We start from the raw sequence: 56,961 nt of genomic DNA on the forward strand, positions 1-56,961 counted from the left end.
TCCTATCAGCCATCGCGCTCGCCGCCGCAGTCATATTCTGGCTCTGAAAATCAATGAGTCTGGAGCCTAAGCAACCGTAGCGCCCTTGTTTTGGGCCGCCTTCACGCACATCGCCCAGACATAGTTTTCATACACGTCATTGGTCGCGGCAGGGTCATCGTAGCCAAGCTCCGCTGAGCCCTTGATTGCCTCTTCTATCTGTTTAATTAGCTCGTCATGCACCGCCATCAGCGGCTCTCCTTAGCTGACTGAGTGCCTCAGCCAAATCGTTTCGAAGTGGGCTAGAAGTCGAAAAGCGCTCCCTTTCTAGAGAGTGCGAGCGGATGCCTGCTGATGCCGGTACCACCTCGGAGTCGTCCGGGAGGAACTCTACTTTGTCGACGACTTCGATCCGGTCTCCGTCAATATCTTTGAGCAGTCTTATGACCTCATTTTCTAGATCGGACCGAACTATGACCGCTGACTCGATCCCCTTGAGCAAGATTTCGAGACGTTCGGATGCGTCATACTGCACCGTTGCTACTAGGGCGGATCTTCTTCGCCGAGGAGGCAAACGCTCTAGGCTGTCGGGGTCCATAGATTGCTGGAGACCGGGGGCCTGGACTTCCTTAGTCACAATTCGACCTTCGGCAATTTCAGCCTGCGCTTGGGCGACGACCCATTCGAAACCATTTGTTCTCAACACTTCAGTCAACCGAAGAAAATACTCATCCTCGTCTGCCATTTTCCATTTTCCCCAAGTCTTCAGGTGGTCTTTGAGACCATTCCCGATCCAAAGTCATTTATCGTCTAGGTAATGCCAAAAACGGTCAGACAAGCAATAATAATAAGAGCATGTCCGTTATTTTGAGGTCAATTTTCCGGCCCCCACACCTTCAGCTATCCGAAAACCCTGTCGCCACAGCGCCTTAGGTCTCTCTGCCGCCAGGGCGTATTCTGGTGGCAAGGTTTTTGGGTGTCGCAACAGCTACGGAAACACCCGCTCAAACACCAAGAATCTATCCGAAAGGCGCTGACGTCAGACAGTATTCCCATGCTCGTAGGACAGCATTTACGGCCTTGATGGAAATCAGGTTCCACCAAAGAGTTGTCCGTTAGGGTATATGCCCCAACGGTCAGGCGCAGAGGTGACCGAAACCCTGTCCGTAAGGAATGACAACCATCAGCGGACATCTCTATCTACGGACAGACACCAAACGGACGCCATGAGGCTTCCATGTCCAAGACCATCCTCTACGCCCGTGTCTAACCGCAGACCAGAACGTCGCACAACAGAAGGCCCAAGCCGAAACCGCCGGGTTCAACATCGACGAGGTCACTGCCGATTATGGCGTCTCGCGAATCGGTACCCGCATTTCAGAACGGACATGCTCCGCTGAGGGGACGTGCTGGTCGTGCGATGGGTGGACCGGCTGCGCCGGAACTACGACGAAGTGACTTATACCATTGGCTCGACTACTTGCAAGAAGCGGCGTTCTACCGAAAGCGCGATTCGCATCTCTATAAGCAACCAGATTGGTATTGCAATGTTGTTTCCGCCTCTCAGCCTTGATGTGCCAGCGTGTGAGTTTTCTTGGACCTTCACTCGACCGAGAATACTAAATTTTAGCGAGCCAGGGCATAGAATTTCTACCTAAAGTATTGAACAGTTTATATTAATTTAGGCCTTGGGTCAGGTTCCCGCTCAAGAGAAACGCGCAGACACACCTGGCCCTGAGCAGAAGTGCTAACCGTTCCTTTCAAGGCACCGCGATTGCCAAATTTGTGCTAGGTTCAGAGGCCTATGAACGGAGGACGGCAGGATGCAGTTGCTAAGGATTATTGGCTTCGCTGGCTGCCTAGCTACAACGCTCCTGGATGCCGCACTCGTCAAAGCGGATGAGTGTGATGGGCTGAAGCCTCGGGGAGGCCAAACATCAGAAGAAATTATGTCCGGTGAGTTTGGAGCTGAGGTTGAGGGCCTGCTGCGCCGTATCGCTGGAGCAAAAATCAAGACCGCTGGTGAATACCGCTCCACCGTAGTCGACACCCTCAAGGATTACGATCAGGCAGATGTACTGTTCATCGTAGAGCGAGCGATCTACCTTGCCTGCATCCGTCCGGATAGCGGGATCGATGTTGATGCTTTGGTAAACTCGATGTTGCAGCAACCACAATCCAGTGCTAGTGAGCCCGCCGGGAAGCAAAACTATTACAACTTCGCCTTGAGTTGTCATGCCGTCGACGAGGACCATGCTCGGGTATTTTTTGCAAACGGAACGCAGTCTGACCTGTCGTTGGATTACCTATGGAAGCAATCCAGCGCAGCATTTGTGTTCGGAGATTTTTTCATCACGACCGAAGGTCAACTCTTAGCCGAAAAGAGAGACGGGACATATCGGGAGCTTACGTACCCATTCGGTGACGGTGAAAACAACCTCGTCGAATTTGAGCTACCTCCGAATGGACACAGCTTCAAACCTTTCGGCGTTTCCGAAGCAATGCCCGTTCCAATGCTTTCCGTCTTTTGGCGAGAACCGACTGCGCGGATCGCTTTGGCGGTCGATTTGCGCGGAGTATTTGCGATGGTTGCGAAGCCTTTGAATGGACTCGATGGCCTGCTGGTGGAGCCGTCAGAAGCACCGACAATGATAGTTTTTCCAATAGCTAGATGCTCAAAATACTAGGGGCAGACCCTACCATTCTTCACGCCCAACGTTGATGAGTGTCTCCCATCGAGCTAGCCGTTAAGTGTGTCGCGAGGGGGGGCATGAGATGGCGAGGAAGCAACATTCAGACGAATACGGTTCGAAGCTGCTTCGTGATTCGAGAAGGAGCTAGATTTTTTCATCAACAACAACACCAACAATGATCCGCGTTTTTTGAAGTCACTTTCTAAAAACCCCCACCCCCCTTTCGGATCTAGTAAATTTCTCTCGCCCAGCGCCCTGGGCGTCTGCCTCTAGGGCTTGCTCATGTGTCATGCCTCCAGGGTGGCGCAATAGCCTGTCAGTGGAGTCGGGTTCTGCGTTTTGGCAGAGTCTCGCCTCAGCATCTTACAACCCATTGGCAGACAAGGAGGGCAGCAATGCTCATCGGATACGCACGCACATCGACCCTGGAACAGAAGCACGGTCTAGAGGCTCAGAGAGAGTCACTGAAGGCCATAGGCTGCGACAGGATGTACGAGGAGCAGACAAGCTCAGTCGGCGTCAGAGAGGCTCTCAGAGAGGCTCTGAGCTACTGTCGAGAGGCAGACACTCTGGTCGTTACCAAGCTCGACCGTCTGGCCCGTTCCGTGGCCCACTTGGGCGAGATCGTGAACGAGTTGGAAGCGAAGGGCGTGGGTCTCAGGGTCCTAGATCTTGGGCTCGACACATCAACGGCAACCGGCAAGCTGATGCTGAACGTACTGGGCTCTGTGGCTCAGTTCGAACGGGAGATGATGCTGGAACGTCAGAGGGAGGGCATCGTCAAGGCCAAGGCGCTGGGCAAGTACAAAGGCAGAAAGCCAACAGCCAAGGCGAAGGGTGAGGAGATCTGGCAGCTGGTCAGTGAGGGCGTTAGCAAGCGGGAAGTTGCTCGCAGGCTCAATGTCTCGGAGCGTTCCGTTTACAGACAACTGGAGCGCGAACGCACTTAATCAACGGAACAAGCGGTGCTGTTCTTTCAGCATCGCCCATTCGCTTACCATACTACGTCGATGATCCGTCCATCGCTGTGCTGGCAGACACCAACACCGCCCGATGTCGTGAATCCACTGGAATCGGCATATTGCATGTCACATCGCAGAGTTGAGCCCTTGTTTCCAAGCATCATTGCTCGAAAACTCCCTGTACTTGATGATCCGATAAAGGTGCTCGAACCGCTGGCATAAGCCGAACCTGAATAGGCAGACCCAAAGGAGGTACCGACTAAGGTGCTAGAGTTCGTCTGGACAGCCCTGCCTCTAAAGGTCTCCCCACTAACAACCGCCGTATAGGTGTCGCTGTCCATTCCTTGCTCGTATGAGAACTTTACTGGCGTACCTTCTCCACGAACGACGCCTTGCATCTCTCCGCTGCAAGCGGCCAATACAAAAGTGGCAGGCCAAAGATAGCTAAGTCTCACTTTCGGAACTCCTCAATTCTGTCACGACAGTCTAACTACTTCCGAAGTGAAGCGAAAGGCATAGACGAGAAATCGACCGTTCGACTGACCGCATAAGTTGTGGAAGCCGCGATTGGTGGATGAATCAAGCACGCCAGATTGACGCCCAGACCGCTACGCGCTTTCGAGTGTGGAGAGTGTGTGGGGGAAACGTGTGGGGTGTGACTTTACGCCGAACTTAAATCTTGATAAAAATCAGTAGGTTGCGCACAAATCTGGCTTGTGGCGGAGACGAAGGGATTCGAACCCTCGAGACGGTTTCCCGCCTACTCCCTTAGCAGGGGAGCGCCTTCGACCACTCGGCCACGTCTCCGTCGACGCGTATAGCCAAGGAAACATGGGGGCCACAAGGCGAAACTGCTGTCCAAGGCACAAAACGCCCGACGCCAATATGTTTCCGGAAGTGCGTTGGGGTTCATGGTAAGGCATTGAGCCTACCGAAGCGCTAATCGATTGTGCTGGCGACGGTATCGCGTCCGAATGTTGCAAGCTCTTCATAAAAGGGCGCGCGGAAAGGTTTCTGGGATTGTCCAAGGCCGTTTCCGGCCTGACCTGCCGGAAGCGATCGCCGCCGGCAGATTCACGTCCGATCCTTTGAGCCATCAAGAACCCATCAGTACCTGCACAGAACAAAAACCGATGTCGACCTGGACACTTTCAACTGCACGGCGTAGCGGCGCCCTGTCCAAGCAAACCTTCCGGTGCCGAAGAGGCTGAGCGCAGTTAGGGATCACATCGAATCCAACCTGCGCCTGGAACCTGCCGTCTGACCAGCGCTGGAGCGATCTGGGTGTCAGGTTCGGCGGACCAACAGTGCCCGCGGAGTGCGGCGTGAACGACGGATCGCTAGGGCCGCGACATCGGCAGCCAGCGGCCCGCGCCGGGCGTTCCGCAATAGTCCCCGTCGCGCACCACCGGTGTGCCTCGGGAGAGCACGGTCACCGGCAAGCCGGTCACCTCGACGCCTTCGTATGGGTTGTAGCCCACGTTGTCGTTGAGGTCGTCGCGGCGGTAGACGCGGCGACGCTCGGGGTCCCACAGGGTGATGTCGGCGTCAAAGCCGGGCGCGAGGCGGCCCTTGGTGTCGAGCCCGAAGGCCGCAGCCGGTGCGGTCGCGGTCAGCGCGGCGAAGGCGTCGAGACCCATCCGGCCCTTCGTGACCATCGCGTCGAACATCAGCGGCAGGCGTGTCTCGAGCCCCGGCATCCCGTTGGCGATGCGGTTGAAGGGCGCGTCGAAACCGTTGGCGAACTTGCCAGTCTCGTCCATTCGGTAGGGGGCGTGATCGGAGGTGACAAGCGTGATCGTGCCGTCCTCCATCGCCTGCCAGAGTGCCTCCTGGTCCTGCGGCGTGCGCTGCGGCGGTGAGCAAAGAAAGCGCGCCGGGTCTTCGCGGTCAAGCACGCTTTCGTCCATGAAAAGGTAATGCGGGCAGGTTTCGGCCAGAACCGCGACGCCGCGGGCCTGGGCGTTGCGGATGATCGCGGCCCCTTCGGCGGTCGAGACGTGAAAGATCATCACCCGCGCGCCGGTGAATTCGGCAAAGCGACACATGCGGTCGATGGCCTCGATCTCGGCGGCGCGCGGATGAGACGCGGCATGATGGCGCGGGCCGGTCTTGCCTTCGGCGAGCAGGCGTTCTGTCTCGTGCCGGATCAGGCCGTCGTTCTCGGCATGGATGCAGACCAGCGCCCCCGCGCGACGCGCCGCCGCCATCAGGTCGAGGATGGATTTGTCGTCCTGACGGACCTTGTCGTAGGTCGTGAAGATCTTGATCGAGCGGTGGCCCTCGGCGATCAGGGCCGGGATGTCCTCGGCGAGGTTGCCGTTGCCGGTTTCGGCCACGATCATGTGGAAGGCATGGTCGATGACAGCCCCCTTGCGCGCCAGCGCCGCGTAGTCGTCGACCACCTTGCGCATCCGGTGGCCGGGATGCTGGGCGGCGAAAGACACCACCGTGGTCGTGCCGCCCATCGCCGCGGAGCGGGTTGCGCTTTCGAATGTGTCCGCGTTGAGGAGACCCGCGCCCGACACCTGTTCGATGTGGCAGTGCGTGTCGACGCCGCCGGGCAGGGCAAGCAACCCGGTCGCGTCGAGTATCTCGTCCGCAGGATGCACGAGGTCCGGACCGATGGTGGCGATGCGACCCCCACTGATGCCGAAGTCGCAGAGCGCGGTTGCGTCCGGCGAGACGACGGTCGCGCCCTTGATCAGCAGATCGAACCCGTCCTGTTTCATCCACGCACCCCAGTTTGCATTTTGCTTCATTGCATACCCAATGTATACCATCGGGCATAGTACAATTGGCAAGCGGCCCGGAAGGAAGAAGATGACGGCGACGGCGCAGACCCTGAGCGACACCGCCTTCCGGCGATTGAAGGCGATGATTCTCGATGGCACCCTGCAGCCCGGTACGCGGTTGAGCGAGAAGAAATTCGCCGACAAGCTGGGCGTGTCGCGAACCCCGGTGCGCGAAGCGATCGGCCAGCTGATCAGCGAAGGGCTCGCGACGCGGCACTCGGGCACCGCGCCGGTGGTCAGCAGCGTCTCGCTGTCGGAAATCATGGAAATCCTGCATGTGCGCAGCCTGCTTGAATGCGAAGCCGCGCGAAAGGCGGCGCTGTCGCCGCAAGCTGGCTCCGAGCTGGTGGCAATGCGGGCGAAGATCGTGCATTTTCTGGAAGGGCCGAGACCCAGTTCTGCTGCGCATATGGCTGCAGACATGGCCCTGCACGGTCAGATCGCGCGGCTCGCGGGTTCGAAGCTGCTGGCCGAGCTGATCGAAAACCTCAAGACCAAGACGCGGATGTATGACCAGGGCTCGATCCCCGACCGCTTCGTGCCGGGCTGCGAGGAACACCTCGCCCTCATCGACGCGATCGCGGCGGGCGATTCCGACAGCGCCGGGGCGGCAATGAAGCTGCATCTTTCGCATGTCCGCGACGCGATCATCTCGCACATAAATCACCCGTTCTGACGAAATCTTCGCCCGAACCTTCGAGCCGAAGGGACAGGGCGTTGACTCGGCATGCGGTCTGTATACCATCTGCATACAGATACCGATGGAGACAGCGGAATGACCCTAGATCGGCCACGGGACGACTTCGTTCTGGCCATCACCTTCCAGTACTACCGCGACCTGCCGCGCGCGATGGCCTTCTACGAGGAGATGATGGGGTTCACGCTGGCGATCGACCAGGGCTGGTCCAAGATCTACCGGATCGGCGGCGAGGCCCATGTCGGCCTCGTCGACGAAAGCCGCGGCATGCAGAAATGGGCGGAGAAGAAAACCGTCCAGCTGTGCATGCGGGTGACGGATGTCGACGCCTGGTACGCCTGGGCCGAGGCCAGGAACGCGGCATCGCTGTCGCGGATGTTCGACAGCGAAGAGCTGGGCATCCGCGCCTTCACCATGGAAGACCCCGAGGGCTATCAGATCGAGATTCAATCGGCGCGTCCCGGACACTAAGCCGACCAAGGCAGACGAAGCGGCGCGGGGCGGTTGTCGCCCGGCGCGACACACCGACAGAGGAGTTCCCATGAAACATGCATCCCAGACCCTCCTGCGCGCAGGTGCGGTGGGCGTGGCCGTGCTGGCCGCCACCGCCGTCTCGGCGCAGGAAAAATCCGTGACCATCGGGCTCACGGCAGACCCGAGCCACCTCTACCCGCTGGCGGGCGAGGAGCTGTCGTCCAACATCATGTACTACCACCTCTACGACCCGCTGGTGAAACGCAGCGCCGACCTGTCCTTCGGCCCCGGCCTCGCCGAAAGCTGGGAGACGGTCGACGAGACCACCTGGCGCTTCAAGCTGCGCGAGGGCGTGACCTTTCACAACGGCAACGACTTTACCGCCGCCGACGTGGTCTACACGATCAAGAAGGCGCGCGAGTCGATCCGGCCGGACCTCGTGGCCAACATCGCCGAGGCCACGGCGATCGACGACACCACGGTCGAGATCAAGACGCCCAAGCCCTACGCGGTGCTCGCGAACGACCTTGCCGAGCTTCTGATCCTCGACGAGGAATACACCGAAGCCACCGGCGACGAGCAAATGGACCTGCAGCCGATGGGCACCGGCCCCTACAAGCTGGGCGAGTGGATCAAGGAGGAAAAGCTGGTCCTCGAAGCCTTCGACGACTACTGGGCCGGGGCGCCCGAGATCAAGACGGTGACCTTCCGCCCGATTACCAACCCCGCCACCCGCACGGCAGCGCTGCTGACCGGCGAGGTCGACGTGATCCAGGATCTCGCGGTGCGCGACGTCGACCGGGTGAAATCCGAAGAGGGGTTCGAAGTGATCACCCGGCCGAGCCTGCTCAACGTCGTGCTGGCGATGGACACGCGCGAACAGTCGCCGACCATCGAGGGCGACAACCCGATGACCGACCGCCGCGTGCGTGAGGCCATCGCGCGGGCCATCGACGTGGATGCGCTCAACAAGATCGTGATGAACGGTCTCGCGACGCCCAGCGACCAGTACGTGCCGGCCTCGCACATCGGTCACGTCGACGGCATGAACTTCCGCGAGATGTATCCGGTGGACATCGAGAAAGCCAAGGCGCTGATGGCCGAGGCGGGGTACGCCGACGGGTTCACCATGACGCTGGATGCGACCAACAACCGCTATGTCAACGACGCGCAGATCGCGCAGGCGCTGGCGTCGATGCTGGCCAAGATCAACGTCGACCTGCAGCTCAACATCATGCCGAAGTCGAACTTCTGGGGCTACATTCGCGTGCCCACGGAAAACTCGAGCTTCATCATGTCGGGCTGGGACGTGCCGGCGGGGGACGCGGGGTCGATGTACGGCGCGCTGTTCTACACGCGCGACAAGAAGGAAGGCTACGGGCAGGTCAACCGCGGCTCCTACTCGAACCCGGAGGTCGACGCGCTGGTCGACCAGGCCGACGCCACGCCATCGGTCGAAGAGCGTGACCGGCTCCTGCAGGAGGCGACCAAGCTGCTGATGGCCGACATTCCGATGATCCCGGTGCATTACGAACAGGACATCTACGCGGTACGCGACGGCGTCACGCTCGAGCCGCGCGTGGACAAGTTCCTGTGGGCCTACGACATGGACGTGGAATAACCCGCGCCGAACCCACGCGTCCCGGCGGCCAGACCCGCCGGGGCGCACCTGACACCTCTTTGCGAAAGCCCGCGCCAGGCCGATGTTCGCCTACCTGATCAAACGCCTCGTCCAGATGATCGTGGTTCTCTGGATCGTCTCGCTCATCGTTTTCGCGATGATGAGCTTTACCGGCGACCCGGTGTTCATGGTCGTGCCGATCGACGCGACCGATGCCGAGATCGCGCAGGCGCGGCGGTTGCTTGGCCTCGACCAGTCGCTGCCGGTGCAATACTGGAAGTTTCTGACCAGCCTCGTGCAGGGCGACTTCGGACGCTCCTACGTGTTCCGCCAACCGGCGATGACGCTGATCCTCGAACGCCTCCCGGCGACGGTCGAGATGGTGCTGGTGGCGATGGCGCTGGCCATCGCGGTCGCCATTCCGCTGGGTGTCTACGCCGGCGCCAACCCCGATGGCCGGCTGTCGCGGGTCATCATGGCCGGATCGCTGCTGGGCATCTCGCTGCCGGGCTTCTGGGTCGGCATGGTGCTGATCTACCTCTTCGCCGTCACCTGGGGCGTCTTTCCTTCATCCGGGCGCGGCGACACGGTGGAAATCGGCGGTCTGCGCACCAGCCTGCTGACGCGTGACGGCTGGCATCACATCGCCCTGCCGGCGATCACGCTCTCGCTCGGGACCATGGCGATCCTGTTGCGGATGACGCGGGCGGGCATGATGGAGGTCGCACGGCAGGATTTCATGAAGTTCGCCCGCGCCAAGGGGGCGACGCGGCGCGACGTTCTCTACCGGCATGGGCTGAAGAACGCGCTGATACCGGTGATCACCATCTTCGGTCTGCAACTCGGCGATCTCATCGCCTTCGCCACGATCACCGAGACGATCTTTTCCTGGCCCGGCATGGGCAAGCTGCTGATCGACAGCATCTACCGCGCCGACCGGCCGGTGATCGTCGTCTACCTGATGCTGGTGGCGCTGATCTTCGTGGTGATCAACTTCCTCGTCGACATCGTCTACACGATGATCGACCCGCGCATCACGTTGAAATGAGGGCGCGATGACCGGTTTCCTCTCTTCGGAGTTCTTCCACAACTACACGCGCAGCACATCCGCCATGCTCGGCAGCGCGCTGATGGCACTGTTCGCCATCGGTGTCCTTCTGGGACCGCTGCTGGTCGCGCAGGACCCCTACGACATCGCCAATCTCGACCTGATGGACAGCTACAAGCCGCCGGTTTGGCTCGAAGGCGGCGATCCGCGGTTCTGGCTCGGCACCGACGGTCAGGGAAGGGACGTCTGGGCCTCGATCCTCTACGGCGCGCGCATCTCGGTCTTCATCGGCCTCGCGGCGATGGTCGCCTCCTGCGTGATCGGCACGCTGCTGGGCCTGATCGCCGGGTTCTACGGCGGCATCCTCGACAGCGTCATCATGCGCATCGCCGACATCCAGCTGTCGTTCCCGTCGATCCTGATCGCGCTGTTTCTGATGTCGGCGGTGGGCACCGGCGTCGACAAGGTGCTGATCGCCCTGACCGCCGTGGGCTGGGTGGTCTATGCACGCACGGTGCGTGGCTCGACCCTGTCGGAGATCCAGAAGGAATACGTGCAGGCGGCGCGTGTCGCCGGGCTGCGCAACACCAAGATCATCCGCAAGCACGTGCTGCCCAACGTGCTGACGCCGCTGATCGTGATCGCGACGATCCAGGTCGGCACGTTCGTCCTGATCGAGGCCAGCCTGAGCTTTCTGGGCGTCGGCGTGCCGATCACCCAGCCGTCACTGGGGCTGCTGATCAAGAACGGCTTCGATGTGCTGTTCTCGGGGCTGTGGTGGACCTCGGTGTTCCCAGGCGTCGCGATCATGATGCTGGTCTTTGGCATCAACCTTTTCGGCGACTTCCTGCGCGACGAACTGAACCCGAGGCTGAAATGACGGACCGCGCCGAGGACACACCCCTGCTGGCCGTGCGCGACCTGCACACCTACTTCCACACCTTCTCGGGCACGGTGCGGGCGGTCAACGGAGTGAGCTTCGAGCTTGGCACCGGCGAGGTCATGGGGCTTGTCGGCGAAAGCGGCGGCGGCAAGTCGGTGGTGGGTTTCTCGATCCTCGGGCTGATCGACAGCCCCGGCCGGATCGAGGCGGGCGAGATCCTGCTCGACGGCGAGGACCTGGTGACCGCGGGCGAGGCGCGGCTGCGCGACATTCGCGGGCGCGACATCTCGATGGTCTTCCAGGACCCGATGACGTCGCTCAATCCACTGCACACCGTCGGCCGTCAGATGGACGAGGTCTTGCGCCTGCACACCGATCTCGGCGCGGCGGCGCGGCGCAAGGCCTGCATCGAGATGCTCGAAAGCGTCGGTATCAGCCGCGCGGCGGAACGGCTCGAGGCCTATCCGCACCAGTTCTCGGGCGGGATGCGTCAGCGCGTGGTGATCGCCATCGCCATGCTGGCGCGGCCGCGGCTGATCATCGCCGACGAGCCGACCACCGCGCTCGACGTGACGATCCAGAGCCAGATCCTGAAACTGATGCGCACCCAGATCGCGCAGACCGGCGCGTCGATGATCCTGATCACTCACGACCTTGCCGTGGTCTCGGAGATGGCCGACCACATCACGGTGCTCTACTGCGGCAAGGTGGTCGAGCGCGGCCCGACGCGCGAGTTGATCGAGGCGCCCGCGCATCCCTACACCCGCGGGCTGATCGACAGCATCCCCGATACCACAGCGCGGCACGAGCGCCTGCGCCAGATCCCCGGATCGGTGCCCGACATCCGCAACCTTCCGAAAGGCTGCAACTTCTTCGACCGCTGCCCGCGGGCGCAGGCGCGCTGCGCCGAGACCGAGCCGGAACTGACCCGCCGCCACGGCTCGATCCGGGCCGCCTGTCACTTCCCGCTCGATCCCGGAGAGCGGCCATGACCGCTCCCGACACGCCGATGCTGGAGGTCCGCGGCCTCGAAAAGCACTTCGACGTCGGCGGCGGACTGCTCGACCGGCTGCGGCTGGACCGGCGTGGCCCGCATCTGGCGCGCCGGATCGTGCACGCGGTCAACGGCGTCAGCCTGGACATCGGCCGGGGCGAGATCATGGCACTGGTGGGCGAAAGCGGTTGCGGCAAATCGACAGTGGCCAAGACTATCGCCCGCATCCACGAGCCGACCGGCGGGCAAGTGCTGATCGAGGGCGAGGACGTCACCGGCTATGGCGTCGCGCAAATGCTGCCGATGCGCGCCAAGATGCAGATGATCTTTCAGGATCCCTATGCCTCGCTCAACCCGCGCCAGAAGGTGCGCGACATCGTGGCCGAGCCGCTGCTGGAACAGTGCCGCAGCGCCGGCGAGCGGCGCGAGGTGCCCGACAAGGTGCGTGCACTTCTGGCCCGCGTCGGGCTCAACGCCGAACATGCCGGGCGCTACCCGCACCAGTTCTCGGGCGGCCAGCGCCAGCGCATCGGCATTGCCCGCGCGCTGTCGGTCACGCCGGGGCTGATCGTCGCGGACGAGCCGGTTTCGGCGCTCGACGTGTCGATCCAGGCGCAGATCCTCAACCTGATGAAGGACCTGCGTGACGAATATGGCCTCGCCTATCTCTTCATCAGCCATGACCTGTCGGTGGTGCATCATATCGCCGACACGGTGGGGGTGATGTACCTCGGCTCGATGGTGGAAAAGGCGCCGCGCGACAGGCTCTTCGCCAATCCGCGCCATCCCTACACGCGGGCGCTTTTGTCGGCGGCCCCGAGCATCAAGCTGAAACGCGCGGTCGAGGAGATCACGCTTAGCGGCGAGGTGCCCTCGGCGCTCGACCTGCCGTCGGGCTGCCCGTTCCGCACACGCTGCCCGTTCGCCTGGGATCGCTGCGCGGCCGAAAAACCGGCGTTGCAGGATGTGGGCGACGGTCAGACGGTGGCCTGTCACCTCGTTGACGAACCGCAAAGGGAGGGCGCATGACGATCATCGCACAGGCGCGGCTCGGGCTGCCCGATCCGCACGACTGTACCGACGCCGCGGACGAGCTGACGGTCTTGCACGCGATCCATGACACGCTGGTGCGCCGGGTCGGGCAGGACTTCGTGCCGCATCTCGCGCGGGACTGGCGGGTGGACGCGGGCGCGCGGGTCTGGACCTTCCAATTGCAGCCCGGCGTCCGTTTTCACGACGGCGCGCCCTGCGATGCCGCGGCGGTCGCGGCCAACCTCGAGCGCATGGCCCGCACCGACAAGGGCTATACGCTCGGTGCACCGGCGGTCTGGCGGCAATACTTCGGCGGCGCAAAGCTGCGCGTAGTGGATACCGGGACGCTCGAGGTGACTTTGGCCGCACCGATGGCCGATCTTTTGGACGTGCTTGAACAGGGGTTCATCCTGTCGCCGGCCTGTTTTTCGGAGTTGGACGCGGGCGATCTGGCGGCGCAGGTCGGCAGCGGGCCCTATCACCTGACGGACGTGGGCGAGACCGAGATCACCGCCGAACGCGTCGCGGGGCATTTCTCGGGCACGCCGGAGAACCCGGTGCTGACGTGGCGGCGGGTTCCGGACGCGTCTGAGCGGCTCAAGATGCTGCAGTCTGGCGCGGTGCAGGTCGCCAATGGGCTTTCCTTCGATGCGTCGCGCGTTCTGGACGCGCAGCGGCACGAATACCTCTCGCCTGTGGCGATCATCTACCTGCTCAATGCCGCGCAGGGACCCCTGGCCGATGCGCGGGTGCGCCGGGCGCTGAGCCGTGCCGTCGATCGTGAGGCCATCGTGCGTGACGTGATGCAGGGTGCGGCGCGGCCGCTCAACGGGTTCGTCAGCCCACATCACTTCGGCGCCGGGCAGGGGCGCGCGCAGACCGCGGACCGCGACACCGCGCGGCGTCTGCTGGCCGACGCCGGGCATGGCGGCGGCCTGACGCTGGAGGTCGACTGCCCGACGCGCCTGCCGGACGAGGCCGAGCAGCTGACGGCCGTGCTGGCCGACCAGCTGTCGCAAGTCGGCATAACGCTGGACGTGCATGTCCATCCCGAGCGCGAAGACTACGCCCACATGGTGCGGCGCAAGGAAATCCGCGACATGTGCGTTTTCGATTCGAGCCCGATGAGTACCTACCGTGTGCTCTACGAGAAGATCGACAGCCGGATCGCCGGGTCGTGGTGGCAAGGCTACGCCAATCCGGAGATCGAGGACCTGATCGACACCGGGCGGGTGACGACAGACCGCGCCGCGCGTGCCGAACTCTGGCGCGCGGCCTACGCGGCCCTGCAGGATGACCCGGCGTGGCTTACGCTCTACAACCCGCTGCGGGTGATCGGTCTTTCCGAAGATTCGCCGGGGTTCGCGATGCCCGCTGATGGGGTGATCGACGCCGCGCGCCTGCCACGACTGGACGCGGCATGAAGGCCGACACGCTTCTGACAGGCGGCACGGTGATCGCCATGGACGCACAGCGCCAGGTGATCGAAGCGGGGGCCGTCGCGGTGCGCGACGGGCGCATCGCAGCAGTCGGACGCGCGTCCGAGCTCGAGGCGCAGATCGACGCCGACCGGGTAATCGACGTGACCGGTCATGTCGTCTTTCCCGGCCTCATCGACGTTCACGCCCATGCCGGTCACGCGCTGATCCGCACTATGGGCATGCACGCGGGCGACCGCTGGGAGGAAATCTGCGGCGAGGTCTACACCCAGGCGTCGCCGCCCGAGTTCTGGTTCGCTGAGGCGCGGCTCGCGGCGCTGGAAAGGCTCCGCTTCGGCGTGACCACGGGGGTGTCCCTGTTGGGCGGCGGCGACACGATCATGCGCAGCGACACGCCGGAGCATGCCGCCGCGCATTGCCGGGGCGTGGCCGAGGTCGGCACCCGCAGCGTCGTCGCCATCGGACCGACGCGCGCACCACATCCGCGCACCTACGCCGAGTGGGTCGGCGAGACCCAGCGGTGCTATGACGTCGGCTTCGAGCAGCAGATGCAGACCTGCCGCGCGGTGGTCGAGGACTTGCACGACAGCCACGACGGGCGGCTGCGCATCGCCATGCTCTACCCGGTGCTGCGCGACGAACACGAGCGCGACATGGCCCCGGAAGATTATGACACGGCCTGCACGCAGGTGCGCATCGTGCGGGACTATGCGCGCGAAAAGGGGCTGATCTTTACCCAGGACGGCCACTGGCGCGGCTCGGTCCGGCGCGCCGAGAAGCTGGGGCTGCTTGGCCCAGACGCGTTGCTGTCGCATTGCATCGACCTGCACGAGGACGAGATCGATCTCATTGCCCGCACCGGCACGAAAGTCGCGCACAATCCTTCGGCCAATGCCTCCATCGCCGGGCGCTGTCCGGCGGTCGAGCTGGTGGCGGCCGGGGCCACGGTGGCGCTGGGATCGGACGCGACCGCGCCCGACCGTTCGGGCGACATGTTTCGCCACATGCAGCAGGCGATGCACTATCACAGGCGGCATTTCCGCGATGCCGACGTTTTGCCAATCGGCGAAGTCCTGGGCATGTGCACGATCGAGGCGGCCGGCGCGCTCGGGCTCGAGGACCGGATCGGATCGCTGGAGCCAGGCAAGGCGGCCGATATCGTGACCCTCGACCTGCGCCGCGCGCATCTGGCGCCGCCGGTGATGCCGGTGCACCGGCTGGTGTGCTTTGCCAACGGCAACGACGTGAGCAACGTCATGGTGGGGGGCGAGATGGTGCTGGAGGATGGCGCGCCGACCCGCGTCGACGTGGCGGCCATCGTCGCCGAGGCAACGGAACAGGCGGCGACGATGACGCGCCGCATCGGCGGAAATGGCGATCTCGAACTGCCGGCGGATTTCTGGGGCGGGAAAGGGCCAAAGCCATGACCATTCACGTGATCAACCCCAACAGCAGCGCGCATGTGACCCAGGGAATCGACCGGGCGGTCGCGCCGATGCGCGCGGCCTCGCCTGTTCCGATCGTCTGCCACGGGCTGGCCGAAGGACCGCCGGGGATCGAAACCCAGGCCCATGTCGACGGGGTGGTTGCCCCGCTGCTGGCGCGGGCCGCGATGCTCGAGGCCGAGGCCAGCGCCTTTGTCGTCGCCTGCTATTCGGATCCAGGTCTGGCCGCCCTGCGCGAACAGTCGGCGCGCCCCGTGCTGGGAATTGCCGAGGCGTCGATCCTGACGGCGATGTCGCTGGGCCAGCGCTTCGGGATCGTCTCGATCCTGTCGCGCAGCATCCCGCGGCACATGCGCTACGTCGGGGCGATGGGGGTGATGGACCGCCTCGCCGGGGATCGCCCGCTGGAACTGGGCGTGGCCGAACTGGCCGATGAGGACCGGACCTTTGCGCGCCTGCAAGAGGTCGGAACGGCCCTGCGCGACGGCGACGGGGCAGATGTGCTGATCCTCGGTTGTGCAGGAATGACGGCGTTCCGGGCCGCGCTCGAGGATGTTCTGGCCTTGCCGGTGGTGGAGCCCTGCCAGGCGGCGACGGCAATGGCCATCGGCCGCGTGGCGCTGGAAAGAACGCGACAGGAGAAGACAGGATGCGACTGACAAGCGACGCCGCGGGCGTCTACGTGATCGCCGTGACGCCGTTCCACCCCGACGGGCGGATCGACATGGAAAGCTGCGACCGGATGGTCGACTTCTACCTCGAGGCCGGAGCGACCGGGCTGACGGTGCTGGGAATGATGGGCGAGGCGCCCAAGCTGACGTTGGAGGAATCGCGCGACGTGGTGGCACGTATCCTCGCCCGCGTCGGGGGTCGCGTGCCGGTGGTCGTGGGCGTCTCGGCACCGGGGTTCGCGCAGATCGACGCGTTGACGCGAATGGTGATGTACCTTGGAGCTGCGGGCGTGATGGTCGCGCCGCCGGGCAGCCTGCGCACCGACGACCAGATCGTCACGTACTACACGCAGATCGCCGAACTGCTCGGAGATGTGCCCTTCGTACTGCAGGACTTTCCGCTCGCCACCGGGGTGCAAATTGCGCCGGGGGTGATCGCGCGGATCGTGAACGACCTGCCGACCTGCGTCTGCCTCAAACACGAAGACTGGCCGGGGCTGGAAAAGATCAGCTATCTGCGCCGCGACGGCGTGCTGACGCGCCCGTTGTCGATCCTCTGCGGCAATGGCGGGCTTTACCTGCCCGAGGAGATGGCGCGTGGTGCCGATGGCGCGATGACCGGCTTTGCCTATCCCGAGATGATGGCCGCCGTGGTGGCGCACCATGCCGCAGGTGAAGTCGACCGGGGGCAGGACATCTTCGACGCCTACCTGCCGCTGGCGCGGTTCGAGATGCAGCCGGGGCTGGGTCTTGCGATCCGCAAGTACACGCTGGCCCGACGCGGGATCATCGCCCATGACGCGCTGCGCAAGCCTGGCGCGCGGCTGACCGCGCCGGCTCGTGCCGAGGTGGACCGGCTGATCGAGAGACAGGAACGACGACTGGAAGAGCTTGGCTGAAACATCTTGAATTGCAGGGAAAAGGCGCGCTGAGGATCGTAGCGCGCCGCGGCCGTACGCGCTGACCCGGAGGCGAACATCGCAGTGGGCACTCGCGCAATCCGGCCGGTGTCTGGCGCGCGATCATCGTGAACTGCCGACGGGTCACCTTGACCGATGCGCCAGCGAAAGCCCTGTCAAAGGCTCGACTTGGGGTCGCTTGGGTTGATACGCACGGGCACGACTTATGCGGGCGTACTCGCACAGAGCCGGACCCTCGCGAGCGCGCCCGTCGAGGATCCCGCGCGGCCTCGCCCGCACGCTCTCGGGCTCAACCGCTTGAGCGACGTGTGCACAAAAACCAGGATGCCATAGCGCGCTTGATATCCTTGGCCGACCTGCAACGACGGACAGATCACGGATCGTGTTGACCCTCGTAGTGTTCGTTAAATTCTGCCGACGCGGAAAGGCGCAGACGCGCATTTGATTGCGCGGACGGCTGGGTCATCTGCCTCACTGGAGTGGCTCCGCTGCCGTGGCGGCACGTCGATTTCGCAAAGCCAAACCATGTGACCGGCGCGCCAGCTTCGAAAGCGGGCGCAGATCGCCCGAATCTTATCACTGGCGCCACCTACAATACCGGGATGCCCAGAGGTCTGTGAGGCCTCCGTCGGATCGGTCGGTCGGATTGGTCCCCTCCGTTACGTGCCTGCAAGCGGCCCGCAACCGGAATTGGCCGCTCAGGTGATACGCTGGATCGAGGCCATGATCTCGTCCCGCTCGAAGACCCGTTTCCAGTCGTCCTTCATCAGGGCCGGGATGCCGAACTCGATCGCCTTGTTGCAGGCATCGGAAAACTGGCCTTCCTGAACGCCGAAGATCACGGCACCGAGGATGTTCATGTGACCGAGCAGAAAGTCGCGGGCGCAATCCTCGGAAATGCCCTGCTTGACGCATTCGTCCATGGCCTGCTTCATCACCACCAGCAGCGAGGCGCAGACCGTCTCGGACAGCCCGGGTTCGAGATAGGCGAGCTGTTCGACCGTGACCCGGTAGGTCTGGCGCACCGGCGCGTAGATCGCCCGGGCGACGGTATCGCCGAGCGCGTAATGCTCTTCCGGGCCTTGCATCAGGGCGTTCACCACGCCCTGCGGATGTGCGACACCTCCGAACCGGTCGAGGCGCGCCGCCTCGGTGGCCTCGTTGTGGTAGATCATCGGATGGCAGGGGTGGGTCACGAAATAGGTGATGTCATCGCGTTCCGGCAGGTGGCCGGCATAGGGCGCCGCCGCGTCTAGGATCACGACCATCGTGCCCGGCGCCAGTTTGTCGACGATGCCGGTGGCCACCTTTCCGATCAGGGTATCGGGCACGGCAAGCACCACCACCTCGGCCCCGTCGAGCGCCGCGTCCTGCGCGACGCAGTCGACGCCGACGGCCTCCTTCAGCCGCGCACGGCCGGCCTCGCTGACTTCGACGTGACGTACTTCGAAGTCGGTCTCGGCGAGGTTCAGCGACAGGCGGACGCCCATCTTGCCACCGGCACCCAGCAGGGCAACTGTCGTCATCTGAGGTCCTCCCGATACCCGCCGACGGCTTTACTGGTGTGATGAGATTATATGTTGCAGGAGCTGTCAACCGAAACCTCCGCAGGACCACGATGACCAGGCGTGCAGCATGGTGCGGCAAAAACGTCACGGGCTCTGCGGCGATAATCGAAATGCGGGCCTTGGCCGGCAGCGACACGGCTTAGTACTCCGAAATTCCCGACGCCGGGGCCTACCGGACGATCTAGCGGCTGATCTGCGTCAAACAGTTCCAGATCAAAATCATCGGCGCGGAATGCTGGGAGCCCGGCGACAGCTTCGTAAATTTGTTCCGCGATGTCGGGGCCCCCAGCTCCGGCCCGGCCGTTCATGCGGCGCAGCTGACGCTGCCGAATTACGCCCGCGATCACCCCGAACTACCGGCGGCGCTGGTGGATCGGGCGACTGATAGACGCCGAGGGATATGCGCACGTAGCGTTGGATCGTGACACCGCGCGGTAACAGGTGCGGAGGCCGGGGCAGGGCATCTGTCCCGGCACGGGCCGGACCGGTTTTACGGGGTGGATGTCCCCGTGATCGCCCGGCGGGCTCGTCAGGCGGTCAGCGCGACGGGCAAAGTGCGCGGTTTTTCGGGCCGTCCGAACAGCCGCCGGATCAAGTTCTTGGTGTATTCCGCACGCAGACGACGAGCTTCCGCCTCTACCTTGGTAATGTCGATTCTGCCATGTTCTTGCATTTTTTTGGTCTCCGGGAAGGGATGGGATGTTGTTGTGAAGCAGAGATCGGTGCTGGGTCCGCGAAATGCCAATCAATCCCGCCATGCGCGTGGCGCATGGAAATCGCGCCTTGCGATGCCATGACTGCAACTCTCGACCTGGGCGGAAGAGACGACTTAGTCTTGGGTCAGACGGGACTGACGAAAGGCACCTCATGCTCCGCGACACCAACCTGATCCTCTGCCCAATCAACCTCCGGCACGCCAAGCTGGACTTCGGCGCCTATGACGAGGCGATCGCCATGTGCAGGCGGCGCGGCGCGCGGCTCATCGTCGCGACGGTGGCACCCGAGATGGAGCGCAACCTGAACATCCGGGACTCGGTCGCCTACTGGACTGCGCAACTCGAGAAGTTCGTGACAGACCACCCTGCCGAGGGCGTGGAACTCGAGACCGTGGTGCGCAAGGGCGCGGTCCACCGCCAGATCGTCAAGCTGGCCGAGGAGCGCAACGTCGACGTCATCGTCATGGAATCGGCCAATCCGAAAGTGCAGGACTATCTTCTGGGTACGACGGCAAGTCACGTCGTCACCCATGCCAACTGCTCGGTCTTCGTGGTGCGCGGCTAACGGTGCGCCAGCCTTCCGGAGAGCCCGGAAGCCTGGCAGTTGGTGCGGGCCGGCCGGCCCCGCTCAGATCTTCTTGTATTCCGATCTGAGCGCCAGCCAGAGGCAGTAGCACATGATCAGGATCACCAGGGTGAACGGGATGCCCATCGACACCGCGGCCCCCTGAAGCGCGTTGAGCCCGCCGCCCAGGAGCAGGGCGATGGCGACCAGACCCTCGAGGGTGCACCACCAGACCCGCTGGATTACCGGCGCGTCGAGCTTGCCGCCGGCGGTGATCGTGTCGATCACCAGCGAGCCCGAGTCCGAGGAGGTGACGAAGAAGATCACGATCAGCACCAGCGAGACCGGGGCGACGACGGAATAAAGCGGAAGCTCTTTCAGGAAACCGAACAGCGCGCCTTCGGGGGCATAGCTGTCGATGACCGTGGCCTTCACGCCTTCGGCGCTGCCGGCGTTCAGCATGTCGATGGCCGCCCCGCCGAAGGTCGACATCCACAACGCGCAGACGGCGGTCGGCGCGATCAGGGCGCACAGCACGAATTCGCGCACCGTGCGGCCGCGCGAGATTCGCGCGATGAACATGCCGACAAAGGGCGACCATGCGATCCACCAGGCCCAGTAGAAGGTCGTCCAGCCGTGGAAATAGCTGGTGTCCTCGCGTCCGAACGGGTTCGACAGCGCCGGCAGAAGGGTCACGTAATCCACCATCACCGAGAAGTAGCGGGTGATGGCCGTGGCGATGCCGGTGACCGCGATCACGAAGATGAACAGTAGCACCGCCATGACCATGTTGATCTCGGACAGCCGCTTGACGCCCGCGTCCATGCCCATCAGCACCGACCCCAGTGCGATCAGCGTGATGCCGACGATCAGCAGGACGGTGACCGTGGGTGACGGAGCGATGCCGAAGACCTCGTTAAGCCCGGCGGCGACCTGTTGCGCTCCGAGACCGAGCGAGGTCGTCAGCCCGAAGAGCGTCGCGAAGACGGCCAGCGTGTCGATGACATGGCCCCAGAACCCCCAGACCCGTTCGCCGAGCAGGGGAAAGAACGCCGAACGCAGCGTCAGCGGCAGGTGCAGGTTGTAGGCGAAGATCGCCAGCGCCAGCCCGACCGCGGCGTAGACCGCCCAGCCTTCCAGCCCCCAGTGATGGATGGTGCCCACGACGCCGATATACTCGTTCCCGGGCTGGGTGATGTCGATGTTCAGCGGGCGTGCGGCCCCATCTTCCGAGAAGTTGTAATAGACCGGCTCGAGCACGCCGAAGAACAGCAGGCCGATGCCGATGCCGGCCGCGAACATCATCGCGATCCAGCCGGCGTAGGTGTAGTCGGGCGTCGCGTCCTGGCCGCCGATCCGGACCTTGCCGACCGGAAGCACGATCAGGGCGAGGCAGAAAAGCGTAATGGCATCGACCGAAAGCACGAGAAACCAGTCGAACGTGCTGGTCAGCCACGGCCGCAGCCATCCGAAGAATTCGGCTGTCGCCTCCTGGTTGGTCAGCGCCAGGATCACGAAGCCAAGGATCAGGATGCCGGAGACGATGAAGACCGGATTGTGAATGTCCAGTCCGAGCGGCCGGATATTGTCTTGGCCGAGTTCGTATTCTGTCTCGAAATCCCAGACCCTGGGGTCCGGATCGAGCATCTTCTTAGTTCCGCTGTCAGACATGATTTTTCCCACCGTTTTTGTCCCGGGTGCAACGACCCTTGCATGTCAGTCGCCGTTCTGTCCAATCCGCTGTCGCACGGCGGTCGTCGCCGCAAGATGCGAATGCGCCCGTCGGGGGCGATCCCGCTTCGGACATCCGCGCTTGCTTTGAGTTCGCCGGGACGGTCTGGATCGGCACGCGGCCGCCAGTCGCATTGCCAGAACGCCCAGCAGGAGAAGGTTTGGATGGAAGAGATCGTCGTTCCGATCGCCGGGCTGTCCTTCGAGGCGGAGAAACGCGAGACCGTCGACCACGTCGGGCTGATGTCGGCCACGCTTGCGGCCCATGTCGCGATCCTGTTTGGCTGGTTCGCGCACCAGGCCATCACCGAGATGGGGTTGCAGCTGCCGCTCTTCGTACCCTGCCTGTTGGTCGGCATGGTGATTTCGAACACGATCCCTTACCTCTTTCCGCGCATGGGATGGCCGGCGGGCAGCCGCGCACTGGCGGTGGTGTCGGATCATAGCCTGTCGATCTTTCTCGCCATGTCTCTGATGAGCATGCAGCTCTGGACACTGGCGGAGCTCGGCGGCCCTCTGCTCACGGTGCTGGCGATGCAACTCGTCATGACCGTGCTTTTCATCGGCTTCGTGGCCTTTCCCGTTGTCGGGCGCGCCTACCTTGCCGCCGTGCTCTCTTCGGGGTTCACCGGGTTCGCCCTCGACGCCACGCCGACGGCGATTGCGAATATGTCGTCGGTGACCAAGCGCTACGGCGCAGCACCGCTTGCCTTCATCGTGCTTCCGCTGGTCTCGGCCTTCTTCGTGGACCTCGCCAACGCCTTCATCATCCGTTTCTTCGTCGGCTTCTGACGTGACGTGCGCGCGTCACGCGTCGGCAAGGCCGGGCCGGTCTGCCGGGTCGTCGCCGGGGCGGGCACCAAAGAAGATCGCGTAGAGCGTCGGCACGATGATCAGCGTCAGCACCGTCGCGAAGCTGAGCCCGCATATGATGACAACGGCCAGCGACTTGAAGAACGGGTCCCACAGCAGCGGCACAACGCCCAGCACCGTGGTCAGCACCCCGAGCGAGACCGGCCGCACGCGGCTGACGGCGGCGTCGACGACGGAAGCCATGCGGTCCTTGCCGCCGGCGATCTGGCTGTCGGTCTCGTCGATCAGGACGATGGCGTTCTTGATCAGCATCCCGGTCAGCGACAGGATCCCGAGGATCGCCATGAACTCGAGCGGCGTTCGGGTCGCGGCCAGTCCGTAGATCACGCCGATCAGCGCCAGCGGCACCGTCAGCCAGATGATCAGCGGCTGTTTCCAGGCATTGAAAAGAAAGATCACCACCAGCGCCATCGCGCCAAAGCCAAGCGGCATCGTCGCCGCGAGGCCGGCATTGGCGTCCTGCGAATTGCCGTATTCGCCACGCCATTCCAGCGCGTAGCCAGGGGGCAGTGCGATCTCTTCGACGGGGCCGCGCACCTCTTCGAAATAGTCGCCGGAAAGGGTGCCGGGCGGGTTGTCCGCCTGTGCGGTGATTGTCAGCTTGCGGTCGATCCGCCTCAGGTTGCCCGAGGCGAACACGATGTCGAACCGGCTCACGACCTGCGCGATCGGGATGTAACCGCCCGCGACCTGGCTGAAAACCTGGACGTTGCGCAAGTCGCCGATGTCCTTGCGGGCCTGTTCCACCGGACGCATCACGACGTCGATAAATTCGTCCCCCTCGCGGTAGACGCCGAGCGTCGTGCCGTTGAGTTGGGTGTGCAGCGCCTCGGAGATCTCGGCCTGGGTGAGCCCCAGCCGCCGCGCGGCGTCGTTGTCGATCACGGGCTGGACGATCTGCGGCTGCTCGCGCCAGTCGTCCTTGACCGCGATTCCGCCCTCGGCCAGCATGATTGCCTTGGCCTGCTCGGCAAGTTCGCGCAGCACCGGGGCATCGGGGCCGGAGAACCGCGCCTCCACCCGCGCGCCACCGCCCGGTCCGAGAACGAATTGCCAGACCTTCGAATTGGCGTCCGGATAGGTCTCGTCGATCCACGCCTGCAGATCCGATTGCAATCCGCTGATCTGCCGGTAGTCCTCGACATCGACCAGGACCTGCCCGTAGAAGGCGGTCGCGTCCTCGCTTTCGTAGATCAGCATGAAGCGCAGATGCCCGCCGCCGATGCTCGTGTTGGTGCCGGTCACCCCCTCGAGCGACCGCGCGTGTTCGGCGATGGCGCGCATGTCGGCCTCGGTGCGTTCGATGTCCGCGCCGTTCGGCAGGTAGTAGTCGATCACGAACTGCGCCCGCGTCGAGGCGGGGAAGAAGCCGGGCGGCACGGCCGAGAACAGCGCGACCGCCGAGACGAAAAGCGCCACCACAAGTCCCACCGTCAGCCACCGCAGCCGGATCGCGGTGCCCAGAAGCCGGCGGTACCCGGTCAGCAGGGCATTCTCTCGTTGCTCGGTTTCCACCTTTGCGGGCTTCAGAAGCAGCGTGCAGAAATAGGGCGTCAGCCAGATCGCGATCAGCCACGAGAACAGCAGCGCGATGGCGATCGTCCAGAACAGGCTGCCGGCGTATTCGCCGGTGTTGTCGGGCGAAAAGCCGATCGGCGAGAAAGCGAGGATGCCGACGATGGTTCCGCCGAGCAGCGGCCACTTGGTCCGTTCGACGACCGATGTCGACGCGGCCGCCGCGGTTTCACCGTTCTGCACCCGCACCAGCGTGCCCTCGACGACCACGATGGCATTGTCGACCAGCATGCCCAAGGCGATGATCAGCGCCCCGAGCGAGATCCGCTGCATGTCGAGCCCGTAGGCGTACATCCCGAACAGCGTCCCGGCGACCGTGACCAGAAGGATACCGCCCATCAGGATGCCCGAGCGCAGCCCCATGAACACCAGCAGCGTGCCGACGACGATGACCAGTGCTACGACGACATTGGTCACGAAATCGTCGACCGAGGCCTTCACCGTCACAGACTGGTCCGAGATCGGCAGAACATCGATCCCGATGGGCCGGTCGGCCTCCAGTTCGGCGATCCGGGCATTCACCGCCTGGCCCATGTTGACGACGTTCCCGCCGAGCGTGTTCGACACGCCGATCCCGATGGCTGGCTGCCCGTTGCGGTAGAGCATCGTCGTCGCCGGCTCCCGAAGACCCCGCGTGACCGAGGCGATATCGCCAAGTCGAAAGGTCGCTCCGGTCTGCGGGTTGCTCAACAGCAGGTTCGAGATCGCATCGACCGAGTCGATTGCGCCCTGCGGCCGGACTTCCAGACGCAGCCCGCCCGCCACGACGCTGCCGCCCGGCACGACGAGGTTCTGCGCCTGGAGCAGCGGTTGAATGTCGCTGGCGGACAGGCCAAGCGCGATGATCCGGGCCGGGGCATATTCGACGTAGATCACCTCGTCCTGCACGCCGCTCAGGACCACCTTGGACACGCCGTCGACGGTGACAAGCTCGCGCTGGAGATCTTTTGCATAGGCGTGGAGTTCAGGCAGGCTGTAGCCCTCTCCGACCACTGCATAGTAAAGGGCGTAGACGTCCCCGAAATCGTCATACACCTGGCTCTCGAGCGCGTTCGGCGGCAGGTCGCCCTGGGCGTCGAGGATCCGCGCCCGCATCTGCTGGAAGCGCTGGTAGAGGGCGGGGTAGGTCGGCGTCGAGGCGATTGTGAATTCGACCGTGACGGTGCTGAGCCCCGGCGCCGAAACCGAGCGGACCTCGTCGACCCCCTGAAGCTGCTGCAGGGCATTCTCGATGACCTCGGTCACTTCCTCCGCGGTTTCCTCGGCCGAGGCGCCGGGGTAGGGCGTGATGATCTGCGCCTGCCGGATGATGAACTCGGGGTCCTCGAAGCGGGGCAGGGCGGTGTAGGCGAAATAGCCCGCGACCAGGATCAAGACGGTCGCGATGGCCGAGATCAGGCGCTTTTCGATGGCGAACCGGGCCAGGTCCATGGCTCAGTTTCCCACGCTTGCGATGGGCCGGATCTTCATTCCGTCGGTCAGGCGACTGACGCCGGCCGACACGATGACGTCCCCGTCCTCGAGGCCGTCGAGCACGTCGACGCGATCCTGGCGCGCTTCGCCCAGCGAGACCGGCTGCCGGCTGATCGTATCGTCCGCGCCGACGCGCCAGACGAACGCCGCGCCCGCCGGATCGCCACCGACCGCCGACAGCGGTACCGGCATCGTCCTGGTCTCGTTGGGGCTCGAGGCCAGCACGCTGGCGACCATTCCGGGAAGGATGATCGTGCCATCGGGAACTCTGACCGAGGCGCGGCCGCGGTAAGTCTGCGTCGCGGCATCGGCCTGCACCGAGAACTCGACGATTTCAGCCGGAAATGTCTCGCCGGGCAGGGAATCGAACGTCGCGATATTGGTGACGTTATTGAAGCCGGTGCGTGAAAAGGTCGAGACGTCCGGCCCCGGTATGTCGAAGGCAAGGTGCACGGTGTCGAGCGCCTGGAGCAGCGCCACGGTCTGACCGGACTGGACGTTGGTGAAGTTCTCGATGTCGCGCCGGGCGATGATGCCGTCGAAGGGCGCGCGAAGCGTGGCGTCGGCGAGGTCGTCCTCGGCGACCTGCAGCTGCGCGTCGAGCCCCCGGATGGCGGCTTCGGCGGCCGCGATCTCCTCGGGCCTCCCACCGGCCTGACCGATGCGAAGCTGTTCGCGCTGGCTGCGCAGGTTGGCCTCGGCGACGCTGAAATCGGCCTCGGCGCCTTCCAGCTGCGCGGCCGGTGCCACGCCGCGTTCGGAGAGCTGCCTGATACGCTCGACGTTGTCGCTGGCCTGGTTCAGCTGCGCCTCGGCCGCGGCGACACTGGCTTCTAGGGCCGCGATCTCTTCTGGCCGCGCCCCGGTGCGCAGCGCGAGAAGCTCGGCCTCCGCCTGTTCGATCTGGCTTTGAAGCTGGGCGATCTTGTTCCTGAAATCCCGCGGATCGAGTTGTGCGATCACATCGCCTTCGGACACCTGGGTCGCGGCGCGGACGGGAAGTTCGGTCACGCGGCCCGACACCTGGAACGACAGCTCGACTTCGCGCGAGGGCAGAACAATCGCTGGATAGGATCGCCGGATCTCGCTGGCTGACTGCTCGACCGTAAAGACCTTTGCCGGACGCACCGTGTCCTGAGCCCAGGCCGCCGGTGCCAGGATCGCCAGCCAAACTCCGATCCAGACGCAGGACCGGCGCGGTTTTCCATGCATCATCTTATCTGTCCCTGTCATCCCCTCTGGACACCGTACCGTCTGGAGGTCGGAAAACAAGACTTCGGCAGATCCTCGAAGGTTACCGAGCCGGTCTCGCAGCGTCGCGCGATATCCGCACGCTACCCTTCGAAAATCGCAATCCTCTGGCAGGTTTAGCGTGTGGCGCAGCATCAGATCGGACGCCTGATCTGCCCCGTGCGCCCGTTTGGCGGCAGCGCCGCAGGGCAAATTGGTCTGGACAATTTCAAAGCTGTAGGATTTGGTTGGACCCGTTTAGACGTCAAACGTCCAAGACAAACCGGGAGGAGAACCGAATGTCCGCAGACAGCATCAAGCCGGGCCTGACACGCCGGGCCTTCACGATCGGAACCGGCGCCGCCCTGGCGGCGGGCACGATGAACGTGCCGGGTGCCCTGGCGCAGGATTTTCCGTCAAAGCCGTTAAAGATCATCGTGCCGTTCAAGCCGGGCGGTCGCACCGACGTCGTGGCGCGCCTGCTGTCCGAGAAGATCCAGGCGAACGGCTGGCTCTCGCAGCCAATGGCCGTGGTCAACGCCGACGGCGGCGCGGGCGCGAATGCCGTGAACCTGATGCAGCGCGACGACCCGGACGGGCACACGATCGTGCACTGGCACCACCAGATGCTGATCGCGATCGCCATGGAACTGGGCAACTTCCAGCTCGATGACTTCAAGTCCATCGGCTACACCGGCGGCGGCAGCCCGGTCTGGACGGTCGCTGCCGACAGCCCCTACCAGACGCTCGACGACCTCATCGCGTATCTCAAGGAGAACCCACGCGGTCTGGTCGAGGCGGTGGGCATCGGCACCATCCCGCATTTTGTCGGCGCCATGCTCGCCAACGCGGCGGGGTTCGAGACGCGCTATGTCACGGCCAACTCCGGCGCCGACCGGTTGCGCATGGTGCTGGGCGGCAACGCCGACATCGCGCTGTTCGCAGCGTCGGAATATCTGGCGCAGGCCGAGGGGCTGCGGCCCCTGGTTTATTTCGGGAAAGAGCGTCTGCCCGACCTGCCGGACCTGCCGACGGCGACCGAACTGGGCTACGATGTGACCTGGGCCAACCCGAACTGGTGGCTCGCCCCGGCCGACACACCCGACGCGCATGTCGAGATGCTGGCCGCGGCGCTCGAACAGGCCATCGCCGATCCCGAGATCGTCGACTACTTCACCTCGAACACGCTCGAGGCCTACTGGACGCCGGGCGCGGAGGCGATGGAAGACGCCCGCAGCACGCTTGAGCAGCTCAAGGGCATCGCGGCCACCATCGGCTGAACAAGGTCCGAGCGCCGCGGCGCGGTGCGCCGTGCCCCGGCCCATCTCCGCCTGGGAGTGAAACGATGCGCCCCGAAATCAGACGTGCAGGCGGCGATCTTCTGCTGGCCGCGCTTTGCGGGGCCGGTGCGGTTGTCCTGCTGATCGGGGCGGCCGGGCTTCCGCCGCCGCGCTTCGAGCCGCTGGGATCGGCCGCGATGCCGCGCATCCTGGCTGCCCTGCTGATCCTGTTCTCGACGATCATCGCCGCGCGTGCGGCCGTCACGCTGCTGCGACGCGCACCCATTGAAGACCCGCTCGAACCCGACCCGCCGGGGACCGAGGCCCGCGTCCGTTCGCTGCTGACCTTCGCGGCGCTTGTCCTCTACGTGCTTGCGCTCGACGTTCTGCGGGTGCCGTTCTGGCTCGCGACGACCGCATTTCTGGGCGCCATAGGCCTTGTGCTGACCGGGTTCGACTGGAAGGCAGGTGCAATTTACGCAGGACTGGGCGCCGCCCTTGGAACGGGGCTGGCCTGGGTGTTTCAGAGCTTCCTCTACATCTCGCTGGGCTGACGATGGTCGACGCCTTTCTCGCCCTCTTCGATTGGTACCATTTCGGGCTTCTGGCGCTCGGCACCGGCCTCGGGATCGTCGTCGGAGCGATCCCGGGCCTCACCGCCACCATGCTGATCGCGCTGACCCTGCCGCTGACCTTCCACATGCAACCGGTCGCCGCCATTACCCTGCTGATCGGCGAATACGTCGGCGGCATCTCCGGCGGGCTGATCACCGCCATCCTGCTGAGGATGCCCGGAACCCCGGCCTCGATCGTCACGACCTTCGACGGCTACCCGCTGGCCCGCAAGAACCAGGCCGAGCGTGCCATCGCTCTGGGTATCATGGCCTCGGTGGCGGGTGGGCTGGTGTCGTGGATGTTTCTGGCCGGCATGTCCCCGGCGCTCGCGCGTTTCGCCCTGCAGTTCGGGCCGTGGGAGTATTTCACGCTGGTGCTGATGGCCTTGGTCATGCTGGCCGCCCTGACGCAAGGCACGCTGGTCAAGGGGCTGCTCGCCGCGACGCTCGGCATGGCCTTCGCGCTGCCCGGTATCGACAGCTCGACGGGGCGCGCGCGGCTGACCTTCGATCAGGACCTGCTGCTGTCGGGCTTCGGCCTGCTTCCGGTGCTGATCGGTGCCTTCGCGATCAGCCAGATCCTGCGTGACGCCGGCGCGCCGCCGCTGGGAAAAATCAACGTCCCCAAGGGCCGTCTGCCCGTCCAGGCCGCCGACCTGCGAACGCACGGGCCGAACATTCTGCGCTCGTCGCTGATCGGCACCTGGATCGGCCTGCTGCCTGGCATCGGTGGCAACATCGCCGCGCTGGTCAGCTATTCCACCGCGCGCCAGCTGTCGCCGGACCCCGAAAAGTTCGGCACCGGGCATGAGCCGGGCGTCGTCGCGGGCGAGACCGCCAACAACGCCTCGATCGGCGGGGCGCTGATCCCGCTTATCACGATGGGCATTCCGGGCTCGGTCACCGAGGCGATCCTGATCGGCGCGCTGACCATCCACCAGCTGCAGCCCGGACCGCTGCTGTTCCAGAACGCGCCCGAGATCGCCTACGGTATCATTGCTGCCTACTTCGTTGCCAATCTCATCATGCTGGCGCTGATGTGGAGCGCGGTGCGCTGGATCGCCCAACTCGTGCGCCTGCCGCGGGCCGGTCTTCTGGGCGTGATCCTTATCTTCTGCGTCGTCGGCTCCTACGCGGTGAACTCCAGTTTCGACGACGTCTGGGTGATGATCGGTTTCGGCGTCATTGGCCTCGGACTGGAGGCGGCGAGGGTACCGCTGGGTCCCTTCGTGATCGGCTTCGTGCTCTCGCCCATCGCCGAGGAGCAGCTGCGCGCCTCGCTGATGCTGTCGGACGGCGACGTGCTGGGTATCCTCGAGCGGCCCTGGGCACTCGCGTTCCTCGCCCTGTCGGTCCTGACGCTTGCCTGGCCCGCGATTGCCGACCGCATGGCGCGCCGCCGCAGGGAGGCGCTGTGATGAGCACGCTGGACCTTCCCGGCGGCGGCCGGCGCTATCTCCAGGTCGCCCAGTCGCTGGCCGACCGGATCGCCGCCGGAACCTACAAGGCCGGCCAGCGCCTGCCACCCGAACGCGATCTCGCCGCCCAGCTCGATGTCAGCCGGACCACCGTGCGCGAGGCGCTGCTGGCGCTCGAGATCATGCGCTATATCGAGATCCGCGTGGGTTCGGGCATTTTCGTGCTGCCCGAGCACCTGCGCGACCCGGATCACGGCCAGCTGGTGGTCGGCAACGAGGTCGGCCCCTACGAGGTGCTCGAAGTGCGCCGCATGATCGAGGGGCAGTCGGCCTATTACGCCGCGCAACGCGCCAGCGAGGCGCAGCTCGATGCTATCGGCGAGACGCTCGACCGCATGTCGGTCTCGATCCACGACATCCCGGCCTTCGATGCCGCCGACGCCGAGTACCACGCGCTGATTGCCGCCGCAGCCGGCAACGAGGTCTTGGAGACCTATGTCGGGCATCTGTGGCGGATGCGCGAGTCCTCGCTCTGGCGGCGCTGGTACGGGCAGACCCGCACGCCCGAGAACCGGCGGCGCTCGGTCGAGGATCACCGCACCATCTACCGCGCCCTGCGCCGCCGCCGGCCCGAGGCCGCGATGTCGGCGATGCAACTGCATATCGACGTGCTGACGGACCGCCTGCTGGACCTCAAGCTGTCGCCTCCCGACACCAAGGAAGACTGAAGGAAACCCCTCGCGTGAGCACCACCGACACCCGCCCCGACATCGTCGTCATCATGACCGACCAGCAGCGCTATGACACGATCCGCGCGCTGGGATACGCGCATATGGACACGCCGAACATCGACCGGCTGGTGAATGACGGCGTCACCTTCACCCAGTGCCACGTCACCGCGCCGTCCTGCGTGCCCTGCCGCGCGAGCCTTTTCACCGGTTACTTCCCGCACACCAACGGTGTCTTCGCCAATGGCCAGCCCTGGAGCCGCACCTGGGTCGAGGATCTCGCGCGCACGGGCTATCACACGGTCAACATCGGCAAGATGCATACGATCCCCTATGACGCCAAAGCGGGCTTCGCCGAGCGCTACGTGGTCGAGAACAAGGACCGTTACCTCGAGGGGCGCTGGTTCTTCGACGAATGGGACAAGGCGCTGGCGGCACAAGGCCTCGTCAAGCAGCAGCGCGAGCTTTACCGCCAGCGCGACGACTACCGCGACTGCCTGGGCGCCTTCACCTGGGACCTCGCGCCGGCCATGCAGTCGGACAACTACGTCGGCGGTTTCACGCAATGGTGGCTCGAGACCAAGCCGGTGACCGACCCGCTGTTTCTTGTCGTGGGCTTTCCCGGGCCGCACCCGCCCTATGACCCGACGCCCGAGCTTGCCGAAAAGTACATGGCCCGCGACGTGCCGCTGCCCGAGGCCACGCCCGACGAACTCGAGGCGCTGCACGCGGTCTGGAAGGCCAAGCGCGCGCACGATGTCGAGGTCGACCACGACTCCGTGGCCTGGAAGCTCGACCCGACGCGCAAGGAGCTGCACCGGATGCGGGCCTACTACTACGCCAATGTCGAGCTGATCGACAGGCAGGTGGGCGGCATTCTCGACGCGCTGGAAAAGCGCGGGCGGATGGACAACACGATCGTGGTCTTCACCTCGGATCACGGCGACAATCTCGGCGATCACGGGCTGAGCCAGAAATGGGCGCCCTACGACCAGATTACGCGGGTTCCGCTGATCGTCTCGGCACCGGGACGGTTCGCGGGCGGTCGCTCGGTCGACGCGCTGGTGCAGCTGTTCGACCTCGGGCCGACGATCCTGGAATGGGCCGGGCTGGAGCCGGACCCGACCTTCGAGGCCGAGACCCTGAACCCCGCGCTTGAAGGCGCGGCGTTCGCGGGGCGCGACGCGGTCTTCTGCGAACAGGGTGGCGACGTGAATATGACCGGGGCCAGCCTGCTGACAATGATCCGGACGGAGACCCACAAGCTCGTGGTCTTCCAGGGGCGCAGTGACGGTCAGCTTTTCGATCTGGCGGCCGATCCAGGCGAGACGCGCAACCTGTGGGACGACCCCGAGTATGCAGCGGTCAAGACAGACCTGAAGGACCGGCTGCTTGACTGGCACATCTCGAGCGCGCTCAGGACAAAGAACGCCCGTCGCCTGATTGTCTCGCCACCCGATGCGGTCGCCCTGCAATAACACGGGCGGAAGTCCGGCCTTGGCCGTTTCGCCCGGGCGCGCGATCCGGTATAGGCTCGCGCGGGATGGAACGTTGCGATGAATGATCAGACCAAGACCGGCTGCTGCGCCAGCGGGCTGACGACAGGTCCGGGCGCCCGGAACCACGCCGCGGCCGCGCAGGCGGTATCCCTGGCTCCGCCCGAAGTCGCGGCGGCGCTGAAGGATCGGCTGGCGGAAATTCCCGGTGGCTTCTTCGACATGGGCGCGCGCAAATCGCGGTTTCCCGCCGATCACGACAGCCCGCGCCGCAAGGTCAAGCTGTCGCCCTTCCGGCTCTCCGCCTTCAGCGTCACCAACGCCGACTATGCCGCCTTTGTCGAGGCAACCGGCTATCGCACCGTGGCCGAGGCCGAGGGCTGGAGCTACGTCTTCCACCTCTTTCTCGGCGCGGAGGCCAGCCGCTCGCCCAGCCCGCCGGGGCTCGACTGGTGGCGGGCCGTCGATGGTGCCTGCTGGGCCGCGCCGGAGGGTCCCGGTTCGGACTGGCGCGACCGGGTCGACCATCCCGCGATCCACATCGCCTGGTACGACGCGCTGGCCTATTGCCGTTGGGCGGGCCTGCGCCTGCCGACCGAGGCCGAATGGGAGCGCGCCGCGCGCGGCGGATTGGAAAAGCGCAAGTTTCCCTGGGGCGACGCCATGCAACCCGGTGGGGCGTTCCGGATGAACACTTGGCAGGGCACGTTCCCTACGGCGAACACCGCCGAGGACGGCCATGTCGGCACCGCGCCCGTGGACGCCTACGCACCCAATGGCTACGGGCTTTACAACATGACCGGCAACGTCTGGGAGTGGGTCTCCGATCGCTTCGGACCGCCCCCGCAGGCCGCGCGGCCCCTGGTCGACCCGACGGGGCCGACCTCGGGCGACACGCGGGTGCAGCGCGGCGGATCCTACCTTTGCCACGTCAGCTATTGCGACCGCTACCACGTGCATTCGCGCACCGGCAATCCGCCGGACACCTCGACCGGCAACCTCGGCTTCCGCGTGGCCGCCGATGCGTCCTGACCGGATTACGTCCGTGCGGAGCGCGGGACCGTGATGAAGCTGAACGGCCTTTCCCAGTTCCTTGCTGTCTGCGCGACCCGGAACCTGACCGCCGCCGCGAAGATGCTGGGCGTCTCGCAACCCGCCCTGACTCAGGCCATCGGCAAGCTCGAACGTCAGCTCGACGTGACGCTTTTCGACCGGTCGACCCGACCGCTCAACCTGACCGCCTATGGCAGCGCGCTCTTTGACTACGCCACGCGTCTGGAGCAATCGACCGACGACCTGATCGACAAGTTCGAGGCGATGAAATCCGGCTCGGGCGGGCTCTTGCGCGTCGGCTGTGGCCCGGACTGGGTGCACGAGGTCATGCCGTTGGCGATCCCGCGCCTGCAGGACGCGCACCCGCAGTTGCGGGTGAATCTCAACGTGGCCCTGAACGACGACCTGCGCAAAAGCCTCGATGCCGGCGAGATCGAGCTTTTCTTCGCCTCGATCAGCGATGTCTACCTCGGGTCGGCCTACCGCACGCAGATCCTCGTGCGCCAGCGCATGCACATCGTGGCCCGCAGGGATCACCCGATGATCGACGGCAGACCGCACAGCCTCGACGAGGTTTCGGCGGCACAATGGGCGATGACGGGCGAGGAAACCTTCGGGCGGCAACTGGCCCGGCGTCTCTTCAGCCAGTGGGGCGCGGACCTGCCGCTGCCGTCGGTCGAGACCAATTCCGTGCCGGCCCTGATCAACATCCTGCACAACAGCCAGAAACTCGGCTTTCTGTCGCGCGCCCATGCCGACGCCTTTCCGAACATCGCGATTGTCGAAACCGATTTCGATATGCCGATGCGTGAAGGCGGCGTGGTCTGGCGCAGCGACCGACCTTTGCTGCCGGCGGCCGAGAACCTGCTGGAGCACGTGCGCCAGCTGGTGAAACTGCATCCGCACTGAGAACTTGGGTCGGGACCGAGCGCTGCTGCTATGCGGCAAAAATCGTGGCATGAAATCAACGCGTTGCGGTATCAGTGATATTCCTGGAGCACAGCCCGTGACGGGCCATCGACGATCATGAGTGGCCGACCCAGAGAGCAGCACTCGACGCGGGCATTGATACCGTAGATCCGCCGGATCAGCGCGGGCGTCAGAACGTCGAGCGTCGGTCCGGTGGCAATGATCCTGGCTTCGGCCAGCGCCACCGTCCACGTGCAAGCCCGCATGACCTGGTTCAGATCGTGCAGCGCCAGCATCATGACGGCCCCGGTTTGCTCGGCGTATCGGCGCAGGGCCTCGAGAATCTCGTACTGACGCGCGAGGTCGAGCGCCGAGGTCGGCTCGTCCATCAGCACCACACGCGGGCGCGACACGAGGGTCTGGGCAATGGACACGGCCTGTCGCTGCCCGCCCGAAAGCATCGCCAGTTGCCGTTCGGCGAGGTGCGCGATCTGAAAGCGGTGCAGCACATCGTCCACCGCGGCCAGCTCGTGCGTGGTCAGCCGCCACCGGCTATCCCCCTGCTTGAGCGCAAGGATGACGGATTCATAGACCGTCAGCGCGGCGGTCATGCCGGTGTCCTGCGGCATGTAGCGCAGATCACCGGACGATGCCCCGGCCAGCCCGACCCGACCTGCGCCGCGAAGTTGTCCCGCGATGCGCCGAAACAGGGTCGACTTGCCCGCCGCATTGGCCCCGACGAGTGCCGTGAGCGCACCGCCCTCGACGGTCGCGACGCTTGCGTCGTCGAGGACCTTGTGACGGCCGTAACGCGCGCCGATCCAGTCGAGTGTCAGGCTCACCATGCCTTGCGCCCCTTGGTCAGGATCAGCGCCATGAAGACGGGCACGCCCACCAGCGCGGTGATGATCCCGATGGGCAGCACGGCACCGGGCAGGATCGCCTTGGACAGGACGGACGTGGCCGACAGAATCACCGCGCCCGACAGCATCGCACCGGGCAGAAAGAACCGCTGATCCTCGCCCAGAAGCAGGCGCGCCACATGCGGACCGACGATGCCGATGAACCCGATGGTGCCGACGAAACTGACCGGGACGGCAGCCAGAAGCGAGACCAGCACCAGGGCTTCGAGCCGGAGGTGCCTGACCTTCACGCCCATTGCGGCGGCTCGCGTCTCGCCCAGCCGGATCGCGGTCAGTGCCCATGCCCTGCGGGCGAACAGCGGCGCGCAGAACGCAAGGATGACGGCACAGAGCGCAACCTTGCCCCATGTCGCCTTGCTCAGGCTGCCCATCGTCCAGAACACCACAGCCGACAGGGCCTGCTCGGAGGCAAAGTATTGCAGCAAAGCCAAAGCTGCGTTGAAGGTGAAGACCAGCGCGATGCCCAGCAGGATGATGGTTTCGACCGAGACACTGCGCAAGGTGCTGAGGCCGAAGATCAGAAGCGAAGCCGCCATCGCCATCGCGAACGCGTTGATCGGGACCATGACCGCCAGAGCAGAGGGAACGAGCGCGATGCCGAGCACCATGGCAAGCGCCGCGCCGAAGCTCGCCGCGGCCGAGAGGCCCAGCGTGAAAGGGCTGGCCAGCGGGTTGGCGAGGATGGTCTGCATCTGCGCACCGGCGAGCGACAGGCTGGCCCCGACGACCACGGCGAGGCAGGCCATGGGCATGCGGATGTCCCAGACGACGACACGCATCTGCAGGTCTGCGGAGGCGGGAAAAAACAGGGTGCGCAACACGTCGGACACGTCGTAGCGCGCCGGACCCAGAGACACGTCGATGGCGACACAGGCGACAAGCAGGGCGAGGAGCCCGAATAGGATTGCGATGCGTCGGGCGACGCGCGCACGATAGGCCGCGGCATGGGTTGGCGGGTCGGTGGCGATCGAGGTCATGGCGCGTCCCGGCAAGAGAGGCGGGCGACCCGGAGGCCGCCCACGGGTTCAGTTGGTCGCAGGGTTGTCGACCGAGACCCAGTAGCCGGGTGCGTAGTCCACCGGCAGGAAGCGATCGTGCAGCTCGGCCAGCGTCGCTTCGGGATCGAGATCGGGGAACAGTTCGGGGTGCAGCCATGTGGCCAGCCGCTGTACCGCAACGAAGCTGTAGGGGTTGTTGTAGAACTGGTGCCAGATCGCGTGGACCTGTCCGGTCTCGACCGCTTTGACGCCGGTGAAGGCGGGACGCTCCATGAGCCGGGCCAGCTTGGTGCGGGCGTTGGCTTCGTCTGCGCCGGGGCCGACGCCGATCCAGGCCCCGCCGGGCACGTAGGCCTCCCAGCTGCCGCCGGTGACGACGATCTGGTCGGGATCGGACGCGATGATCTGCTCGGCGTTGACGGTGCCGAAGGTGCCGGGGATGAAGGGCGAGGCCATGTTGGTGCCGCCGGCGAGGTCGACGTATTTGCCGAAGTTCTCGTTGCCGAAGGACATGCAGCAGTCCTCGGAATAGCCGCCGGCACGCTCGACGAAGACCAGGGGGCGGTCGAGATCGGTCTGCGCGGCGATCACGTCCGTCACGCGGGCCAGTTGCGCGGCGTAAAAGGCATTGAACTCGGCGGCGCGCTCTTCCTCGCCGAAGAGTTGGCCGATGATCTCCATCGACTGCGCCGTATGTTCGAACGGCTTTTCGCGGAAGTCGACGTAGACGATGGGGATGCCGACCTTGGCGAGCTTCTCTTCGTATCCCGCTTCCTCGGTCGCCTGTTTCGATTCGAGGTTCATGATCAGCACGTCGGGCTGCAGGGAAACCGCCTGTTCGATGTCGAACGTGCCGTCCTTGAAGCCGCCGAAGGTGGGAATATCGACCAGATCGGGAAATTTCTCGGCGTACTGCCCGTAGCTGTCCGGCGACGCCTGGCGGAAGTCATCACGCCAGCCGACCACGCGTGCAAAGGGATCGTCGCCGTCCAGCACCGCCGCGAAGAAGATCTGCCGCCCTTCGCCCAGGATCACGCGGTCCACGGGCGCATCCACGGTGACGTCGCGGCCGGCGATGTCGGTGATGGTGACGGGATCGGCTTGCGCGAGGCTGGCTGCGAAAACGCTCAGCGCCGCTGCGCCGAGAAGGGGACGAAGGGTCATGTACGGGATCCTTGAGTAGCTGTACATGACGGCTGCTAATTTATCCAACTATTTTAGTCAACAAATAGGTTGATAACTTTAGTCGGATATAAATTAGCCAGCGCAGCGATTGCAGGCACCCGCTCTCAGCGGACGAGTTTGGGCACTTCACGGTGGCGGCTGTTGCCAGGCGAACGCCCCACGCTGCCCTGCCGCCCAATTACTCGGGCAGCCCGTCCGCCTTCGCATACCGCGGCGTGATATGCTGCGGACAGTTCCAGTCGAGCGCCGCCACGTCTACTCGCAAACCGCGCTCGACCTTCGCCGGGTAATCGTGCACCGCGAGCCGAGCGAGCGTCTCGGCATCGGCGGGATCGATGACGCTGGCCCGGCCGAAAACCTTGAGCCGCGCGCGGTTGGGGTAGTCCATGAAAAACAGGGACACGCGGTCGTCGCGCTGCAGGTTGCCGAGGCTCACGTATTGCTTGTTGCCGGCGAAATCGGCAAAGCCGATGCTCTTGTCGTCCAGGACCCGCACGAACCCCGTCGGGCCGCCACGGTGCTGGATATAGGGCCAGCCGGTTTCTCCGACGCTCGCCATGTAGAAGCTGTCGCGTGCCGCGATGAAGGCGGCTGCCTCCGCCCCGATCCGGTCGCCCCGGAGCGGGCCGTCCTCGAACCGGGCATAGGAGCTGCGGCTGCCGTTGCTTTCCTGGAGTGTCTTCACGGACTCGGTAAAGGCGATGTCGTGCCATGCATGGGACATCATGATCTCCTGTGGTCTTGGTTGCGGAACGGCACGCCATCTCGTGTCGGCGTTGCTGAAACGGCTGCTTCCAGTCACGAAAGACGCATTAACGGGGTCGGTCTCCTGAGCCTCACCGACCTCTTCGCTGAAGACATCGGTGAGGCCTGGGTGTTACCTTCGGCTGGGATCAGCTCGAGCGGCGCGCGATGCCCTGGAGGGCCGCGGCGAGGACGATGCCGTAAAGCACGTGCCCGACCAGCGCGACCCAAGTGATACCCGTAAAGTTCAGAAAGAACGGGAGGCCGGCGATCGCGGTGATGCCGCCGATGGCAAAGACCCAAAGCGCCGCGCCGTAGATCGCGGAGGGCAGGAACCAGTGCGTCCTCCCCACGGTCGCGTTCCAGACCGGGCGAAACCCGAAGAGCCAGCCAAGCGGATAGGCGATCAGGCCGACGATGTAGAAATGCACGAAGTATCCGGCGAAGTCGCCGTTGGGCAGTCCGAAGGAGCCGAGAAGGCTTTTTGCGAGGCCATGCGGCGACAGGGTGGCATAACCGAGCGCCGGGCTGATCACCTGCCCCCAGAGGTCGAACGCGTTGGTGGCGAGAAAGCCGGCGATGAACATCGCGCCGACGGTGCCGGCGTTGATCGCGGGAAGATCGGACGTGATCCTGCGCGCGATGTTCTGCAGGGCAGGGCGGTGGGCGAGGGTGTCCGTCGAGGTCATCGGTGTCATCCTTTGGTTGGAGTGTCTGTGGATGCGTCCAATATCGCCATTTCTCACTATGAAAAGAATGCGCGAAAATTGTACTTCACTATTTCAGATCCGAGCATAATCTGGACGCGACCAACCGGCGGGAGGCGCTCCCCTTGGATCGATTCGAGGCACTTCGACTGTTCGTGGCGGTGGCGGATCACGAAGGGTTCGCGGCGGGCGCGCGGGCGATCGGCGCCAGCGCGGCCTCGGCGACGCGCGCGGTGACCACGCTCGAGGAACGGCTGGGCGTCAAGCTTTTCGTCCGCACCACGCGATCCGTGCGCCTGACCGAGCCCGGACGGATCTACCTGGATCGCTCGCGGCAGGTATTGGACGACCTCGGTCAGGCGGATGCGCTGGCCTCCGGCGCCGCGGCGGTGCCGACAGGGCGCTTGCGGATCACGACGCCGGTGCGGTTCGGGATCCTGCACCTCATGCCGGTGATCGGGTCCTTTTTAGACCAAAACGACGCGGTGACCGCGGACGTGGTGTTCGTCGACCGCGTGGTGAACCTGATCGAAGAGGGGTTTGACGTCGCGCTGCGCATCGGCCCGCTGCCGGACTCGGGCCTGGTGGCCCGGCGCGTCGGAGAGGTGCGCCGCGTCGTCTGCGCCGCGCCGGACTATCTGGACCGCCGCGGCGAACCGGAACATCCCGACGATCTGGGTGCGCATGCCATCGTCTCGGCGACGACGGTGACGGCGACCGACGAATGGAAGTTCGGAGACAAGGTCTCGGCGACCGTGAATCCGCGTATCCGGATGAATTCCGTCGAGGCGGCGATCACCGGCGCGCGGCTGGCGCACGGGCTGACGCGGGTTCTTTCGTATCAGATCAGCGACGACGTGGCCGAAGGACGGCTGCGTATCGTCTTGCGCGACTTCGAGCCTGCGCCGCTGCCGGTGCACCTCGTCCACGCCGAAGGCCGCATCGCCTCGGCCAAGGTCCGCGCCTTCATCGACCATTCCGTCGAGGCTTTGAAGGAAAGGCTCGCGCGGTTAGAGCGACTGTGAAGGTTGTCGGGGTGGCGACCCCGGTATCTGCCGGATCTTTGCAAGCTAGCCGGACCGGGTCTCGGACGTCTGCGGCATCGTCACAGATCGCCGAGCCTGTGCGAGTAGTTTGTAGACTGCAGGTGTCCTGCCATCGCGCAGGGACGGAAAGGCGCGAGCATTTCGGATTACCCGCATGTCGAGACGGCGCGGTCAGAGCACCTGGCCAGTGTCGCGATCGAAGAGATGGCACGCCGCGGGGTCGGCGGTGAGGTGCAGCACCTGACCGGGCCGCACGTCGGTCCGGCCTCGGAAGCTCGCCGTAATCTCGTCGTCGCCCTTGCGCAGCAGAAGTTCGGTGTCCGACCCTGTCGGCTCGACCACCACGACCCTGGCCGCGATGGTGCCGGGGGCTTCGTCCGGCAAGATCTCTAGCCTCTCGGGGCGGATGCCGACGGTCACGCGGTCATGGCCGGGCAGGGCGCGCGGCAGCCTGATGCTGTCGCCGTCGGCGAACCGCGCTTGATCCGGTGATGCCGGGGACAGGCCGAGATCGAAGAAATTCATCGCCGGCGAGCCGAGAAAGGACGCGACGAAGCGGTTCGCGGGCCGGTCGTAGAGGTCCAGCGGCGCGCCGACCTGCTCGATCTCGCCGTCGCGCAGCACCACGATCCGGTCGGCCAGCGTCATCGCCTCGATCTGGTCGTGCGTGACGTAGACCGTGGTGGTCTGCAGCTTCTGGTGCAGCTCCTTGAGTTCCGCACGCATGCGGACGCGCAGCTTTGCGTCGAGGTTCGACAGCGGCTCGTCGAAGAGAAAGACCCGCGGTTCGCGCACGATCGCGCGGCCCATCGCGACGCGCTGACGCTGACCGCCGGACAGCTCGCGCGGGTAACGATCCAGATGATCCTGAAGCCCGAGCGCCCCGGCGGCGGGCTGGACCCGTTCGGCCTGTTCCTCGGCGCTGCGCCCTGCGAGCCTCAGCGCGAAGCTCATGTTCTGGGCGCTCGTCATGTGCGGATAGAGCGCGTAGGACTGGAACACCATCGAGATGCCGCGATCGCGCGCAGGCACGTCGTTGACCCGCCGCCCGTCGATGAAAAGGTCGCCCGAGGTGATCGATTCGAGCCCCGAGATCATCCGCAGCAGGGTCGACTTGCCGCAGCCCGACGGGCCCACGAGAACGAGGAACTCGCCTTCGCGGATCTCGAGGTCGATCGAGCGGATCACGTCGAGCGCGCCGAAGCGCTTGTGCACGCCTTTCAACTCAACCGTTGCCATGCGGGTCTCCTTTCGTCGCTGCACTGGGCGTGGCGAATCTGTAGGTGAGGGTGGAGGTCCAGCGCGCGCCGGGGGCGAGCGTCATGCCCGGCTCGCTGGTGCCGTCGTCGCGCCGGCCGCAGTTCGCCGGTTCGACCGAGACGATGTTGCGCCGTGGGCGTGGGTCGGACCAGACCTGGACGAAGGGCAGGGCGGCGGCGTCGCCTTCGACCGAAATCGACAGCGCGGGCCATGGACCAAAGGCCGGGCGGTCGAACACGGCTTGGAAGCGCCCGGGTCCGGCGTCGTGGCAGGCGGCGGGGCGCGGGGCAGCCTCTCTTGCGCCGGCCGGTTCGTGGCGCAGGGTCTCGCGCCCGTTCAGGGACAGGCGGGTTCCGGGGCCGACGCTGGGGTAGCCAAAGTTGGTGTGATAGAGAATGCGGAAGGCGCTGGGGTCAGGTCCGATGTTCTCGATCGTGTCGGTGAGCCGCAGCACGGCCTTTCCGACCGGGGCTTCGATGCGGCGCCTGAGCGAGAAGCTGGCGCCGCGCAGGTGGGCGCGGACCGCTTCGCCCTCGGCATAGATGACCGGTTCCGGCGCGCTCCAGTCCTCGCCATGCGCGGTGATGCGCGCGGGTGTCAGCGGCAGCGTGCCGTGCAAGGGCAGACTGTCACGAGGCTGGCGCACGTTGTCGAGGCCGCAGGTCAGCAGGAAGCCCGAGAGCGCCCGCTCGATCCCGGTGCCGCCGTCGCTGGCCGCGTCGTGAAGCTGCGGGGCGAGCATGCCGCCGGGATGCTGCCAGGCAATCGGCATGCCGTGCACCCAGAGCGGTCCGATATCCATCGTGCGGTCCGCCAGGACCCAGAAATCCAGCCCGCCGCCCGTCGAGAAGGCCAGCGCGCGCTGGCCGCGTGATGGCCCCTCGTCGAGCGTGATGCGGCGCACAGCGGCCAGCTGGCGGCGGTCTCCGGTCAGCTCGGCAAGGTGCGGATCGACCGGCCTGGCGAGGGTCGCGGTCATGCAGGCCCCTCGGGGGCGTCGAGCCGCAGCCGTCGGTAGGCCTCCGGCGGGGCGTCGATGCCGGCCATCAGCCCGGTCATGAGGTCGGTCATCCGTGTCTCGGCCTCCGCGTCATCGAGTGGGCTGGCCTGCGCAGGGTCCGCGGCAACATCGAAGAGGACCGTGGTGTCCTCCATCAGGCAGCCCGGTCCGTAGGTCCGGTACATGGCCGCGCTCTCGTGCACAGGCACGCGCAGAAGCGGCATGTTGCGGCTGAAAGACATCGGCGGCACCAGCTCGGCCTGTTCCAGCTCGGCGTCCGCGAAGAAATCGAAGATATGCGTGGGCATCAGCGTGTACTGGTAGATTTCCTGACTACGCAGGTCCGAGGGGTAACGGAAATAGGTGTAGCGCCCGTCGGTCACGTTCACTGCGCCGCCGAAATAGCCGAAGAGTACCGCCTCGTGACCGGGCGCGCCTTCGAGCATCGCACGCAGCGACAGGCCTTTCATCTGCGGGCTCGGTGTCCCGTCGAAGATATCCATGAACGTCGTGCAGAGGTCGGGCGTCTGGGTCAGCGCATCGATCCGCGCGCCGGGGCGCGGGTGGGCCGGGTCGTGGAAAAACAGCGGGATATGGGCGATCTCCTCGTAGAGGTTCATCCGGTTCTTGGCCCAAAAGTCGTGTTCGCCCAGAAGGTAGCCGTGATCCGTGGTGACCACGAGCGCGGTATCCTGCCACAGATCGTCCGCGTCGAATGCATCCAGCACCTCGCCCAGCAGCGCGTCGCAATGCGCCATCGAGGCCATGTAGTTCGCGCGCAACTCGGCGTTTTCCTCCTCGGACACGCCGGGCCGATCGTATGGCGGCCAGTCGCGCGCGGGACCGCTCCAGCCGCTGCGGAACGCGTCCTTGAACCTGTCGGGCGCGTGGAAGGGTTCGTGCGGGTCGAAGCATTCGATCTGCAGAAACCAGTTGTCGCCATCCTTGTTGCGGGTGATGAAATCGAGGCCCGCCTGCACGGTCCGGTGCGACGGGAACTCGACCTCCTCGCGGATGCGTTCGCGGTTGACCATGTGCCGGCGCTGGTAGCTGCGCGGCGCCTCGCTGTACTGCGCTTCGTGAAAGCGCGCCTTGAGGTCGGCCCAGTCCGGGTTCGCGACACCGACCCAGCCGTCGCCTTCCTGCCCACGGATCAGGTCGCAGCTGTCATAGCGGTTGTGATAGGTGGCCCCACCATCCTCCCAGTAATGGAAGTGGTCCGTGGCAAGATGCGTGTAGGTACCTTTCTGGCGCATCAGTTCTTCGGTGAAACAGGTGTCGAACGGCTCGACCGGCCCCCAGGAACGGTGCAGGAACCCCAGCCGTCCGGTCAGGATGTCGCGGCGCGCCGGCATGCAGGGCATGGAGCCGACGTAGTGCCGGTCGAAGGTCGCCGCGCGCTCCGCCAGCCGGTCGAAGTTCGGCGTCGGCACGGTCGTGCCGCCATAGGGTCCGAGCATGTGGCGGTTGAGGCTGTCGAACATCAGGAAAACGGTGCGCATGGGAGGTCCTACTTGACGGCACCCGAGGTCAACCCGCGCACGATGAAGCGTTGGGCGACGATCAGGAGGATGAAGGCGGGAACGATCGAAAGCGTCGAGGCGGCGGCCATCTCGGTGAAGGCGATGGTGTTTTCCTGCGCGTACTTGCCGATGCCCAGAGGCACGGTGGCGGTGTCGCGCTGGGACAGGGTGAGGGCCACGGGAAACTCGTTCCACGAGAAGATGAAACACAGGATACCGGTCGCGGCGAGACCCGGGCGCACGATGGGGATGACGACGAAGCGCAGCACCGCGGGCGCCTTGGCCCCGTCGATCACGGCGGCTTCGACCAGTTCCTTCGGCACGTCGCGGATGAAGACGCCCATCATCCACAGCGCCATCGGCAGGTTGATTGTCGTGTGCGCGAGGATCAGGCCGAGGTGCGTGTTGTCGAGGCCCACGGCGCGGAACATCGTGTACCAGGCACCTGCCAGCGTGATCGGCGGCACCATGTGAAAGATCACCGACCAGCCGAGCAGCAGGCGCAGCACCCAGTCGGCCCATTGCAGGCGGTAGAGCGAGAAGGCGGCGAGCGTGGCGACGGCCAGCACGATGAGCGTCGAAGCAACGGCGATGATGCCGGAATTGCGGAAGTTGGTGATGAAATCCGAGGTCTTGCCGGTAATCACAGAGTCGTAGCTGAAAAGCGTGGGCTGAAACCGCCATTGCCCCATCAAGAGCGCGATCTGGGTCTTGAAGCTCGCCATCACGATCCAGAGGAAGGGAAAGAGCACGATCAGCGCAAAGCCCATCAGCACGGCGTGGCGCATAAGCGGCGCTGCGCGCGAGAAACCGGTCATGCCTCGGGTCCCCGCCGGGTGGCGACGCGCGACGCGAGGATGATCATCGTGGCGATCACCGCAATTGTGGCCAGCGACATCGCCGCGCCATAGCCGGTCTGGTCCTCGGTGAAAAAGCGCCGGTAGATGGTGAACGAGATGACCTCGGTCGAAGTGCCGGGGCCGCCGCCGGTCAGCAGGTAGATCTCGTCGAAGACCTTGAAGGCAAGGATCATGCGGAAGATGAAAGTGACGACGATGGCCGGCATCATCAGCGGCAGGATGATGTAGCGCAGCACCTGGCCCTTGCGCGCGCCGTCGATCTCGGCGGCCTCGAAGATGTCCTGCGGCAGGCTTTCGAGGCTTGCCAGCATCAGCAGGTAGCAGAACGGCGTCCAGTGCCAGACGTCGACAATGATCACCGAGATCAGCGCGAGGTTCGGATTCCCGAGCCAGTCGACCGGCGCGAGCCCAAGGATCATGAGCCCCTGGTTCACCACGCCGAAGTCGAAGGAATACATCAGCTTCCAGATCGCGCCGATGATGATCCCGGGCACCAGGATCGGCAGGATGAAGACGGCGCGGTAGAAGACGCGCAGGCGCGTGACGCGCGTGGTCATCAGCGCCAGCCAGAAGCCGAGGACCATCTGGAAGGCCACGGCGACGACGGCGAAGACGATGGTGTTGAGGATACCGGCGCGGAACAGCGTGTCCTCGGGCAGTTTCAGATAGTTGTCGGTCCCGACCCAGTCCCAGACCGCCTCGCGGTTCAGCCATTCGACGTCGTGAAAGCTGAGCGCGAGCAGGTTGAAGAGCGGCAGGATCGTCAGCAGGACGAAGAGCGCCACGGCGGGGGCCAGGGTGGCGTAGCGCCAGAAGGTATCCGAAGTCATGGGAAGGGTTCCTGCCGGTGGGCGGCCACCCCGCGCGCGGCGGGATGGCGGGTGGGCGTCACTGCAGATCGTCGAGCGTCGGCGCGTCGTAACCGGCGTCGGTCATCACCTTGGCGATCTCGGCCGCCGCGGTGTTGAGCGCCTCCTTGAGGTCCATCTGCCCGCCGATGGCCTCGTTGAAGCGCAACTCGGTGACCGCGAGCACTTGGGAGGCTTCTGGGATGACGAAGGTCAGCTGGGCGTTCGGAATGGACTCGGCCAGCGCACGCATGTAGCGGAACGGCTCCTGGTCGGCCATCTCCGAGGTCATCACCGCGCGGCTCACCGGTGGCGAGCCGGCCTCGGCATAAGCGCGCTGCGCCTCGTCAGTCTGGAACCACTCGAGAAAGGCCAGCGCCGCCTGCTTTCGGTCGTCGGGGATGTTCTTCGGAATCCCGCCCAGCCAGTGGCCGAGACCCGGGGCCGGGCCGTGATCGGCCGAGCCGGGCACCATGGCGTAATCGACCTTGCCGACGACGGCCGACTGGTTGGGGTCGTCGAACTGCGCCGGGGCCGGCACACCCTGAATGTGGCCTGCGCGACCCGTCGCCATGTTCTGGATCACGTTGGTCTGGGTCTGCCCGGCGGTCGAGGGATGCCCGACCTCGGAGGCGAGTTTCATGTAGGTTTCCATCCCCGCAAGCGTCTCGGGGCTGTTGATCGTCACCGTGAAATCGCCGCCCTTCTGGTCGGCGAAAATCCCGCCGCCGTGGCTGACGATGTAGGGAAAGACGTCGAAGGTGACGTCGAAGGCGCCGCGCTGACCGCGCTGCGAGATGCCGTACATCTGCGGCGGATTGTGCAGAACCTGGGCATTCTCATAAAGCTGGTCCCAGGTCGTCGGCACCTCGAGCCCGTTCTCCTCGTAGAGATCCGAGCGGTAGTGCAGCAGCGGCAGGAACGGGTTGATCGGGACGCTGACCAGCTTGCCATCGCCATCGCAGGTGATCAGCTTGTTGCCCTCGTCCCAGCAGGTGCTGTCGTCGAAGGTGAAGATGTCCTCGTTCAGCGTGAATTCGGGGTCGATGTCGGTCAGCGGGTTGATGAATCCGCCGGTGTAGAATTCGACGAAGAACCCTGCGTTCATGATCAGGATGTCGAAGGGGCTCTCATCCGCCCGCACGGCAGTACGCTGCTTTTCCAGCGATCCCGCGAACGGGTTCACGTCGAGCTCGACGGTATTGCCGCTGGTCTCCTCGTAAAGCTCGACGACAGCCTGGAAGCCCGGGAACCAGGGCGACTGGTTTATGACGATGGTGATCGGCGCCTCCTGCGCCATCGCCGGCGCGGCCAGCGCCGCCAGCATCGCGGTGCCGGCAAGACCCCCGACCATACGGTTCGGTCCGCCCGAAAGGCGTTTCTTGAGCATGGATTTCCTCCCACAGATCCTCGCCTCGGCGCCGTCCGGCACCGTGGGCATGGCGACACTGTCTCACGGCAGAGACCGTTCATGAAATGATAAAACTTGGGGTCTCCATAGCCGCTGGCTATGGCTCAGTTCACCGGTTCGAGCGCGCAGACCGCCTTGAGACAGTCCGCCACATAGGCCGAGGCGGGCGTCAGCAGGCGCGGCCGTCGAAAGATCAGGCCCGCCGGGCGCGAGGTGGCAAGCTCGGGCACGTCGATCTCGACCAGCCCGCGGCCTTCGGGGATCCGCAGCGCCGAGCGGGTGGTGTAGAGCAGCACGTCGTGAAAATACGCGAAAGCCAGCAGGAAGGATTGCGAGTTCGACGCGACCACCGGCGCGGGCGGGGTCTCGCCGAGGCTGATCACCCGGCCGTCGAGCTTGCGACGCGCCAGGGTGTGCTCGGGCGGCAGCGCCCAGTCTGCGGTCAGCGCCGCGCGCGGCGCGATGCCGCGCTGTGCGGCCAGGGGATGTTCAGGGCGGCCCACGACGATCAGCGCATCGTCGGTCAGTGGCTCGTATTCGAAGATCTGGTCGCCACCCGACAGCGGCTTCTCGGCCACGACGAAATCCAGCGCTCCGTCCGCGAGCGCCTGCAGTAGTCCTTCGTCAAAACCGCTCGACACGGTCACCTGCAGGCCCGGACGCTCGGTCAGGGCCGCGGCCATGGCTTCGGGCAGCTTGCGGCGCACCCAGGACGGGCCGGCGCCGATCCGCACCTTGCCGGCGGACCCATCACGCATGGCGCGGACCTCTTCCTCGGCATCCGAAAGCTGCGCCGAGACCAGCCTGGCGTGGCGCAGCAGGCGCTCGCCGATCGGTGTCAACGCGACTCCGTGCGCGGTGCGCTGAAACACCGGTGCCTTCAGCTGGTATTCAAGCTGCCGGATCGCCTTCGACAGCGTGGGCTGCGCGAGGTTGAGCGCCTCGGCGGCCTTGGTGATGTTCCCCATCTCGGCGGTCCGCAGGAAGTAGCCCAGCAGCCGAAGATCGATCTTTGAACCGGCCATGAGCCTCCGGATCCGGCAAATTGCGACCGGGCGAGTGAACACGCCGCATCGGGCGATGGCAAGCAAGGGCGCGCGCGTCCAGACTGGCGCCGCCCGTTTTGCAATCGGGGCGGCCCGCCGCAGCGGCTCCGGTCGCCGGATGAGGCATCACCGGCGGTTCGGCAGGCGCTGCATGACGATCGGGGCAAGCATCCCGTGCACGAAGATCGAGATCAGCACGGCGATCACCGCGATGCGCCAGACCGAGTCGATCTGCGCGAATTCGGCATGGGCAGCGGCATAGGCGATGTAGAAGAAACTGCCCATGCCGCGAATGCCGAAGAAGGCGATCGTCAACCGTTCGAACCGGGTGCCGCGGGTGCAGATCAGGCCGATCCAGCCGGCCACGGGACGGACCACGAAGGTCAGGGCCACGGCGATGGCGACCTCGGACCAGCGGGTTTCGGCCATCAGCCCGGAGACCGCGAAACCGCCCAGCCACAGCAGGAGCACGGCCAGCAGGATGCGCTCGAACTGCTCGCCGATCTCGTGCGGCTTGATCACGTAGGCGTCGCCGCTGTCACCGCGCCCCACGCCACGTCCGACGCGCGAGGCGAGAAAGACAGCGAGGAAGCCGTAGCCGTCGATGGCCTCGGTCGCGCCGTAGGCCAGGAAGGTGGCGCCGAGAAACACGAGCCCTGCGTTGCGCCCGCCGGTGGCGCGGTCGCCCCAGCGGCTGAGCGTGAAGGTGCCGACGCACCAGCCCACACCGCAGCCGACCGCAAGCGCCGCGGCGATGCGCCAGAAAAGATCGCGCAGCACCCAGTCGCCGAGAATGGACCAGGACAGGCCGACCTCGGCGACAAGAATGGCAAGCCAGACGAACGGAAAGGCGAGGCCGTCGTTGAGGCCCGATTCGGTGGTCAGCGACAGGCGCACGTCGTCTTCCTCGCCCTCGGTCGGGCCGTCGACCTGCACCTCGCGCGCCAGCACCGGGTCGGTCGGCGCCATCGCCGCGGCCAGCAACAAGGCAGAAGCCAGGCCAAGCCCCGCCCAGAGCCCGAGCGCCGCCAGGGCTACGATGGTGAGCGGCATGGTGATGCCGAGCAGCGCCCAGGCGTGCTGCCACTCGGTGCGCCCGGCGCGCGTGTCGACGGCGAGACCGGCGGCGGCCAGCGCCACGATCACGATGATCTCGGTCAGGTGTTCGACGATGGCGAGTTCCCAGTCACTGCGCAGCGGATCGAACACGAACCACGGGATCGGTAGGGCCACGATCAGCGCGCCGGCGACAACGTAGATGGTCGGTACGCTGACTAGGCGACGTCCGCAGACGAGCGGCAAGGCAGTCAGGCCGAGCAGGGCGAGCCCGGTCGCAAAGAACATCGTGTCCTTCAGTTCGATCACGGGTGCATTCCGCGGGGCGGGAGGGCCGGCGGGCAGTGTGTCATTCGTTCGACGTGCCGCCACCGCCGGAGGCTGAGACCGGACGTGGCCTGAGCGGTTCACCGATCCGGCATGTCAGGCGCTCGCGGTCCCAGTCGCCAAGGTCGCAGGCGGCATCGAAGGTCTGGCCGAGGAACGACAGCAGTGTGGCGGCAGGATCGTCCGATGTGCGCACCGTCTCGTAGGGCAGCACGAACTCGCCCGCCGCCTCGTGCCATTTGACTCCGGGCACGTCGATCTCGGCGCGCGCGAACCCCTCTGGCGTCGGGTAGGCGTAGGCGTAGAAGGCCGCGGTGTCGCTGATACCCCCACCTGGCCAGAACCCGGCGGAGGCGACTTCGTGGCTGTAAGCCTCCTGCGTCACCACGTCGGACAGCGCCGGAATCCCGCCCGGATGCAGTGGCGCGGGATCTCCAGAGAACCGGGTGACCGCGAGATCGAAGCTGCCCCAGAACAGGTGGACCGGGCTCGACTTGCCGAGAAACCCGGTGCGGAAATGTTCGAAGACGCCAGCAGCGCTCAGCAAGGCGCGGTGAAAGCGGCGCACGGCCGCGCCGTCGTAAGGGCGCTCCGCGTGGTCCTCGGCAAAGGGCACCGGATCGGCAATTTCGTTGGGCCGGTGGTGGAAGTCGGCGTTGAGCCCGAGGCGGCGCAGGGCGGCGCGGAAGGCCGCGTCGAACCCGGCGACACTGTCGGGCCCGAGCGGAAGTTCTTCGGAGGCGCCGCCCGCCAGGTCGATGACGAGGGTTTCGTGGGCGAAATCGAACGTTATCTCGACGGCCCGCCCTGCGTCTTCGATCATGCCGCTGCGCAGGCCGCGCGCGCACGGGTAGAAAGTGGCATGCCATGAATGGATCATCCAGGGCGTCCGGGCGAGCCGGTACTTGCCGACGATCTGCAGGTAGAGGTGTAGCGCGTCGCGCGTCGCGCTCCAGTCGGTCGTGTCGAGGTCGGGCCAGGCTGAGGTTGCGTGCGACATGTTCCGGTCTCCCTTTCTCGCCGGGAAACCTAGCGGACCTGCGACGGAAATCGACCCGAGGCAAGGACGGGGAGACGGCCGAACATGCCCGCCAAAGCCGCTACTACCGGAACCAGGCGGTCAGTCAGGAGGCGCGCAGGCTGTCTCCGAGGCTTTGCAGCTTGCGATCGGACAGATATCCATAGCGGTTCATCTGGACCTCGTGACCATCCAGCGCGCGGTACCGGCGCATCATGTCGTCGAGCGGCCCATATCCATGCGCCATCGCGCAGATCCGCGTTTCGGGTCCGGCAGCCTTGGCGGCCTGCGCCATCTTCGCTGCGATGTCCTCCGCAGCTGCCGCATGCGTTTCGTCGGGTCCGGGATAGCGGATCTTTGTGGGGTCACGCGAGGCGTCCGGGGACAGGCGCAGGATCTTGCTCAGCGCCCGGGCGATGTCGTGCGGGGCAAAATCGGCGCGGGTTTCCAGCGCTCGCAGGTAGTCGGCCTCTATCAGCGGCCAGTGCATGGTGTAGAATTTGACGCCCAGCACGTCGCAATGCTGCGCGCAGTCCGCGATGTCGAAGCCGGTCACCTCGTTCAGTGGCGGCGGAAAGCACTGCAGGAAGGTCTTGGCCCGGCCGCGGCTGACCTCTGTCACCGTCTCGTGGAGAAACGCGGCATAGGAGGCGACGATGGCGCGGCGCAGCGCCAGAAGCTCGGCCAGGACCGGGTAGGCGGCAAAGAGGCTGTCGCGGAACGTCTCGGTATCGTCGAGCGCAATCCTGTGCCGGCGGATCGTGCCATCCCCGAGCTCTGCGAGGAACGCCGTCGTACCCGCACGCAACGCCCCGAGATCGAGACCGAGCGCGCCGGCTTGCCGCGCCGCGCCCGGATTGAAATCGAAGAACAGCGTGTCGAAGTGGTAAACGGGGTACTCCGGCCAGTCGAACTTGAGCCCGTCGACCTGCGGATAGGCCAGCCAGAGATCGGCGATGAAGGCACGCATGTAGCGGCGCAGATCTTCCGAGGCCAGCGAGGCATTGCGGTCGACACGGCCCGGGACGGGCGTGCCGTCGGGCAGCATCGGCTCGTCCTGCGGAAGCGGGCCGCCGAACTGGACGCGGTAGCAGGGCGGGATCGCGGCCTGCACCTGCATCCAGCATTCCAACCCGCGCGCCTTCGCGGCGTCGAGGAATTGGGCCACCACGTGTCCCTCGGCGTCGGTGAGCGCGGTCGGTTCGGGCGGGCGGTAGGCAGTCGCGGCATAGCGCGCGGTGTCCGGTCGGAAACTGGGTGCGGCGGTCATCCACAGCTCACGCCGGCCCCAGAGCGGGCGGTCGAGCAGGCGCTTGCCGCCGATACCGCCGTCGATCGGGGGTTCGCGGTTGCCGGTGCCCGCGGGTGCGGGGGCGGCGACATAGGGCGACGTGGTCACCGAATCCGCGCCGGCCACGTCCGCGATCATGTGTAGGACATGCTCCGGGCCGTCGGACTGGAAGTATTCGGGCAGCACGGTGATGCCGAGACGGTTGCGGGTCATTGTGTGGCCTCGCTGCCGAGCGAGACGCCGATTCCGGGCCGGTCCGGCGACAGCGCGATCGCGCCTTTCGTCACCTGCGGCAGTGCATGGTCCACGAGCGCGTCAAAGGCCGGTGTTTCGTCGAATTGCATCTCCAGCAGGTCGGCGTCCTCGAGCGCCGCGCAGAGATGCAGCGAGTGGGCGTGGCAGATCGGTCCGGACGGGTTGTGCGGCGAGAACACAACACCGTGGCGGCGCAGCTCTGCGGCGATCCGCAGCATTTCCGACGGGCCGCCGGCGTATTTCATGTCCGGCATCATCACGTCGTAGGCTCCGGCTTCGAGGTAGGGCCGGAAACCGGCCAGAAGCACGCGGGTCTCGAGCCCGGCGAGGCGCATGCCGTGAGCGTTGGCGCGCTCGCGCAGACGGCGGATTGCCGGGATCGCGGCCTCGGTCTCGGCCACCGGGCATTCGACCCAGTGCGGGTCGAGCGGGGCCACGGCATCGATCATCCGCGCTGCACCTTCCGCGTTGAAGCGCCAGTGGCAGTCGATCATCAGGCGCCGGTCGCCGATTGCCGCGCGAACCGCGGCGATCCGGGCCAGCCCCGGTTCGGCCGCTGCCGTCATCTCCGTGCGCCCGAGATCGGGACGCACCTCGTCGAAGGGCGCGATCTTGATCGCCCGGTGGCCCGCGGCGAGCGCGTCGGACGCACTTCGTGCCATGCCCTCGGGCGAGCGGTCGCGGGTGCGCCGGTTGATATTGGCATAAACGGGAACCGGACGCGCTACGCCGCCGAGCGCCACGGCCAGCGGGAGACCCTTCTGCCGAGCCTCGAGGTCCCAAAGCGCCTGCAGCACAGCCGAACTCAGCGCGGCCTGCGGGAGCGTGTCGAAAGGCAGTCGCGTCTGCGCCGCGTCGGGGTCGGTGTCGCGCCAGTCCGAAATGGCCGGCAGCAACGAGGCCGCCGCGCGCACCTCGGCTTCGGAGCCCGCCAGCGTCGCCTCGCCGAAGCCCATCACGCCGTCCGCGCCCTCGATGCCGACGAAAAGCCAGGTGGTGCGATCGGTGACCCGCTCCTCTCGGAACCATGCGCGTGCGATCCCCGGGATCATATCGACGGCCCCAGGCGGCTGATCACCTCGAAGCCTTCGTCCTGGCGCTCGCAGGCGGTGCTGGCCCCGTCGCAGGTGCGCACCAGCAGGTCCAGCAGCTCCGGAAGCAGTTCGGCGCGGGACCGCGCCCCTGTGAAGGCGGGTGAAGCGTCAAAGTCGATCTGGTCAGGAAGCCTCCGGGCGGTCTCGGGGTTTGCCGTGATCTTCAGCGTCGGCGCCATGGCGCTGCCGTAGGGATTGCCGTGACCGGTCGTGAAACAGACCGCCTGCGCACCGCCGGCAACCATCGAGGTGATGGATTCCGGCGACAGCGCGGGCGTGTCCATCAGGAATAGCCCCGCCCCGGGGATAGCCTCGCCTTCGGCCAGAGCGCCGAGGATCGGCGTGGTGCCGCCCTTGGCTATCGCCCCCAGCGACTTTTCCTCGAGCGTGGTGATGCCGCCCTCGATGTTCTGCGGGCCGGGGTTGCCCCTGTAGGGATCGGAGCCTGCGGCGGTGGCGATGGCATGGCGCGCGGCGACGAGGTCCAGCAGGCGTGCCGCGACCGCGGGTTCGGGGCAGCGCGCGGCCAAGGCCGGCTCGGTGCCCAGCCACTCGACGGTTTCGCTGATCACCACCGAACCACCGTCCGCGATCACGGCATCGGCAAGTTCGCCCGCCAACGGGTTGGCCACCATGCCCGAGGACGCGTCGGAATGGCCGCATTCCATCGCCACAACGAGGTCGGACAGCGGGCAGGCCGCGCGCGGGATGCGCTCGAGGTCGGCCTGCAGATCTCGCCCGGTCGCGATGGCCGCCGCCACCAACGCCGGACTGTCTTCATCCGCCTCCTGCAGCGAGAACCCCGCGACGGCTCGGCCTGCGCCCTCCGCCGCGTCCTGGTAGCGCTGTCGCGCCGCGCTGTCGGGGGCAAGGACAATGACCGCGCCGGAATTGGGATGGCAGGCGAGCGCGGTCAGGGCACGCGCCTGGAACTCCCGGTCGGCCCCCACCTGTCCGCGTCCGTAAGGGTTCGAGACCAGCACCGCGCCGGGCAGAGCGGCGGCGATCTTGCGCGCGCCGGGGGCGTTGAGCCCGCAGATTGACACGATCGTGAGGTGGTTGCGGATGCCGGGTCGGCCTGCGGTCCGCGGATATCCCATGAAACTGCGGCTCATCGGGTCGCGCCCTTCAGGTTGTGGCTGTGAACGTGATCGCCGGGCGCGATCACCTCGGTCGCGGTGCCGATGGGCTGGCCGTACTTGCGCACCGGGGCGCCGGCAGGCACGGAGTTCAGCGCGACTTTGTGGCCCATGCGGATTGCGGCCGTCAGGGTCGGACCCATGCCCTGCGCGGTCACAATCTGCGTGCCGGCGTCGAGATCGCGCAGCAGGCAGGCGACATCGTCGTCGGGATGGATGCGCAGCGCGTTGATCGTCACAGCCGGGCCTCGCGATGCGACGTCAGCAGATCGGCCACGGCGGCGGTATCCGGATCGAAGCCGAGACCCGGGGCGTTCAAGAGCGGAAAACGACCCTCCTCCAGCGCCAATCCGCGCCCCGAAAAAACCGAGAGCAGCGGGTTCTCGGAGCTGTCGACCTCCAGAAACCCGCCGCCGCCGACCGCCGCCAACAGGTGCGCCGAGGCGACGAGACCGACGCCGCCTCCAAGAAAATGCGGGCAGTAGACCATGCCCCTCGCAACCGCGTCGCGGGCAATCCGGGCGGTGGCCGAGAGACCACCCCACTTGCAGATATCGGGCTGGAGGTAACGCAGCGCACCGCCCGAGATCGCCGCATCGAACGCTTGCGCCCCGCGCAGGTTCTCGCCGGCAGCGAGCGGGATGTCGGTGGCGCGGGCCAGGTCCTTCCAGTGATCGGGCGGCGCATCGGCGGGCAACGGCTCTTCCAGCCAGACCGGTGCAACGGCGGCCAGCCGGTCGCAGCGGCGCCGAGCAGTATCGAGATCCCAGGCCTGGTTGGCGTCGAGCATCAGGGCCTCGCCCGCGCGCAGGTCCGCCGCCGTCGCCTCGGCGCTTTCGAGCCCGTCGTCGGGTCCGAACCCGATGCGCTGCTTGAAGCGGCGATAGCCGAGGCCGCGCATCCGTGCGACCTGATCGGCGCAGGCCTCGGGGCTGATCCCGCTGGCATAAGCCTCGACAGGCTGCGCCGATCCGCCCAGAAGTTCGGCCAGCGGTCTGCCCGCACGCCGTGCGCGCAGGTCGTGGATCGCGATATCCGCGCCCGAGGCAAGCTGTGCGACCGGCCCGGGTTCCCCGGCCTGCAGCGCCAGCCGATGCAGCCGCGTCAGGATCGTGTCGAACGGGTCCGGCGTATCCGCACTCAGACCGCCAAGCGCGGCGGGCAGCACGTTGATCGCCAGCTGCGCGCGGTAGAGATCGCCGCCGGGCGGGAAGTTGCACCAGATCTCGCCCCAGCCATGCGCGCCTTCGGCATCCTCGATCCGCACCAGCAGGGCCGGTCGGTGCGCAAGGGGGCCCATGACAGTGACCAGCGGCTCCGGCAGCGCATGGCGGAAGTGAAAAACCTCGAGTTTCGAAAGGGCGGGGGCGGTCACGTCCGGTCCAGCCGGTTCATTTCCGGATCCATTGGCCAGATGTATTCCGACCGCGGCTGCATCCGGGCCGCCCAGGCGGCCAGCACGTCCTTGCGCGCGCGCCTCTTTTCCATGCGCTGGCGGATTTCTTCGGGATCCCAGTCCGCCAGCAGAAGCTCCAGCAACGCGTTGCGAATTTCCGCACATTCCGGGTCATCGGCGCGGTCGCGGCATTCCTGCGGATCCGTGGCCAGGTCAAAGAGCTTCGGCGGCTCGCCATTGTAGAGAAAGAGCTTCCATGTCCCGCGCCGAACCATCCGTCCCTGCGTCGCGCGCCCGCCCGTCCAGGCCGGGACGGCGTCGGTGCAGTACTCGCAGAACACGGTGTCGTCCCAGTCTTGCGCCGCCCCGGTCAACATCGGCCAGAAGCTGCGGCCCTGCGCCTGCGGCAACTGGCTGCCTCCCAGCGCGTCGATCATGGTCTGGCTCAGGTCGATGAGGCTGACCACCGCGTCGCATGTTTCGCCCCGCGGCAGGGACCGGGGGTGCGACAGGATCATCGGCACCTTGGCGGATTCGTCGTAGAAGGTGTGCTTCCACCACAATCCGCGCTCGCCCACATGATCGCCGTGATCCGAGGCGTAGACGACCAGCGTGTCCTCGGTCACCCCAAGCGTGTCGAGCCTGTCGAGCAGCGCGCCGATCATCTCGTCGAGCGCCGCGACGAGCCCCCAATAGGCGGCGCGGGCCTGCCGGGTCTTGGTGTCGGGCACCGCGTCTGCGCCGCGGTTGTGCCGCCACCAGGCAACCCAGCCGCCGTCCTCGGCGCCCGGCGGGATCGCTGGCGGGGGCAGGACATTCAGGAAATGGTCTACCCATTTCGCCGCGGCGACGTATGGTGCGTGCGGCAGCATGTAACCCACCGTCAGCGCGAAGGGTTCCTCCGCCTCCGACAGTCGGTCGAGCGCGGCCAGCGCAGCGTCGGTCACGTTCC

The 56,961-nt window shown here is 65.6% G+C and carries 51 protein-coding genes and 1 tRNA gene (1 of these 52 only partly in view); 23 read left to right on the forward strand and 29 right to left on the reverse strand.

Annotated features, from left to right (window positions below; all coding sequences use genetic code 11):
* Nucleotides 1-66 precede the first annotated feature (66 nt).
* The gene (locus R5H30_RS04150) at nt 67-228 is read right to left on the reverse strand and encodes a hypothetical protein (protein ID WP_318326783.1); all 162 of its coding nucleotides are present in this window, start codon (nt 226-228) and stop codon (nt 67-69) included.
* Nucleotides 215-724, reverse strand: coding sequence for a hypothetical protein (locus R5H30_RS04155; protein ID WP_318326784.1), 510 nt, complete (start codon nt 722-724; stop codon nt 215-217). Before R5H30_RS04155 ends, R5H30_RS04150 begins: the two co-directional genes overlap by 14 nt.
* A 1,078-nt stretch (nt 725-1,802) precedes the next feature.
* Between R5H30_RS04155 and R5H30_RS04160 the strand changes: the two genes are divergently transcribed.
* Together R5H30_RS04160 and R5H30_RS04165 are read left to right on the forward strand one after the other, a co-directional pair.
* On the forward strand, nt 1,803-2,666 hold the full coding sequence (locus tag R5H30_RS04160) for a hypothetical protein (protein WP_318326785.1): 864 nt from the start codon (nt 1,803-1,805) through the stop codon (nt 2,664-2,666).
* Between the two features lie 401 nt (nt 2,667-3,067).
* Nucleotides 3,068-3,622 carry a recombinase family protein gene (locus tag R5H30_RS04165; RefSeq protein WP_318326786.1) on the forward strand — a complete coding sequence of 185 codons (555 nt, stop codon included), beginning with the start codon at nt 3,068-3,070 and terminating at the stop codon, nt 3,620-3,622.
* 729 nt (nt 3,623-4,351) lie between these two features.
* Here the strand turns inward: R5H30_RS04165 and R5H30_RS04170 are convergent.
* Together R5H30_RS04170 and hydA are read right to left on the reverse strand one after the other, a co-directional pair.
* Nucleotides 4,352-4,441, reverse strand: a tRNA-Ser gene (locus R5H30_RS04170).
* Between the two features lie 533 nt (nt 4,442-4,974).
* Entirely contained in the window at nt 4,975-6,396 is a 1,422-nt protein-coding gene (hydA, locus tag R5H30_RS04175) for a dihydropyrimidinase (RefSeq protein ID WP_318326787.1), read from the reverse strand.
* 61 nt (nt 6,397-6,457) lie between these two features.
* On the opposite strand from hydA, the gene R5H30_RS04180 reads away from it, so the two are divergent.
* From R5H30_RS04180 to R5H30_RS04230, 11 genes are all read left to right on the forward strand, one after another.
* Entirely contained in the window at nt 6,458-7,105 is a 648-nt protein-coding gene (locus tag R5H30_RS04180; RefSeq protein WP_318326788.1) for a GntR family transcriptional regulator, read from the forward strand.
* 99 nt (nt 7,106-7,204) lie between these two features.
* Nucleotides 7,205-7,597: a VOC family protein gene (locus R5H30_RS04185; RefSeq protein ID WP_318326789.1), complete on the forward strand. Its 393-nt coding sequence runs from the start codon at nt 7,205-7,207 to the stop codon at nt 7,595-7,597.
* Nucleotides 7,598-7,667: 70 nt separating this feature from the next.
* Nucleotides 7,668-9,221 carry an ABC transporter substrate-binding protein gene (locus R5H30_RS04190; RefSeq protein ID WP_318326790.1) on the forward strand — a complete coding sequence of 518 codons (1,554 nt, stop codon included), beginning with the start codon at nt 7,668-7,670 and terminating at the stop codon, nt 9,219-9,221.
* Nucleotides 9,222-9,303: 82 nt separating this feature from the next.
* Complete coding sequence (locus tag R5H30_RS04195) at nt 9,304-10,269, forward strand: ABC transporter permease (RefSeq protein WP_318326791.1); 966 nt, start codon at nt 9,304-9,306, stop codon at nt 10,267-10,269.
* A 7-nt stretch (nt 10,270-10,276) separates the two neighbouring features.
* A complete protein-coding gene (locus R5H30_RS04200) occupies nt 10,277-11,149 on the forward strand; it encodes an ABC transporter permease (RefSeq protein ID WP_318326792.1) in 873 nt (290 codons plus the stop codon).
* Entirely contained in the window at nt 11,146-12,144 is a 999-nt protein-coding gene (locus R5H30_RS04205; protein WP_318326793.1) for an ABC transporter ATP-binding protein, read from the forward strand. Before R5H30_RS04200 ends, R5H30_RS04205 begins: the two co-directional genes overlap by 4 nt.
* Nucleotides 12,141-13,175 (forward strand): ABC transporter ATP-binding protein, encoded by a 1,035-nt coding sequence (locus R5H30_RS04210; RefSeq protein ID WP_318326794.1) that lies wholly within the window; start codon nt 12,141-12,143, stop codon nt 13,173-13,175. The genes R5H30_RS04205 and R5H30_RS04210 overlap by 4 nt, the downstream gene beginning before the upstream one ends.
* Nucleotides 13,172-14,602, forward strand: coding sequence for an ABC transporter substrate-binding protein (locus tag R5H30_RS04215; RefSeq protein WP_318326795.1), 1,431 nt, complete (start codon nt 13,172-13,174; stop codon nt 14,600-14,602). Before R5H30_RS04210 ends, R5H30_RS04215 begins: the two co-directional genes overlap by 4 nt.
* Nucleotides 14,599-16,044, forward strand: a complete 1,446-nt coding sequence (locus R5H30_RS04220; RefSeq protein WP_318326797.1) for an amidohydrolase family protein — start codon at nt 14,599-14,601, stop codon at nt 16,042-16,044. Before R5H30_RS04215 ends, R5H30_RS04220 begins: the two co-directional genes overlap by 4 nt.
* Nucleotides 16,041-16,721, forward strand: a complete 681-nt coding sequence (locus R5H30_RS04225; RefSeq protein WP_318326799.1) for an aspartate/glutamate racemase family protein — start codon at nt 16,041-16,043, stop codon at nt 16,719-16,721. Before R5H30_RS04220 ends, R5H30_RS04225 begins: the two co-directional genes overlap by 4 nt.
* The gene (locus R5H30_RS04230; protein ID WP_318326800.1) at nt 16,712-17,632 is read left to right on the forward strand and encodes a dihydrodipicolinate synthase family protein; all 921 of its coding nucleotides are present in this window, start codon (nt 16,712-16,714) and stop codon (nt 17,630-17,632) included. The genes R5H30_RS04225 and R5H30_RS04230 overlap by 10 nt, the downstream gene beginning before the upstream one ends.
* Nucleotides 17,633-18,351: 719 nt before the next feature.
* On the opposite strand, the gene R5H30_RS04235 is transcribed toward R5H30_RS04230, so the two are convergent.
* Nucleotides 18,352-19,179, reverse strand: a complete 828-nt coding sequence (locus R5H30_RS04235; protein ID WP_318326801.1) for a phosphogluconate dehydrogenase C-terminal domain-containing protein — start codon at nt 19,177-19,179, stop codon at nt 18,352-18,354.
* A 571-nt stretch (nt 19,180-19,750) separates the two neighbouring features.
* Nucleotides 19,751-19,894 (reverse strand): RSP_7527 family protein, encoded by a 144-nt coding sequence (locus tag R5H30_RS04240; protein ID WP_318326802.1) that lies wholly within the window; start codon nt 19,892-19,894, stop codon nt 19,751-19,753.
* A 194-nt stretch (nt 19,895-20,088) separates the two neighbouring features.
* On the opposite strand from R5H30_RS04240, the gene R5H30_RS04245 reads away from it, so the two are divergent.
* Nucleotides 20,089-20,502, forward strand: a complete 414-nt coding sequence (locus R5H30_RS04245; protein WP_318326803.1) for a universal stress protein — start codon at nt 20,089-20,091, stop codon at nt 20,500-20,502.
* 63 nt (nt 20,503-20,565) lie between these two features.
* Here the strand turns inward: R5H30_RS04245 and R5H30_RS04250 are convergent, their stop codons facing one another.
* The gene (locus R5H30_RS04250; protein ID WP_318326804.1) at nt 20,566-22,173 is read right to left on the reverse strand and encodes a BCCT family transporter; all 1,608 of its coding nucleotides are present in this window, start codon (nt 22,171-22,173) and stop codon (nt 20,566-20,568) included.
* A 225-nt stretch (nt 22,174-22,398) separates the two neighbouring features.
* On the opposite strand from R5H30_RS04250, the gene R5H30_RS04255 reads away from it, so the two are divergent.
* Nucleotides 22,399-23,025, forward strand: coding sequence for a sodium/glutamate symporter (locus tag R5H30_RS04255; RefSeq protein WP_318326805.1), 627 nt, complete (start codon nt 22,399-22,401; stop codon nt 23,023-23,025).
* 15 nt (nt 23,026-23,040) lie between these two features.
* On the opposite strand, the gene R5H30_RS04260 is transcribed toward R5H30_RS04255, so the two are convergent.
* Nucleotides 23,041-26,112, reverse strand: a complete 3,072-nt coding sequence (locus R5H30_RS04260; RefSeq protein ID WP_318326806.1) for an efflux RND transporter permease subunit — start codon at nt 26,110-26,112, stop codon at nt 23,041-23,043.
* A gap of 3 nt (nt 26,113-26,115) precedes the next feature.
* Entirely contained in the window at nt 26,116-27,387 is a 1,272-nt protein-coding gene (locus tag R5H30_RS04265) for an efflux RND transporter periplasmic adaptor subunit (RefSeq protein ID WP_318326807.1), read from the reverse strand.
* A 296-nt stretch (nt 27,388-27,683) separates the two neighbouring features.
* Here R5H30_RS04265 and R5H30_RS04270 point away from each other — a divergent pair, with 296 nt between their 5' ends.
* From R5H30_RS04270 to R5H30_RS04300, 7 genes are all read left to right on the forward strand, one after another.
* Entirely contained in the window at nt 27,684-28,664 is a 981-nt protein-coding gene (locus tag R5H30_RS04270) for a Bug family tripartite tricarboxylate transporter substrate binding protein (RefSeq protein WP_318326808.1), read from the forward strand.
* A 65-nt stretch (nt 28,665-28,729) separates the two neighbouring features.
* The gene (locus R5H30_RS04275) at nt 28,730-29,218 is read left to right on the forward strand and encodes a tripartite tricarboxylate transporter TctB family protein (RefSeq protein WP_318326809.1); all 489 of its coding nucleotides are present in this window, start codon (nt 28,730-28,732) and stop codon (nt 29,216-29,218) included.
* A gap of 2 nt (nt 29,219-29,220) precedes the next feature.
* Complete coding sequence (locus R5H30_RS04280) at nt 29,221-30,696, forward strand: tripartite tricarboxylate transporter permease (protein ID WP_318326810.1); 1,476 nt, start codon at nt 29,221-29,223, stop codon at nt 30,694-30,696.
* Nucleotides 30,696-31,424, forward strand: coding sequence for a FadR/GntR family transcriptional regulator (locus R5H30_RS04285; protein ID WP_318326812.1), 729 nt, complete (start codon nt 30,696-30,698; stop codon nt 31,422-31,424). The genes R5H30_RS04280 and R5H30_RS04285 overlap by 1 nt, the downstream gene beginning before the upstream one ends.
* A gap of 14 nt (nt 31,425-31,438) precedes the next feature.
* Nucleotides 31,439-32,902, forward strand: coding sequence for a sulfatase family protein (locus R5H30_RS04290; protein ID WP_318326814.1), 1,464 nt, complete (start codon nt 31,439-31,441; stop codon nt 32,900-32,902).
* A gap of 78 nt (nt 32,903-32,980) precedes the next feature.
* A complete protein-coding gene (locus R5H30_RS04295) occupies nt 32,981-33,952 on the forward strand; it encodes a formylglycine-generating enzyme family protein (protein WP_318326815.1) in 972 nt (323 codons plus the stop codon).
* Nucleotides 33,953-33,985: 33 nt separating this feature from the next.
* On the forward strand, nt 33,986-34,882 hold the full coding sequence (locus R5H30_RS04300) for a LysR family transcriptional regulator (RefSeq protein WP_318326816.1): 897 nt from the start codon (nt 33,986-33,988) through the stop codon (nt 34,880-34,882).
* Nucleotides 34,883-34,953: 71 nt separating this feature from the next.
* On the opposite strand, the gene R5H30_RS04305 is transcribed toward R5H30_RS04300, so the two are convergent.
* The 5 genes from R5H30_RS04305 to R5H30_RS04325 all read right to left on the reverse strand — a co-directional run bounded on the left by R5H30_RS04305 (nt 34,954) and on the right by R5H30_RS04325 (nt 39,421).
* Entirely contained in the window at nt 34,954-35,727 is a 774-nt protein-coding gene (locus tag R5H30_RS04305; protein WP_318326817.1) for an ABC transporter ATP-binding protein, read from the reverse strand.
* On the reverse strand, nt 35,721-36,782 hold the full coding sequence (locus R5H30_RS04310) for a FecCD family ABC transporter permease (protein ID WP_318326818.1): 1,062 nt from the start codon (nt 36,780-36,782) through the stop codon (nt 35,721-35,723). The genes R5H30_RS04305 and R5H30_RS04310 overlap by 7 nt, the downstream gene beginning before the upstream one ends.
* 48 nt (nt 36,783-36,830) lie before the next feature.
* Nucleotides 36,831-37,967: an ABC transporter substrate-binding protein gene (locus tag R5H30_RS04315; protein ID WP_318326819.1), complete on the reverse strand. Its 1,137-nt coding sequence runs from the start codon at nt 37,965-37,967 to the stop codon at nt 36,831-36,833.
* Nucleotides 37,968-38,166: 199 nt separating this feature from the next.
* Entirely contained in the window at nt 38,167-38,712 is a 546-nt protein-coding gene (locus R5H30_RS04320) for a pyridoxamine 5'-phosphate oxidase family protein (protein ID WP_318326820.1), read from the reverse strand.
* 169 nt (nt 38,713-38,881) lie between these two features.
* Complete coding sequence (locus R5H30_RS04325) at nt 38,882-39,421, reverse strand: hypothetical protein (protein WP_318326821.1); 540 nt, start codon at nt 39,419-39,421, stop codon at nt 38,882-38,884.
* Between the two features lie 143 nt (nt 39,422-39,564).
* Between R5H30_RS04325 and R5H30_RS04330 the strand changes: the two genes are divergently transcribed.
* On the forward strand, nt 39,565-40,464 hold the full coding sequence (locus tag R5H30_RS04330; RefSeq protein WP_318326822.1) for a LysR family transcriptional regulator: 900 nt from the start codon (nt 39,565-39,567) through the stop codon (nt 40,462-40,464).
* Between the two features lie 192 nt (nt 40,465-40,656).
* Here the strand turns inward: R5H30_RS04330 and R5H30_RS04335 are convergent, their stop codons facing one another.
* The 15 genes from R5H30_RS04335 to R5H30_RS04405 form a co-directional block, all read right to left on the reverse strand.
* A complete protein-coding gene (locus R5H30_RS04335; RefSeq protein ID WP_318326823.1) occupies nt 40,657-41,724 on the reverse strand; it encodes an ABC transporter ATP-binding protein in 1,068 nt (355 codons plus the stop codon).
* The gene (locus R5H30_RS04340) at nt 41,711-42,724 is read right to left on the reverse strand and encodes a DUF4432 family protein (protein ID WP_318326824.1); all 1,014 of its coding nucleotides are present in this window, start codon (nt 42,722-42,724) and stop codon (nt 41,711-41,713) included. The genes R5H30_RS04335 and R5H30_RS04340 overlap by 14 nt, the downstream gene beginning before the upstream one ends.
* The gene (locus R5H30_RS04345) at nt 42,721-44,247 is read right to left on the reverse strand and encodes a sulfatase (protein WP_318326825.1); all 1,527 of its coding nucleotides are present in this window, start codon (nt 44,245-44,247) and stop codon (nt 42,721-42,723) included. Before R5H30_RS04345 ends, R5H30_RS04340 begins: the two co-directional genes overlap by 4 nt.
* A gap of 8 nt (nt 44,248-44,255) precedes the next feature.
* A complete protein-coding gene (locus R5H30_RS04350) occupies nt 44,256-45,086 on the reverse strand; it encodes a carbohydrate ABC transporter permease (RefSeq protein WP_318326826.1) in 831 nt (276 codons plus the stop codon).
* Nucleotides 45,083-45,958: a carbohydrate ABC transporter permease gene (locus R5H30_RS04355; RefSeq protein WP_318326827.1), complete on the reverse strand. Its 876-nt coding sequence runs from the start codon at nt 45,956-45,958 to the stop codon at nt 45,083-45,085. Before R5H30_RS04355 ends, R5H30_RS04350 begins: the two co-directional genes overlap by 4 nt.
* Nucleotides 45,959-46,016: 58 nt before the next feature.
* Nucleotides 46,017-47,366, reverse strand: coding sequence for an extracellular solute-binding protein (locus R5H30_RS04360; protein ID WP_318326828.1), 1,350 nt, complete (start codon nt 47,364-47,366; stop codon nt 46,017-46,019).
* A 125-nt stretch (nt 47,367-47,491) separates the two neighbouring features.
* A complete protein-coding gene (locus tag R5H30_RS04365) occupies nt 47,492-48,412 on the reverse strand; it encodes a LysR family transcriptional regulator (RefSeq protein ID WP_318326829.1) in 921 nt (306 codons plus the stop codon).
* 147 nt (nt 48,413-48,559) lie between these two features.
* Nucleotides 48,560-49,798: a cation:proton antiporter domain-containing protein gene (locus tag R5H30_RS04370; protein WP_318326830.1), complete on the reverse strand. Its 1,239-nt coding sequence runs from the start codon at nt 49,796-49,798 to the stop codon at nt 48,560-48,562.
* A gap of 40 nt (nt 49,799-49,838) precedes the next feature.
* Nucleotides 49,839-50,816, reverse strand: coding sequence for a DUF5996 family protein (locus R5H30_RS04375; RefSeq protein ID WP_318326831.1), 978 nt, complete (start codon nt 50,814-50,816; stop codon nt 49,839-49,841).
* A gap of 124 nt (nt 50,817-50,940) precedes the next feature.
* Nucleotides 50,941-52,338, reverse strand: a complete 1,398-nt coding sequence (locus R5H30_RS04380) for a hypothetical protein (RefSeq protein WP_318326832.1) — start codon at nt 52,336-52,338, stop codon at nt 50,941-50,943.
* Nucleotides 52,335-53,432 (reverse strand): enolase C-terminal domain-like protein, encoded by a 1,098-nt coding sequence (locus R5H30_RS04385; protein ID WP_318326833.1) that lies wholly within the window; start codon nt 53,430-53,432, stop codon nt 52,335-52,337. Before R5H30_RS04385 ends, R5H30_RS04380 begins: the two co-directional genes overlap by 4 nt.
* Nucleotides 53,429-54,589: a UxaA family hydrolase gene (locus tag R5H30_RS04390; protein WP_318326834.1), complete on the reverse strand. Its 1,161-nt coding sequence runs from the start codon at nt 54,587-54,589 to the stop codon at nt 53,429-53,431. The genes R5H30_RS04385 and R5H30_RS04390 overlap by 4 nt, the downstream gene beginning before the upstream one ends.
* Nucleotides 54,586-54,852: a UxaA family hydrolase gene (locus R5H30_RS04395; RefSeq protein ID WP_318326835.1), complete on the reverse strand. Its 267-nt coding sequence runs from the start codon at nt 54,850-54,852 to the stop codon at nt 54,586-54,588. The genes R5H30_RS04390 and R5H30_RS04395 overlap by 4 nt, the downstream gene beginning before the upstream one ends.
* On the reverse strand, nt 54,849-55,988 hold the full coding sequence (locus R5H30_RS04400) for a mandelate racemase/muconate lactonizing enzyme family protein (protein WP_318326836.1): 1,140 nt from the start codon (nt 55,986-55,988) through the stop codon (nt 54,849-54,851). Before R5H30_RS04400 ends, R5H30_RS04395 begins: the two co-directional genes overlap by 4 nt.
* Nucleotides 55,985-56,961: the 3' portion of a sulfatase family protein gene (locus R5H30_RS04405; RefSeq protein WP_318326837.1), read on the reverse strand. It continues 484 nt past the right edge of the window; 977 of the gene's 1,461 nt are visible here — the last part of the coding sequence; its start codon lies beyond the right edge, outside the window — the gene reads right to left on this strand; it ends in the stop codon at nt 55,985-55,987. The genes R5H30_RS04400 and R5H30_RS04405 overlap by 4 nt, the downstream gene beginning before the upstream one ends.

Source organism: Roseobacter sp. FCG-D35 (assembly GCF_033436665.1).
Classification (GTDB): Bacteria; Pseudomonadota; Alphaproteobacteria; order Rhodobacterales; family Rhodobacteraceae; genus JAWQFO01.

Bases quoted from the DNA above. Each gene is read 5' to 3' on its own strand.
- R5H30_RS04150 (WP_318326783.1), bottom strand. From the start codon at position 228: ATGGCGGTGCATGACGAGCTAATTAAACAGATAGAAGAGGCAATCAAG.
- R5H30_RS04155 (WP_318326784.1), bottom strand. From the start codon at position 724: ATGGCAGACGAGGATGAGTATTTTCTTCGGTTGACTGAAGTGTTGAGA.
- R5H30_RS04160 (WP_318326785.1), top strand. From the start codon at position 1,803: ATGCAGTTGCTAAGGATTATTGGCTTCGCTGGCTGCCTAGCTACAACG.
- R5H30_RS04165 (WP_318326786.1), top strand. From the start codon at position 3,068: ATGCTCATCGGATACGCACGCACATCGACCCTGGAACAGAAGCACGGT.
- hydA (WP_318326787.1), bottom strand. From the start codon at position 6,396: ATGAAGCAAAATGCAAACTGGGGTGCGTGGATGAAACAGGACGGGTTC.
- R5H30_RS04180 (WP_318326788.1), top strand. From the start codon at position 6,458: ATGACGGCGACGGCGCAGACCCTGAGCGACACCGCCTTCCGGCGATTG.
- R5H30_RS04185 (WP_318326789.1), top strand. From the start codon at position 7,205: ATGACCCTAGATCGGCCACGGGACGACTTCGTTCTGGCCATCACCTTC.
- R5H30_RS04190 (WP_318326790.1), top strand. From the start codon at position 7,668: ATGAAACATGCATCCCAGACCCTCCTGCGCGCAGGTGCGGTGGGCGTG.
- R5H30_RS04195 (WP_318326791.1), top strand. From the start codon at position 9,304: ATGTTCGCCTACCTGATCAAACGCCTCGTCCAGATGATCGTGGTTCTC.
- R5H30_RS04200 (WP_318326792.1), top strand. From the start codon at position 10,277: ATGACCGGTTTCCTCTCTTCGGAGTTCTTCCACAACTACACGCGCAGC.
- R5H30_RS04205 (WP_318326793.1), top strand. From the start codon at position 11,146: ATGACGGACCGCGCCGAGGACACACCCCTGCTGGCCGTGCGCGACCTG.
- R5H30_RS04210 (WP_318326794.1), top strand. From the start codon at position 12,141: ATGACCGCTCCCGACACGCCGATGCTGGAGGTCCGCGGCCTCGAAAAG.
- R5H30_RS04215 (WP_318326795.1), top strand. From the start codon at position 13,172: ATGACGATCATCGCACAGGCGCGGCTCGGGCTGCCCGATCCGCACGAC.
- R5H30_RS04220 (WP_318326797.1), top strand. From the start codon at position 14,599: ATGAAGGCCGACACGCTTCTGACAGGCGGCACGGTGATCGCCATGGAC.
- R5H30_RS04225 (WP_318326799.1), top strand. From the start codon at position 16,041: ATGACCATTCACGTGATCAACCCCAACAGCAGCGCGCATGTGACCCAG.
- R5H30_RS04230 (WP_318326800.1), top strand. From the start codon at position 16,712: ATGCGACTGACAAGCGACGCCGCGGGCGTCTACGTGATCGCCGTGACG.
- R5H30_RS04235 (WP_318326801.1), bottom strand. From the start codon at position 19,179: ATGACGACAGTTGCCCTGCTGGGTGCCGGTGGCAAGATGGGCGTCCGC.
- R5H30_RS04240 (WP_318326802.1), bottom strand. From the start codon at position 19,894: ATGCAAGAACATGGCAGAATCGACATTACCAAGGTAGAGGCGGAAGCT.
- R5H30_RS04245 (WP_318326803.1), top strand. From the start codon at position 20,089: ATGCTCCGCGACACCAACCTGATCCTCTGCCCAATCAACCTCCGGCAC.
- R5H30_RS04250 (WP_318326804.1), bottom strand. From the start codon at position 22,173: ATGTCTGACAGCGGAACTAAGAAGATGCTCGATCCGGACCCCAGGGTC.
- R5H30_RS04255 (WP_318326805.1), top strand. From the start codon at position 22,399: ATGGAAGAGATCGTCGTTCCGATCGCCGGGCTGTCCTTCGAGGCGGAG.
- R5H30_RS04260 (WP_318326806.1), bottom strand. From the start codon at position 26,112: ATGGACCTGGCCCGGTTCGCCATCGAAAAGCGCCTGATCTCGGCCATC.
- R5H30_RS04265 (WP_318326807.1), bottom strand. From the start codon at position 27,387: ATGACAGGGACAGATAAGATGATGCATGGAAAACCGCGCCGGTCCTGC.
- R5H30_RS04270 (WP_318326808.1), top strand. From the start codon at position 27,684: ATGTCCGCAGACAGCATCAAGCCGGGCCTGACACGCCGGGCCTTCACG.
- R5H30_RS04275 (WP_318326809.1), top strand. From the start codon at position 28,730: ATGCGCCCCGAAATCAGACGTGCAGGCGGCGATCTTCTGCTGGCCGCG.
- R5H30_RS04280 (WP_318326810.1), top strand. From the start codon at position 29,221: ATGGTCGACGCCTTTCTCGCCCTCTTCGATTGGTACCATTTCGGGCTT.
- R5H30_RS04285 (WP_318326812.1), top strand. From the start codon at position 30,696: ATGAGCACGCTGGACCTTCCCGGCGGCGGCCGGCGCTATCTCCAGGTC.
- R5H30_RS04295 (WP_318326815.1), top strand. From the start codon at position 32,981: ATGAATGATCAGACCAAGACCGGCTGCTGCGCCAGCGGGCTGACGACA.
- R5H30_RS04300 (WP_318326816.1), top strand. From the start codon at position 33,986: ATGAAGCTGAACGGCCTTTCCCAGTTCCTTGCTGTCTGCGCGACCCGG.
- R5H30_RS04305 (WP_318326817.1), bottom strand. From the start codon at position 35,727: ATGGTGAGCCTGACACTCGACTGGATCGGCGCGCGTTACGGCCGTCAC.
- R5H30_RS04310 (WP_318326818.1), bottom strand. From the start codon at position 36,782: ATGACCTCGATCGCCACCGACCCGCCAACCCATGCCGCGGCCTATCGT.
- R5H30_RS04315 (WP_318326819.1), bottom strand. From the start codon at position 37,967: ATGACCCTTCGTCCCCTTCTCGGCGCAGCGGCGCTGAGCGTTTTCGCA.
- R5H30_RS04320 (WP_318326820.1), bottom strand. From the start codon at position 38,712: ATGTCCCATGCATGGCACGACATCGCCTTTACCGAGTCCGTGAAGACA.
- R5H30_RS04325 (WP_318326821.1), bottom strand. From the start codon at position 39,421: ATGACCTCGACGGACACCCTCGCCCACCGCCCTGCCCTGCAGAACATC.
- R5H30_RS04335 (WP_318326823.1), bottom strand. From the start codon at position 41,724: ATGGCAACGGTTGAGTTGAAAGGCGTGCACAAGCGCTTCGGCGCGCTC.
- R5H30_RS04340 (WP_318326824.1), bottom strand. From the start codon at position 42,724: ATGACCGCGACCCTCGCCAGGCCGGTCGATCCGCACCTTGCCGAGCTG.
- R5H30_RS04345 (WP_318326825.1), bottom strand. From the start codon at position 44,247: ATGCGCACCGTTTTCCTGATGTTCGACAGCCTCAACCGCCACATGCTC.
- R5H30_RS04350 (WP_318326826.1), bottom strand. From the start codon at position 45,086: ATGACCGGTTTCTCGCGCGCAGCGCCGCTTATGCGCCACGCCGTGCTG.
- R5H30_RS04355 (WP_318326827.1), bottom strand. From the start codon at position 45,958: ATGACTTCGGATACCTTCTGGCGCTACGCCACCCTGGCCCCCGCCGTG.
- R5H30_RS04360 (WP_318326828.1), bottom strand. From the start codon at position 47,366: ATGCTCAAGAAACGCCTTTCGGGCGGACCGAACCGTATGGTCGGGGGT.
- R5H30_RS04365 (WP_318326829.1), bottom strand. From the start codon at position 48,412: ATGGCCGGTTCAAAGATCGATCTTCGGCTGCTGGGCTACTTCCTGCGG.
- R5H30_RS04375 (WP_318326831.1), bottom strand. From the start codon at position 50,816: ATGTCGCACGCAACCTCAGCCTGGCCCGACCTCGACACGACCGACTGG.
- R5H30_RS04380 (WP_318326832.1), bottom strand. From the start codon at position 52,338: ATGACCCGCAACCGTCTCGGCATCACCGTGCTGCCCGAATACTTCCAG.
- R5H30_RS04385 (WP_318326833.1), bottom strand. From the start codon at position 53,432: ATGATCCCGGGGATCGCACGCGCATGGTTCCGAGAGGAGCGGGTCACC.
- R5H30_RS04390 (WP_318326834.1), bottom strand. From the start codon at position 54,589: ATGAGCCGCAGTTTCATGGGATATCCGCGGACCGCAGGCCGACCCGGC.